Source organism: Micromonospora sp. ATLC16, from assembly GCF_057196645.1.
In genome coordinates this window covers 1-57671 of the sequence record NZ_JBXUOW010000011.1, presented here as the reverse complement: position 1 = coordinate 57671, position 57671 = coordinate 1, and the positions used below count along the sequence as shown (strand labels likewise).

Annotated in this window: 54 protein-coding genes and 1 tRNA gene (1 of these 55 running past the window's edge); 21 read left to right on the top strand and 34 right to left on the bottom strand. The window is 71.4% G+C overall.

The features are described 5' to 3' along the window. Positions 1–530 carry the beginning of an acetoacetate--CoA ligase gene (locus AC2CHE_RS07225; RefSeq protein WP_484504110.1) on the bottom strand. 1453 nt of this gene lie to the left of the window's left edge, so the window shows 530 of its 1983 coding nt (coding positions 1–530); its start codon is at positions 528–530; its stop codon lies off the left edge, out of view. 180 nt (positions 531–710) lie between these two features. Then, positions 711–1232, bottom strand: a complete 522-nt coding sequence (locus AC2CHE_RS07220) for an acyl-CoA thioesterase (RefSeq protein ID WP_484504109.1) — start codon at positions 1230–1232, stop codon at positions 711–713. A gap of 23 nt (positions 1233–1255) precedes the next feature. Between AC2CHE_RS07220 and AC2CHE_RS07215 the strand changes: the two genes are divergently transcribed. Beyond that, the gene (locus tag AC2CHE_RS07215; RefSeq protein ID WP_484504108.1) at positions 1256–1909 is read left to right on the top strand and encodes a hypothetical protein; all 654 of its coding nucleotides are present in this window, start codon (positions 1256–1258) and stop codon (positions 1907–1909) included. Between the two features lie 176 nt (positions 1910–2085). After that, positions 2086–3030 (top strand): ribose-phosphate diphosphokinase, encoded by a 945-nt coding sequence (locus AC2CHE_RS07210; protein WP_484504107.1) that lies wholly within the window; start codon positions 2086–2088, stop codon positions 3028–3030. 5 nt (positions 3031–3035) lie between these two features. Here the strand turns inward: AC2CHE_RS07210 and AC2CHE_RS07205 are convergent, their stop codons facing one another. After that, positions 3036–4199 (bottom strand): acyl-CoA dehydrogenase family protein, encoded by a 1164-nt coding sequence (locus AC2CHE_RS07205; RefSeq protein ID WP_484504106.1) that lies wholly within the window; start codon positions 4197–4199, stop codon positions 3036–3038. A gap of 250 nt (positions 4200–4449) precedes the next feature. Between AC2CHE_RS07205 and AC2CHE_RS07200 the strand changes: the two genes are divergently transcribed. Together AC2CHE_RS07200 and AC2CHE_RS07195 are read left to right on the top strand one after the other, a co-directional pair. Next, positions 4450–5877 (top strand): UDP-glucose dehydrogenase family protein, encoded by a 1428-nt coding sequence (locus AC2CHE_RS07200; protein ID WP_484504105.1) that lies wholly within the window; start codon positions 4450–4452, stop codon positions 5875–5877. Positions 5878–5987: 110 nt separating this feature from the next. Further along, positions 5988–10916 (top strand): SCO7613 C-terminal domain-containing membrane protein, encoded by a 4929-nt coding sequence (locus AC2CHE_RS07195; protein WP_484504104.1) that lies wholly within the window; start codon positions 5988–5990, stop codon positions 10914–10916. A 6-nt stretch (positions 10917–10922) separates the two neighbouring features. Here the strand turns inward: AC2CHE_RS07195 and purE are convergent, their stop codons facing one another. The 6 genes from purE to mca all read right to left on the bottom strand — a co-directional run bounded on the left by purE (position 10923) and on the right by mca (position 18861). Next, positions 10923–11414 carry a 5-(carboxyamino)imidazole ribonucleotide mutase gene (gene purE / locus AC2CHE_RS07190; RefSeq protein WP_484504103.1) on the bottom strand — a complete coding sequence of 164 codons (492 nt, stop codon included), beginning with the start codon at positions 11412–11414 and terminating at the stop codon, positions 10923–10925. A gap of 5 nt (positions 11415–11419) precedes the next feature. Next, positions 11420–12607, bottom strand: coding sequence for a 5-(carboxyamino)imidazole ribonucleotide synthase (locus AC2CHE_RS07185; RefSeq protein WP_484504102.1), 1188 nt, complete (start codon positions 12605–12607; stop codon positions 11420–11422). A gap of 51 nt (positions 12608–12658) precedes the next feature. Continuing rightward, complete coding sequence (locus AC2CHE_RS07180; protein WP_484504101.1) at positions 12659–14698, bottom strand: thioredoxin domain-containing protein; 2040 nt, start codon at positions 14696–14698, stop codon at positions 12659–12661. A 227-nt stretch (positions 14699–14925) separates the two neighbouring features. Next, positions 14926–17400: a putative bifunctional diguanylate cyclase/phosphodiesterase gene (locus AC2CHE_RS07175; protein WP_484504145.1), complete on the bottom strand. Its 2475-nt coding sequence runs from the start codon at positions 17398–17400 to the stop codon at positions 14926–14928. A 234-nt stretch (positions 17401–17634) separates the two neighbouring features. Next, positions 17635–17931, bottom strand: a complete 297-nt coding sequence (locus AC2CHE_RS07170; RefSeq protein WP_484504100.1) for a hypothetical protein — start codon at positions 17929–17931, stop codon at positions 17635–17637. 48 nt (positions 17932–17979) lie between these two features. Beyond that, positions 17980–18861, bottom strand: a complete 882-nt coding sequence (mca, locus tag AC2CHE_RS07165) for a mycothiol conjugate amidase Mca (RefSeq protein ID WP_484504099.1) — start codon at positions 18859–18861, stop codon at positions 17980–17982. 220 nt (positions 18862–19081) lie between these two features. Here mca and AC2CHE_RS07160 point away from each other — a divergent pair, with 220 nt between their 5' ends. After that, positions 19082–19516: a DUF4307 domain-containing protein gene (locus AC2CHE_RS07160; RefSeq protein WP_484504098.1), complete on the top strand. Its 435-nt coding sequence runs from the start codon at positions 19082–19084 to the stop codon at positions 19514–19516. 113 nt (positions 19517–19629) lie between these two features. Continuing rightward, positions 19630–20127: a transcription elongation factor GreA gene (greA, locus tag AC2CHE_RS07155; protein ID WP_164446063.1), complete on the top strand. Its 498-nt coding sequence runs from the start codon at positions 19630–19632 to the stop codon at positions 20125–20127. A gap of 130 nt (positions 20128–20257) precedes the next feature. On the opposite strand, the gene ilvA is transcribed toward greA, so the two are convergent. The 3 genes from ilvA to AC2CHE_RS07140 all read right to left on the bottom strand — a co-directional run bounded on the left by ilvA (position 20258) and on the right by AC2CHE_RS07140 (position 24253). Beyond that, positions 20258–21478 carry a threonine ammonia-lyase gene (ilvA, locus tag AC2CHE_RS07150; protein WP_484504097.1) on the bottom strand — a complete coding sequence of 407 codons (1221 nt, stop codon included), beginning with the start codon at positions 21476–21478 and terminating at the stop codon, positions 20258–20260. 206 nt (positions 21479–21684) lie between these two features. Beyond that, a complete protein-coding gene (locus tag AC2CHE_RS07145; RefSeq protein WP_484504096.1) occupies positions 21685–23094 on the bottom strand; it encodes an amidase in 1410 nt (469 codons plus the stop codon). A gap of 16 nt (positions 23095–23110) precedes the next feature. Beyond that, positions 23111–24253, bottom strand: a complete 1143-nt coding sequence (locus tag AC2CHE_RS07140) for a cystathionine gamma-synthase (RefSeq protein ID WP_484504095.1) — start codon at positions 24251–24253, stop codon at positions 23111–23113. A gap of 76 nt (positions 24254–24329) precedes the next feature. On the opposite strand from AC2CHE_RS07140, the gene AC2CHE_RS07135 reads away from it, so the two are divergent. The 7 genes from AC2CHE_RS07135 to AC2CHE_RS07105 all read left to right on the top strand — a co-directional run bounded on the left by AC2CHE_RS07135 (position 24330) and on the right by AC2CHE_RS07105 (position 31325). Next, positions 24330–24656 (top strand): hypothetical protein, encoded by a 327-nt coding sequence (locus AC2CHE_RS07135; protein WP_210827774.1) that lies wholly within the window; start codon positions 24330–24332, stop codon positions 24654–24656. A gap of 2 nt (positions 24657–24658) precedes the next feature. Beyond that, entirely contained in the window at positions 24659–24850 is a 192-nt protein-coding gene (locus AC2CHE_RS07130) for a hypothetical protein (protein WP_484504094.1), read from the top strand. A 53-nt stretch (positions 24851–24903) separates the two neighbouring features. Continuing rightward, on the top strand, positions 24904–25320 hold the full coding sequence (locus AC2CHE_RS07125; RefSeq protein WP_484504093.1) for an HIT family protein: 417 nt from the start codon (positions 24904–24906) through the stop codon (positions 25318–25320). A 129-nt stretch (positions 25321–25449) separates the two neighbouring features. After that, a complete protein-coding gene (msrA, locus tag AC2CHE_RS07120) occupies positions 25450–26109 on the top strand; it encodes a peptide-methionine (S)-S-oxide reductase MsrA (RefSeq protein WP_484504092.1) in 660 nt (219 codons plus the stop codon). 346 nt (positions 26110–26455) lie between these two features. Continuing rightward, positions 26456–28240: an N-acetylglutaminylglutamine amidotransferase gene (locus AC2CHE_RS07115; RefSeq protein WP_484504091.1), complete on the top strand. Its 1785-nt coding sequence runs from the start codon at positions 26456–26458 to the stop codon at positions 28238–28240. 2 nt (positions 28241–28242) lie between these two features. Beyond that, on the top strand, positions 28243–30135 hold the full coding sequence (gene ngg / locus AC2CHE_RS07110; protein ID WP_484504090.1) for an N-acetylglutaminylglutamine synthetase: 1893 nt from the start codon (positions 28243–28245) through the stop codon (positions 30133–30135). Next, entirely contained in the window at positions 30132–31325 is a 1194-nt protein-coding gene (locus tag AC2CHE_RS07105; RefSeq protein WP_484504089.1) for an osmoprotectant NAGGN system M42 family peptidase, read from the top strand. Before ngg ends, AC2CHE_RS07105 begins: the two co-directional genes overlap by 4 nt. A 17-nt stretch (positions 31326–31342) precedes the next feature. Here the strand turns inward: AC2CHE_RS07105 and AC2CHE_RS07100 are convergent, their stop codons facing one another. Beyond that, a complete protein-coding gene (locus AC2CHE_RS07100) occupies positions 31343–31672 on the bottom strand; it encodes a hypothetical protein (RefSeq protein ID WP_484504088.1) in 330 nt (109 codons plus the stop codon). A gap of 142 nt (positions 31673–31814) precedes the next feature. Here AC2CHE_RS07100 and istA point away from each other — a divergent pair, with 142 nt between their 5' ends. Together istA and istB are read left to right on the top strand one after the other, a co-directional pair. Then, positions 31815–33476 carry an IS21 family transposase gene (gene istA, locus AC2CHE_RS07095; RefSeq protein WP_484504087.1) on the top strand — a complete coding sequence of 554 codons (1662 nt, stop codon included), beginning with the start codon at positions 31815–31817 and terminating at the stop codon, positions 33474–33476. Continuing rightward, positions 33473–34321: an IS21-like element helper ATPase IstB gene (gene istB / locus AC2CHE_RS07090; RefSeq protein ID WP_481653313.1), complete on the top strand. Its 849-nt coding sequence runs from the start codon at positions 33473–33475 to the stop codon at positions 34319–34321. Before istA ends, istB begins: the two co-directional genes overlap by 4 nt. Positions 34322–34428: 107 nt before the next feature. Here istB and AC2CHE_RS07085 read toward each other — a convergent pair whose 3' ends face one another. Then, positions 34429–35325 carry an aminoglycoside phosphotransferase family protein gene (locus tag AC2CHE_RS07085; RefSeq protein ID WP_481653312.1) on the bottom strand — a complete coding sequence of 299 codons (897 nt, stop codon included), beginning with the start codon at positions 35323–35325 and terminating at the stop codon, positions 34429–34431. Between the two features lie 112 nt (positions 35326–35437). Beyond that, on the bottom strand, positions 35438–35824 hold the full coding sequence (locus AC2CHE_RS07080; protein ID WP_484504086.1) for a hypothetical protein: 387 nt from the start codon (positions 35822–35824) through the stop codon (positions 35438–35440). Positions 35825–36195: 371 nt separating this feature from the next. Here AC2CHE_RS07080 and AC2CHE_RS07075 point away from each other — a divergent pair, with 371 nt between their 5' ends. Beyond that, a complete protein-coding gene (locus AC2CHE_RS07075; protein WP_484504085.1) occupies positions 36196–37125 on the top strand; it encodes a ribonuclease Z in 930 nt (309 codons plus the stop codon). Further along, positions 37122–37631: a GNAT family N-acetyltransferase gene (locus AC2CHE_RS07070; protein WP_484504084.1), complete on the top strand. Its 510-nt coding sequence runs from the start codon at positions 37122–37124 to the stop codon at positions 37629–37631. Before AC2CHE_RS07075 ends, AC2CHE_RS07070 begins: the two co-directional genes overlap by 4 nt. A 118-nt stretch (positions 37632–37749) precedes the next feature. On the opposite strand, the gene AC2CHE_RS07065 is transcribed toward AC2CHE_RS07070, so the two are convergent. Both AC2CHE_RS07065 and AC2CHE_RS07060 read right to left on the bottom strand, forming a co-directional pair. Next, positions 37750–39120, bottom strand: coding sequence for a cystathionine beta-synthase (locus tag AC2CHE_RS07065; protein ID WP_484504083.1), 1371 nt, complete (start codon positions 39118–39120; stop codon positions 37750–37752). An 82-nt stretch (positions 39121–39202) separates the two neighbouring features. Next, positions 39203–39559, bottom strand: coding sequence for a YkvA family protein (locus AC2CHE_RS07060; RefSeq protein WP_484504082.1), 357 nt, complete (start codon positions 39557–39559; stop codon positions 39203–39205). Positions 39560–39698: 139 nt separating this feature from the next. Between AC2CHE_RS07060 and AC2CHE_RS07055 the strand changes: the two genes are divergently transcribed. The 3 genes from AC2CHE_RS07055 to AC2CHE_RS07045 all read left to right on the top strand — a co-directional run bounded on the left by AC2CHE_RS07055 (position 39699) and on the right by AC2CHE_RS07045 (position 42949). Continuing rightward, positions 39699–40751 (top strand): SGNH/GDSL hydrolase family protein, encoded by a 1053-nt coding sequence (locus AC2CHE_RS07055; RefSeq protein ID WP_484504081.1) that lies wholly within the window; start codon positions 39699–39701, stop codon positions 40749–40751. 46 nt (positions 40752–40797) lie between these two features. Then, a complete protein-coding gene (locus AC2CHE_RS07050; RefSeq protein WP_484504080.1) occupies positions 40798–41601 on the top strand; it encodes an SGNH/GDSL hydrolase family protein in 804 nt (267 codons plus the stop codon). 85 nt (positions 41602–41686) lie between these two features. Then, positions 41687–42949 carry an acetyl-CoA C-acetyltransferase gene (locus AC2CHE_RS07045; protein ID WP_484504079.1) on the top strand — a complete coding sequence of 421 codons (1263 nt, stop codon included), beginning with the start codon at positions 41687–41689 and terminating at the stop codon, positions 42947–42949. 178 nt (positions 42950–43127) lie between these two features. Here the strand turns inward: AC2CHE_RS07045 and AC2CHE_RS07040 are convergent, their stop codons facing one another. From AC2CHE_RS07040 to AC2CHE_RS07020, 5 genes are all read right to left on the bottom strand, one after another. After that, positions 43128–43454 (bottom strand): hypothetical protein, encoded by a 327-nt coding sequence (locus tag AC2CHE_RS07040; protein WP_484504144.1) that lies wholly within the window; start codon positions 43452–43454, stop codon positions 43128–43130. Between the two features lie 236 nt (positions 43455–43690). After that, on the bottom strand, positions 43691–44524 hold the full coding sequence (locus AC2CHE_RS07035) for a Bax inhibitor-1/YccA family protein (RefSeq protein ID WP_484504078.1): 834 nt from the start codon (positions 44522–44524) through the stop codon (positions 43691–43693). 157 nt (positions 44525–44681) lie between these two features. Beyond that, the gene (locus AC2CHE_RS07030; RefSeq protein WP_484504077.1) at positions 44682–44969 is read right to left on the bottom strand and encodes a hypothetical protein; all 288 of its coding nucleotides are present in this window, start codon (positions 44967–44969) and stop codon (positions 44682–44684) included. A 46-nt stretch (positions 44970–45015) separates the two neighbouring features. After that, positions 45016–45360, bottom strand: a complete 345-nt coding sequence (locus tag AC2CHE_RS07025) for a hypothetical protein (RefSeq protein ID WP_484504076.1) — start codon at positions 45358–45360, stop codon at positions 45016–45018. A gap of 200 nt (positions 45361–45560) precedes the next feature. Beyond that, positions 45561–45644 (bottom strand) — tRNA-Leu (locus AC2CHE_RS07020). A gap of 101 nt (positions 45645–45745) precedes the next feature. Here AC2CHE_RS07020 and AC2CHE_RS07015 point away from each other — a divergent pair. Continuing rightward, complete coding sequence (locus AC2CHE_RS07015) at positions 45746–47584, top strand: DUF6311 domain-containing protein (RefSeq protein ID WP_484504075.1); 1839 nt, start codon at positions 45746–45748, stop codon at positions 47582–47584. Between the two features lie 34 nt (positions 47585–47618). Here the strand turns inward: AC2CHE_RS07015 and AC2CHE_RS07010 are convergent, their stop codons facing one another. The 12 genes from AC2CHE_RS07010 to AC2CHE_RS06955 all read right to left on the bottom strand — a co-directional run. Continuing rightward, entirely contained in the window at positions 47619–48944 is a 1326-nt protein-coding gene (locus AC2CHE_RS07010) for an NAD(P)/FAD-dependent oxidoreductase (RefSeq protein ID WP_484504074.1), read from the bottom strand. Between the two features lie 155 nt (positions 48945–49099). Beyond that, complete coding sequence (locus tag AC2CHE_RS07005; RefSeq protein ID WP_484504073.1) at positions 49100–49663, bottom strand: hypothetical protein; 564 nt, start codon at positions 49661–49663, stop codon at positions 49100–49102. Next, entirely contained in the window at positions 49663–51036 is a 1374-nt protein-coding gene (locus AC2CHE_RS07000; RefSeq protein WP_484504072.1) for a DUF58 domain-containing protein, read from the bottom strand. The genes AC2CHE_RS07005 and AC2CHE_RS07000 overlap by 1 nt, the downstream gene beginning before the upstream one ends. Before the next feature lie 6 nt (positions 51037–51042). Next, positions 51043–52050: an AAA family ATPase gene (locus AC2CHE_RS06995; protein WP_484504071.1), complete on the bottom strand. Its 1008-nt coding sequence runs from the start codon at positions 52048–52050 to the stop codon at positions 51043–51045. Then, positions 52050–52637, bottom strand: a complete 588-nt coding sequence (locus AC2CHE_RS06990) for a hypothetical protein (RefSeq protein WP_484504070.1) — start codon at positions 52635–52637, stop codon at positions 52050–52052. The genes AC2CHE_RS06995 and AC2CHE_RS06990 overlap by 1 nt, the downstream gene beginning before the upstream one ends. After that, positions 52634–53362, bottom strand: a complete 729-nt coding sequence (locus AC2CHE_RS06985; RefSeq protein WP_484504069.1) for a DUF4129 domain-containing protein — start codon at positions 53360–53362, stop codon at positions 52634–52636. Before AC2CHE_RS06985 ends, AC2CHE_RS06990 begins: the two co-directional genes overlap by 4 nt. 75 nt (positions 53363–53437) lie before the next feature. Further along, entirely contained in the window at positions 53438–54178 is a 741-nt protein-coding gene (locus tag AC2CHE_RS06980) for a uracil-DNA glycosylase (RefSeq protein WP_484504068.1), read from the bottom strand. After that, positions 54171–54857, bottom strand: coding sequence for a dienelactone hydrolase family protein (locus AC2CHE_RS06975; protein ID WP_484504067.1), 687 nt, complete (start codon positions 54855–54857; stop codon positions 54171–54173). The genes AC2CHE_RS06980 and AC2CHE_RS06975 overlap by 8 nt, the downstream gene beginning before the upstream one ends. Positions 54858–54984: 127 nt before the next feature. Beyond that, a complete protein-coding gene (locus AC2CHE_RS06970; protein WP_484504143.1) occupies positions 54985–55938 on the bottom strand; it encodes a Ppx/GppA phosphatase family protein in 954 nt (317 codons plus the stop codon). A gap of 74 nt (positions 55939–56012) precedes the next feature. Further along, complete coding sequence (locus AC2CHE_RS06965; RefSeq protein ID WP_484504066.1) at positions 56013–56525, bottom strand: amino-acid N-acetyltransferase; 513 nt, start codon at positions 56523–56525, stop codon at positions 56013–56015. Further along, positions 56522–57079, bottom strand: a complete 558-nt coding sequence (locus tag AC2CHE_RS06960) for a DUF501 domain-containing protein (protein WP_484504065.1) — start codon at positions 57077–57079, stop codon at positions 56522–56524. Before AC2CHE_RS06960 ends, AC2CHE_RS06965 begins: the two co-directional genes overlap by 4 nt. A 22-nt stretch (positions 57080–57101) precedes the next feature. Next, positions 57102–57671 (bottom strand): FtsB family cell division protein (locus AC2CHE_RS06955; protein ID WP_484504064.1); only part of this gene is annotated, 570 nt, incomplete at its 5' end.

Below are 57671 nucleotides of genomic sequence, written 5' to 3'. Positions count from 1 at the left end.
GTGCCGAACTCCGGCGCGCAGGACGAGAAGATGGCGCCGAGGCTGGCGCTGGCCAGCATCAGCACGTACGTCTCGGGGATGTTCGGTGCGTACGCGGCCACCCGGTCGCCGGTGGTGACGCCGAGCCGGCGCAGTCCGGCGGCGACCCGGCGGACCTGCTCGCGCAGATCCCCGGCGGTGAGGGTGACCGGCGGCCGGGTCTGCCCGTGTGCCACGACCACCGGCTCGTCGTCGGCCCGGCCCGGCATCCGCAGCACGTTCTCGGCGTAGTTGAGCGTGGCGCCGGGAAACCACCGGGTGCCCGGCATGTCCCGGTCGGTCAGGGTGGCGGTCGGCGGGGTGTGCGCGACGACGCCGAAGTGGTCCCAGATCGACCGCCAGAAGGCGGCCAGGTCGGTGACCGACCACCGCCACAGCGCGTCGTAGTCGGTGAACGTGAGCCCCCGGTGCTCGGCGAGCCACCGCAGGTAAGCCCCGATCCGGGACCGCTGGAGCACGTCCGCCGGTGGCGTCCACAGCACGTCCGTCACTGGTCCACTCCTCCCCTGGCCCGGCACGACGCTGTGCGGTGGGCCGTGGCGCCATCTTGCCCTACCTCGAAGCGCCATTGTCCGCACCCGACCCCTGCCGGCGCATGTGCCCGCCCCACACCCCCTGGACCCGAACAGTGTGGCCGAGACGCAGAAAGGGCTGCCGGCGGTCGGAGGAGGTCAGGTCTCGCTCCGGGCCGCCTGGATGGCCTGGCGGCGGGCCAGCCGGTGGGCGCGGCGGATCTCCGCCTCCCGCCAGCGCCGCTCGTCCTGCGGCGTCTCCGGCAGCACCGGACGCACCGGCCGGGGCGCGCCGCCCACCTCGACCCCGACGAAGACGAGGTACGCGGTGGCCACCCGCACCGGCAGCTCGTCGGCCGAGTCCCAGCGCTCGGCCATCACCCGGACGCCGACCTCCATCGAGGTCTGCCCGGTCCAGTTCACCTGGGCGTACGCGTGCACCAGGTCGCCCACCCGGACCGCCTCCGAGAAGACGATCTCGTCGATCGCGGCGGTCACCGCCGTGCCGCCGCTGTGCCGCGCCGCCGCCGCGCCGGCCACGTCGTCGACGAACTTCATCAGCACTCCGCCGTGCACCGTTCCGTACAGGTTCACGTCGACTGCGGTCATGATCCGACTGAGGGTTACCAGGGAGTACGAGGTCGGCTTGCCCGGCAGGGCGGTGGCGGGGTGCTCGGTCATGTCGGAAACGGTACGGTGCGCGGATGCGACATCTGTGGAGCTTCCTCGCAGGGCTGGTGGTGGTGCCGGTCACCTGGGTGCTGATCACCCTCGGTCAGCACGGGTCGGCCGGCACCGTCAACCGGTGGGTGGAGATCGGCACCTCCAACACGGCCAACCTCATCGAACCGGCCGTGTACCTCGCGGTCGGCGGCATCGTGCTGGGCCTGCTCGGCACGCTGCGCGTCTCACCGCTCGGCCCGCTGGTGGCCGGGCTGCTGCTGGTCACCCCGTACGTCGGGCTGTTCATCGCGCCCTTCCAGGTGCGCGAGCGCATCCCGTCCGGCTGGGAGTTTCTCGGCGACCCGCTGCCGCTGGGGCTGCCGGTGGAGAACGGCACACTCTTCCTGATCGGCATGCTGCTGCTGATCGCGACGTTCAGCGGGCAACGCTGGCGGCGGTGGCCGGTCGTGGTGCCGCAGCCGGCACCGGCGACCCCCGACGCGACGGCACCGGACCAGACGTTGACCGACTGGTCACCCGGCCCGTCAGCGGAACGGGACACCGTGCCGCTGAGCCTGGGCTATCCGGATCCGGATTCGACACCGACCGAGCCGCTGCCCCGGCGTACCGGAGGCGGGTCGCCCTGGTCGGCGCCGCCGGGCAACCTGCCCCGACGCGACGACGCCACCAGCTGATCCCGGCAACTCCGATGGTGCCTCTGCCCGACCGGCAACCGGGCGGGCGGAGGCGAGCCGTTAGGCGTTACTGTCTGGCTACCCTCTGGCCCGCGTGGCGTTCAAAGGCTCTGCCTGGAGACGGAGGGGCATGACCAGCGCGGTCCGTCCCTGGCAGCCAGGAGGTTTGACAGAGCATGAGCGTGTCGGAATTCATGGTATTCGCGGGATCAGCCAGTCGAAACCTTGGACGTGCGATCGCCGACCGGCTCGATGTCGAGTTGGGATCCTCCGAAGTGCTTCACTTCTCCGAGGGAAACCTTTTCGTCAGAGTGCTGGAAAACGTCCGGGGGCGGGACATCTTCATCGTGCAGGGCACCGCCTTCCCGGCGAATGACAACTTCATGGAGTTGCTCTTCTGGATCGACGCCTTGAAGCGAGCCAGCGCCGCGTCGGTGACCGCCGTGATTCCGTACTTCAGTTACGCCAAGGGTGACAAGAAAGACGAACCGCGGGTGTCCATCCGTGGACGGGTGTGCGCCGATGCCATCGCTGCGGCGGGAGCGGACCGAGTCGTCACACTCGACCTGCACACTCCCCAGGTACAAGGATTCTTCAACATCCCGGTCGATGATCTCTACTCGTTGCCGGTGCTCTGCGACGCCATCGCGACGCGCAACTTTCACGATCTCGTGGTGGTCGCTCCGGACGCTGGATACGCCAAGAAGGCACGGCAGTGGGCAAATCGCCTGCAGGTGCCCACTGCCATCGCCGACAAGCGACGCGTCGACCACAGCGAGACCGCAGAGATCGTCGAGCTGATCGGCTCCGTGGAGGGCCGGACGGCGCTTATCGTCGATGACTTCACCATCAGCGCGGGCACTGTTGTCGACGCCGCACGCGTGTTGGTTGAGCGGGGCGCGTCTACGGTTTACGCGGCAGTCAGTCACGCTCTGCTAACCGAGGTTGCGAATGAACGGCTCGACGACAGCCCGATCGAGTGCCTGTTCACGACCGACAGTGTGGAGACCCAGCCCACCAAACTTTCGGACAAGGTCCAGGTCGTCAGCGTGGCCGGGCTGTTCGCCGAAGCCATTTACCGCATCTCGGCACGGGAGAGCATCTCGGTGCTCTTCGAGTAGGCCTCTCAGTCCTTGAGCAGTTGGCGGGCCATCACGATGCGCTGCACCTGGTTCGTACCCTCGTAGATCTGGGTGATCTTGGCGTCCCGCATCATCCGCTCGACGGGGTAGTCACGGGTGTAGCCGTAGCCGCCGAGCAACTGCACCGCGTCGGTGGTGATCTCCATCGCGGCGTCCGAGGCGAAGCACTTGGCCGCCGCGCCGAAGTAGGTCAGATCGGCGTCGCCGCGCTCGGACCGGCCGGCCGCCGCGTACGTCAACTGCCGGGCCGCCTCCAGCTTCATACCCATGTCGGCGAGCATGAACTGCACGCCCTGGAACTCGGCGACCGCCTTGCCGAACTGCTTGCGCTCGGCGACGTAACCCTTGGCGTAGTCGAGCGCACCCTGCGCGATGCCCACGGCCTGGGCGGCGATGGTGACCCGGGTGTGGTCCAGCGTCTTCATCGCGGTGGCGAAGCCGGTGCCCTCGGCGCCGATCATCCGGTCCACCGGGATCCGGACGTTGTCCAGGTAGACCTCGCGAGTCGGGGAGCCCTTGATGCCCAACTTCTTTTCCGGCGCGCCGAAGCTCACCCCCGGATCGGACTTCTCGACCACGAAGGCGGAGATGCCCCGGGACCGGGCGGCGGGGTCGGTCGCCGCGAAGACGGTGTAGAACTCCGAGACACCGGCGTTGGTGATCCAGCGCTTCACCCCGTTGAGCACCCAGTGATCGCCGTCTCGTACCGCCCGGGTGGTCATCGCGGCCGCGTCGCTGCCCGCCTCCGGCTCGGAGAGGCAGTACGAGAACATCGCCTCACCGCCGGCGAGCGGCGTCAGGTACCGGCGCTTGAGATCGTCTGAGCCGGAAAGCAGCAGCGGCATCGTGCCCAGCTTGTTCACCGCCGGGATCAGCGAGGATGAGGCGCAGGCCCGGGCGACCTCCTCGATCACGATTGCCGTGGCCAGCGCGTCCGCGCCGGCCCCGCCGTACTCGACCGGGATGTGCGGCGCGTGGAAGTCGGCGGCACGTAGCGCGTCGTAGGACGCCTTCGGGAACTCACCGGTCTCGTCCGCCTCGGCGGCGTGCGGAGCCACCTTGGCCGCACAGACCTCACGGACCGCTTCCCGGATCGCCTCGTGCTCCTCCGGCAGGCGGTATGCGTCGAACGACTGCTCTGCGGCCATGTCGGCCCCTCCCCTTCACCGCTACCATGCGCAGTCTGTAACGTCGCCTGGACGCCCACCACGCAGACTGAAGGATAACGACCACAGTTCAGGTGATGTTACCGGCGCGTAGGCTGGGCCATGACGAAGCCCCGACGCCGCTGGGCGATGATGGAACCCAGCAGACGACCCACCCCTGCGGCGCCCGCCCTGGCACCGCAGCGGAACGCGACGCAGCCACGCGGCGCCAGTGCGAGCGGAGAAGACAGGCGTGACCATCCCGTACCCGAACACCCAGCCGGTGCCCGCCATCGCGGCGGTCACGCCCCCCTCGGGTGCCTCTCGGCCCCGGGTGACCTTCCTGGGCACCGGATACCTCGGCGCGACCTACGCCATCTGTTACGCCGAGCTCGGCTACGAGGTGCTCGGCTTCGACGTCGACGCCGACAAGATCGCCAAGCTCAACGCTGGCGAGGTGCCGATCCACGAGCCCGGCCTGGACGAGCTGCTGCGGCGCAACCTGGCCGCCGGGCGGCTTCGGTTCAGCACCGACATCGCCGAGACCGCCGACTTCGGTGACGTGCACTTCATCTGCGTCGGCACCCCCCAGCGGGCCGACGGGATGGGCGCCGACCTGTCGTACGTCGAGGCGTCGGTCACCGGCCTGGCCCAGCACCTGACCCGCAAGGCGCTGATCGTCGGCAAGTCCACCGTCCCGGTCGGCACCGCCGAGTGGGTGGAACAGCTCGTCGGCAAACACAGCCCGGCCGACCTCGGCGTCGAGGTGGCCTGGAGCCCCGAGTTCCTCCAGGAGGGCTTCGCCGTCGACGACGTGCTGCGGCCCGACCGCATCGTCGTCGGCGTCAAGAGCGAATGGGCAAACGGCATGCTCTACGCCGCCCACAAGGGTGTGTTCGATCTCGCCGCCACCGAGGACCGGGAAGTACCTCTCGTCGTCACCGACTTCGCCACCGCCGAGCTGGTCAAGGTCGCCGCGAACGCCTTCCTCGCCACCAAGATCTCCTTCATCAACGCCATGGCCGAGGTCTGCGAGGCCTCCGGCGGCGACGTCACCCAACTCGCGAAGGCCATCGGCTACGACCCGCGCATCGGCAACCGCTTCCTTCAGGCCGGCCTCGGCTTCGGCGGCGCCTGCCTGCCCAAGGACATCCGCGCCTTCCAGGCCCGGGCCCAGGAACTCGGAGCCGGCGAAGCCCTTCGCTTCCTGCACGAAGTCGACCTGATCAACCTGCGTCGTCGTACCCGCGTCCTGAACCTCGCCGCCGACCTGCTCGGCCGCCGCTCCGGCCCGGCCGGCCCGGACCTGTCCGGCACCCGCATCGCGGTGCTCGGCGCCACCTTCAAACCCAACACCGACGACGTACGCGACGCCCCCGCCCTCGCCGTCGCCGCCCTGCTACACAAGGCCGGCGCCAACGTGCACGTCCACGACCCCCAGGGCATGGAGAACGCCCGCCGGGCGGTACCGGAACTCACCTACGAACCCGACATGGCCGAGGCGGTGACCGGCGCCGACCTGGTCTGCGTCCTCACCGAGTGGGCCGACTTCCGCAACGCCGACCCCGGTCACCTCGGCGACCTCGTCGCCGGCCGCCGCATCGTCGATGCCCGCAACTGCCTCGACCCCGTGCTGTGGACCCAGGCCGGCTGGGAGTACCGGGGCATGGGGCGACCCTGATCGCGCCGTTCGGTGGTGTCGGCGCTTGACCCGCCGACAACTGTCGAATTCCCGGCTCGCTTTGGGCATGCTGCGACAGTGGGAATCCACAGTGCGGGTGAAGGGGTGTCGTGGCGAACTTTCAGTGCCCTTCGTGTGGCCGGAAGATCAAGCCGGCGGTTCGCTGCCCGCACTGCGGCGCGCACCAGCCACAGTGGGCCGATCACCTGTCGGAGATCGAACGGTCCATCGCGGAGTTGAAGGCCCGCGAGGCCGCCATCGCCCGCGAGCAACGGCAGCTCGCCGCGAAGATGCAGGCCGCGCTCTTCCAGCGGGACATCCTCTCGCACGCCGGTAGTCAGGGTGACGAGCGAGTCCGGCAGGCCGCCCGCCCCCGCCGCGTGCTACGTCGTCGGCCGCCACGACGACCCACGTCCGAGGACGCCTCGCCACCCCGCGACGGTGCGACTCCGCCGCCCCGGGTCCCCCGGCAGGGTGCCGGGGCCCAGGAGCCACCGCCACCGACCGAACCCGTCTGGTTGGACGCCGACGACCCGGAGCACCCACCGGAAGCCTCCTCACGGGAGGTCCAGAACATCCCGCTCGGCCTCAGCGCGCTGCTGCTCGGCGTCGCCGCCGTGGTGTTCGCCGTGGTCGCCACCAGCTCGATGGACGCGTTGGCCCGACTCGGCATCCTGCTGCTCGCGACGGTACTGATGCTGCTCGCCCCGCCGGTGCTGGTCCGGCGCGGGTTGACCTCCACGGCCGAGACCATCGCCGCGGTGGGACTGCTCCTGGTGCCGCTCGCCGGGTACGCGTTGTGGGCCGTGGACCGGATCGGCAACGGCGGCGCCTCCGGTGCCGTCTTCGCTGGCGTGATCTTCGCGGTCACCGCTGCCGTCTCGGTCGGCTACGCCGGGTGGACCAGGCTGCGCGCACCCCGGTTCGCCACCGTGCTGGCTGCCCAGCCGGTGGTGCCGCTGCTGGCGTACGACCGGATCACCGGCCCGGCGGGTTGGGCGCTGGTGCTGACCGTGGTCGCGCTGCTCGACCTGTGGCTGGTCCGCTCGCCGGTCACCGTGGAGCAGTCCCGCACCGACGGCATGGACGACTCCGGCCGGTCGGCAACGCACTGGCAGCGGACCGCCGAGGAGAGCCGGGCCGACCGCAGGCCGGAGGCGGCGCCGGAGGAGGGCGGCGAAGTGCTGGACCTCAACGTCGGCGACACCGCGACCGCACCGAGCCGACCGGTGCCCGGGCTGGGGGTACTGACCTGGGTGCTGCACGGGGTGGCGGTCGCGCTCGCCCTGGCGTACGCGGTGACCGCCCTGCTGCGGACCACCACCGTGCCGGGCGCGGCCGGCGCCGGCCTGGTGCTCCTCCTCGCCGCCACGGTCTGCCTGGCCGGAACGCTGGTGCTCCGCCACCCACCCCTGCCGGACCTGGGGGCGGGCGTGTTCACGCTGGCCGTCATCGGTGCCCTGGGACGAATCGCCGCGGTGGCGCTGCCCGGTCGGGCCCTGCTGCTGATCGCGGCGGTCATCACGGTCACCGGTCTGGCGGTCCGGGCGGTACCCGAGTCCGCCCGCCGGGGACCGCAACTGGCCTCCGCGGTGGCGCTCACGGTCAGCGGGGTGGTGGTCGCCGGCAGCGCGCTGCGCGCCGGAGTCGCCCCCGTCCAGGCTGCGCTGCCGGCGTGGGCGGTGGACCTCGATCGGTACCCGGCCGAGCTGGCCGCCGCCGTGGGACCGGCCGCCTGGCAGCTCGCCGCCAGCGCCTTCCTGCTGACCGTGGCCGCGGTGCTGGCCCTGCCGCCGGAGATCCGCCGCGAGTTCGCGGTGACCGGTGCGGCGCTCACCGCGCTTACCGTACCGGCCTCCTTCGGGCTGGCCTGGACGTTGGCGCCGTGGCCGATGGTGCTGGCGGCGATCGGTATCGGGGCCGCTGGCCTCTCCGCGCGTACGCCCCGCGCTGCGCTGGCGCACGCCATTGCCGCCGCCGTGGTCGGGCTGGTCGGCGCGGGCGCGGCCCTCGCCCGGCCGGCGCTGACCGCCGCCGTGCTGATCACCCTCGTCGTGGCCGGTGCGCTGATCGCCGCCGCTCCCCGGATCCGGCTCGCCCCGGCAGCGGCGGACAGTGTCTCCGCCTGGGCCGCCGGAGGTGCCGCCTTCGCGCTGCCCGGAGCGGTGGCCGCCTTCGTGGCGGCCACCCTGCCGGTAGACACCACGCCGACCCCGGCGAGCCTGCGCGAGGCGACCGTACCGGTGCTCGCGGCCAGCTTCCTCGCCTGCTGTGTCACGCTCGGCTACGCGGCCCTCGTGCAGGTGTCGCGACGTCAGATCCCGGTACCGCTGTCGGTGGGGACCGTTCTGGGCGCGTTGGTGGTCGCCGCGGCCGGCTTCGGCGCACCGGGCGCCACGGTGGCGGACGCCTGGGTCGGGGCGCTGCTGCTGGTCTCCGCGGTGCTGCTCTATCTGGCTCCGTCGATCGACACCGGTCGCCGCTCCGATCTCACCCTGGACGGTTCCGACCTGGCGGCCGCCGCGGTGACCGCCACGCTGGTCGCCACCCTGCTCCGGGTCGGCACCGTGCTCGCGCCGAGCGGGCAGCTCGCCGTCGCCGCCGCGCTGGTCCTGGTGGTCGCCGTGGCCGCCCGGGCGATGCCGGAGGAGTGGCGACGAGGGCCGGTGCTCGGCCTCGCTGTCGGTGGGGTGCTGATCGGGCTGCTGGCCGGCTGGATGGCGTTGCGCGGCGGCCTCGGCGTGCTGGCCACCCCCGGCCCGATCTGGAACGGTGACCTGAGTGGTTGGCCGGCCGCGCCGACCGGCGGTACGACCTGGCAGGGACCGATCGCCCTGGTGCTGCTCGCGGTCGCGGCCGGCATCCTGCTGCCACCGCCGTGGCGCTGGGACGTGGCCGGCGTGGCGGTCGTGCTCGCCACCATCGGCGCTCCCGCCGCCTTCGAGTTGCCCTGGTGGTCGCCGGTCCTGATCGGCGGCATGGTCGCCACCATCTTCGGGATGGCCGCGGTCGCCACGATCGAGCCCCGGGCGGCACTGTCCCGGATCACGGTGGCCGGGGTGGTCGCGCTGCATGCGGCCGGCGCCGGCCTGGTGCGGCCGTGGACGACCGCGCTGGCCCTGGGCAGCATCGTCCTGATCGGCGGGGTGGTGGCCGCGCTGGCCCGTCAGATGGCCGAGCCACTGGTCGATGACATCGAGGCGGAGGGCATGCCGCCGCACCTGGCGCAGATCGGTGGCGCGGGGGCGTGCGCGGCGCTGTTGGCGCTGCCGGGTGCCACCGCCGCCGTCGCCGTCGAGTTCGGTCATGACCCTCAGGTGGTGCTCACCGCCGGCCTGGCCGCATCCAGTCTCGGCCTGGCCGCGGTGGCCGCGGCCCGTCGGCAGGTTCCCCAGTACCTGCCCTGGGCCAGCGCCGGGGTGGTCGGCGGGGCGAGCGTGACCGCGCTCGCCGCCGTACCGATCGCCCTGCCTGTCGGGGTGTACGCCGCGGCGGCGGCCCTGCTCGGTGTGCTCGCCGAACTCGTCCGAGGGGCGACCGAGCCGCCGGTCGGCGCGGCCCAACCGGTGCGCCGCTGGACGGTGCTGCTCGACGGGGCGCTGCGCCGCCTACCCGACGACGACCGACGCCGGTGGCGGGTGAGCCCGGCCGCCGGCGCGCTGGCTGCCGCCGCCCTGCCGACCGTCCTGGCCCTGGTCTCCATCGCCCCGGCGCTGATCGCGGCTCTCGTCGACCCGCATCGCACCGTCGGCCGGATCTGGCAGGGGCCACCGGCGGCCCTGCTGGCCCCGCCTCCGGCGGCGGTCAACCCGACCCATGTGCTCACCGCGCTGTTGCTCACCGCGACGGCAGCGCTGGCCGCCACCGGGTTCAGCGGCGGTCGCCGGTCCCGGGCGGTGCCGGTGGTGCTGCCCGGCGCCGCAGTCACCCTGCTCATCGCCCCGATCGCGCTGGGCGGCGGCTGGCCGGCGAGCACCCTGTCCGCGCTGGCGGTGTTCACCATCTCGATGCTGGGGCTGGCGCTGACGCCGCCGCCGGCCCTGGTGGAACGAGCTCGTTCGTTGCGGCTGGCCCGGGTCCTGGTCTTCCTGATCGGGCTGGCGGCGGGCGGGGCCGGCCTCGCCGGCAGCCTCGCCACCCGGGAGTTGACCCTGTTCACTCTCGGCGGTGCGGTCGGGGTCGGACTGGTGGCCGCCCTGTACGGCCTCACCTCCCGGGCCCGTCTGCTCGGTTGGTTGTTCGCCTCGCTGATGGCGCAGCTGTTCGTGCTCACCGCTGGTCTGGTGGCCGGGCTCGCCCCGGTCTGGTCGGCGTTCGGGGTGCTGGCGGTCGGCGCGGCGTTGCAGGTCTTCTCCGCCACGCTGCCCCGGCTCCGCCGTCCGGAGGCGCGCCGCGAGGCGGCGACCGTGGAGTGGAGCGGCCACGCCGCCGCGCTGATCGCGCTGGCGCTGGCCTTCGACTCGCCTCGGCACATCGCCGCACTGCTCGCCGCCTGGGGTGCGGTCCTCGGTCTCGCGGCGACCCGGCCCGGCCGCCGGCCGGCGGAGCGACGGGTTCTGTTCTGGGCGGTGGTGCTCTGCGAGATCACCGCCTGGTGGATCCTCATGCGGGTCGCCGACGTGGCCCTACCCGAGGCGTACACTCTGCCGTTCGCCGCGCTGGCACTGCTGGTCGGGGTGCTGGAGCTACGCCAGCGCACCGACCTGAGCAGTTGGGTGGCGTACGGGCCGGCGCTGCTCGCCGCCTTCGTGCCGACCCTGGCGATCGTGCTGGCCACCGATTCGAGCACGATCCGCCAGGTGCTGCTGCTGCTCAGTGCGGTGGCGGTGCTGGTCTTCGGCTCGATGACCCAGCAGCAGGCGCCGATCATCGTCGGTGCGGTGGTCACCGCCATCGCGGCCGTGCACGCGCTGTTCAGCCTCGGACCATGGCTGGCACTGATCCCGGTCGGCTTCCTGCTGCTGATTCTCGGCGCCAGTAACGAACGCCGACGCCGCGCCCAGGAACGCCTCCAGACGGCGCTCCGCGGCATGCGCTGAGTGGCGTCAGGCCAGGGAGGCGCGGAGTGCGGCGTCCTTCTCGGCGACCAACTGCTCCAGGTCGGCCTGGTAGGCCGACATCCGGTCGAGCAGGGCCCGGTCGGCGGCGGCCAGGATCCGGACGGCGAGCAGCCCGGCATTGCGGGCGTTGCCGATGGACACCGTCGCCACCGGCACTCCGGCCGGCATCTGCACGATGGACAGCAGTGAGTCGATGCCGTCGAGGTGCTTCAGCGGCACCGGTACGCCGATCACCGGCAACGGGGTCACCGACGCGACCATGCCGGGCAGCGCCGCCGCGCCACCCGCCCCGGCGATGATCACCTTGAGACCTCGGTCGGCGGCGGCCCGACCATAGTCGATCATCTTGACCGGGGTGCGGTGCGCCGATACCACCTCGACCTCGTACGGCACCTCGAACTCGGTGAGCACCTCGGCGGCAGCCTTCATCGTCGGCCAGTCCGAGTCGCTTCCCATGATCACACCGACCGTGCTCATGCTGCTCATTCCTCCGGTGTTCCATCCCGCAGCCAGCGGGCTGCCCGGGCGGCCCGGGCGCGTACCTCGTCCAGATCGTCGCCGAGCACCGTGACATGGCCGATCTTGCGACCCGGCCGCACCTGCTTGCCGTACAGGTGAACCCGGGCGGTCGGCTCGGCGGCGAAGAGGTGGTGCAGCCGCTCGTCGACCGGCATGCCGCCCGGCCGACCACCGAGTACGTTCGCCATCACCACCACCGGAGCGGTCAACGACGTGTCACCCATGGGGTAGTCCAGCACCGCACGCAGGTGCTGCTCGAACTGCGACGTCCGGGCACCCTCGATGGTCCAGTGCCCCGAGTTGTGCGGGCGCATGGCAAGTTCGTTGACCACGAGCCGACTACCGCCCGGTGCCGCCGAATCGCCCACCTCGAACAGCTCCACCGCGAGCAGACCCACCACGCCGAGCGCGGTGGCCAGGTCGATGGCGAGCTGCTGCGCGGTGACGGCCAGTTCCTCGGCCAGGCCGGGCGCCGGAGCCAGCACCTCGACGCAGATCCCGTCGCGCTGGACCGTCTCGACGACCGGGTAGGACGCGACCTGCCCGAACGGCGAACGCGCCACCTGCACGGCCAGTTCCCGGCGCAGCGCCACCCGCTCCTCGACGATCAGCTTCGTGCCGCCGGCCAGCAGCGTCTGCGCCAACTCGATCGCGGACGCCGGATCGGTGGCCGGCCACACGCCCCGCCCGTCGTACCCACCACGGGCAGCCTTGAGCACGACCGGCCAGCCGACCTCGTCGCCGAAGCTGACCAGCTCGGCGGGGGACGCAACCGGCCGCCAGCGGGGATTCGGGGCGCCGAGGGCACCGAGCCGTTCCCGCATCGCCTGCTTGTCCTGGGCGTGCACCAGGGCGTCGGCGGGCGGGAACAGCTTCACCCCCTCGTCGGTCAGCGCGCGGATGTGGTCGGTCGGGACGTGCTCGTGGTCGAAGGTGACCACCTCGCAGCCCTTGGCGAAGGTGCGCAGCGCGGCGAGGTCGGTGTGGTCGCCGTACTGGACGTCGGCGGCGACCAGGGCCGCCCCGTCGTCCGGGGTGAGCGCGAGCACACGCAGTGACTGGCCGAGGGAGATGGCAGCCTGGTGGGTCATCCGGGCCAACTGGCCGCCGCCCACCATGCCGACAACGGGCAGACCGGTACGGGAATCCATAGCGGCGTCAGCCTATCCGGGCCGGTCGCGGCACCGACCGGCGGATCCGACTCAACTCAACTGCCGCACCAGCTCCTCGACCCCGGTCACCGGCCGCTGACAGACGAAACCCCGACAGACGTACGCGGCGGCCCGCCCGTCGACCAACGGGCGGCCGGCCAGCAGCGGAACCCCCGGCTGGTCCGGGGGGCCCGCCACGACCACCGCGCCGGGTGGCGCATGCCGATACGCCGCGGCCACCAGCGGGTCGCCCGCCGGGTCTCCGGTCGCCACCGCGATCTCGTACGGCCCGGAGAGCAGCGCCTCACCCACGGTCGCCGCGTACCCGGTGAAGCGGGCGTGCCGCCCGACGATCGGCGCAACGGTGGACAGGGCCGCCTCGGCGGCCTCCCGGTAGCGGTTCTCCCCGGTCAACGCCGCGTACGCCACAAGGGCGGCGACGATCGCGGACCGCCCGGAGGGGGTGGCGTTGTCGGTCGGGTCGGCGGGCCGGGCGACCAACTGCTCCGCGTCGTCGGCGGTGTCGTGGAACGCCCCGCCGGGCGCGGCGAAGTGGGCCAGCGCGGCGTCGACCAGCTGACCGGCCAGGTCCAGCCACCGTCCCTCGCCGGTGACCTGGTGCATGGCGCAGAACGCCTCGGCCACGCAGCCGTAGTCCTCCAGCACCCCGGCCGGATCGCCGACCCGGCCGTCGCGGGAGGCACGGCGCAGCCGCCCGTCGACGACGTGTACCCGGGCGAGGTACTCGGCGGCGTCCCGCATCGCCCCGTCGGCGACGATGGTGACCCCCTCCAGCAGGTTCGCCTCACCCTCGGCGCCGATCCGGCCGGCGGTCTCGACCAGCCGAACGAACTCGGCCAGCGCGGTGATCGCCAACCCGTTCCAGGCGGCCACCACCTTGTCGTCACGCGCCGGTTGGGGACGGGCGTCCCGGGCGGCCAGCAGTCGGCGGACCACCACCTGCCAGCGCTCCCGTACCGCCGGATCGGCGTCGTCGACGTCCCGCGCCAGCCGCAGCACGCTGGCGCCCTTTTCAAAGCTGCCGGTGTCGGTCACCGCGAGCAGGTCGGCGGCCCACCGGCCGTCCTCCTCGCCCAGCACCTCGACGAGCTGGGCCGGCGTCCAGACGTAGGTCAGCCCCTCGACGCCCTCGGTGTCCGCGTCCAGTGCGGAGGCGAAGCCCTGCCCCGGCCGGTACAGCTCGTCGGCGAGGAACCGGGCGGTGTCCCGGGCCACCCGCAGCGCCAACGCGTCGCCGGTGAGCCGCCACAGCTGGGTGTAGACCCGCAGCAGCAGCGCGTTGTCGTAGAGCATCTTCTCGAAGTGCGGCACGGTCCAGTGACCGTCCACCGAGTACCGGGCGAAGCCGCCGGCCAGCTGGTCGTGGATGCCGCCTCGGGCCATCGCCTCGCAGGTGTGGCGGACGATCTCCAGGCTCCGCGCCGAGCCGGTGCGCTGGTGGTGGCGCAGCAGGAAGAGCAGGTTCAGGTGCGGCGGAAACTTCGGCGCTCCGCCGAAACCGCCGTTGACCTCGTCGTACTCCTTGGCAAGCTGGTCTGCGGCGGCGTCGAGCAGCTCGGCGGTGAGCGGGGCGGTGGGGCCGCCGACGGCCTGGGCACCACCGATCGCCTCGACCACCGCGGCGCCCTGGCGCAGCACGGCCTCGCGCTGGTCCCGCCAGGCGGTGCCGACCGACTCCAGCAGCCGGACGAAGTTCGGGCGGGGGAAGTACGTGCCGCAGAAGAAGGGGGTGCCGTCCGGCGTGGCGAAGACCGTCATCGGCCAGCCGCCCTGGCCGGTCATGGCCTGCGTCGCGGTCATGTAGACCGCGTCGACGTCGGGCCGCTCCTCGCGGTCCACCTTGATCGAGACGAAGCCCTCGTTCAGCAGCTTGCCGACGCCGTCGTCCTCGAACGACTCGTGTGCCATCACGTGACACCAGTGGCAGGCCGAGTACCCGACCGAGATCAGCACCGGGACGTCCCGCCGTGTCGCCTCGGCGAACGCCTCCTCGCACCAGGGCCACCAGTCGACCGGGTTGTCGGCGTGCTGAAGCAGGTACGGGCTGGTGGAGTCCGCGAGTCGATTCACCCGACGACCATATCCAGCCGGGCCCTCGGTCGCCGGTCGGACGCCGTGCGCCGGTCCGCCACGCCAGCATCGCCTCCGCCGACTGGGTCCCATCCCCCAGGTGATCGCCGAAACCCTCCCCGCCCAGACCCCGCAGTCGTGTCGATCAAGAAGTTTGCGTCGCCGGAGCTGCTCCACCCGGGCGCAAACTTTGTGATCGACCAGGCGAAAGGGCGAGCCGGGTGTGGTCAGGAGGCGCCGTCGGCGCGCAGCGGGAGGACGTTGTCGGGTGCGGTGTCGCGTAGTGAGCCGAGGACGGCGGCGATCTTGTCGGCGGGCATCGGCTTGAAGAAGTGGTAGCCCTGGGCGGCGGTACAGCCCAGCTCGGCCAGCGCGGAACGCTGCGCGGCCGTCTCCACGCCCTCGGCCACCACCCGCAGGCCCAACTGGTGAGCCAGCCCGACGGTGCTGCGTACGATGGCCGCCGCCTGCGGTGAGTCCGCCATCTGGAGCACGAAGGAGCGGTCCACCTTCAGCTCGTCCACGGCGACCCGGGTGAGGAACGCCAGTGACGAGAAGCCGGTACCGAAGTCGTCCACCGCCAACTGCACGCCCATCGACCGCAACGTGGTGAGCACCTGGTCGATGACCTCCAGCTCGCTGATCACCATCGTCTCGGTGATCTCCAGGACCAGCCGGTCCGCCGGCACCTGGTGCCGGCGCAGCGCCTCGGCGATCTCCGCCGGCAGTCTCGGATTCAGCAGGCTACGCGCGGACAGGTTGACCGAGATGGGTACGTCCAGGCCCTCCCGGGCCCAGTCGGCGGCCACGGCGAGCGCCTTGTCGAGCACGTAGCGGGTGAAGGCGCCGAGCTGCTCGCTGTTCTCCACCGGCCGGATGAAGTCGGCGGGCCCCAACCAGCCCCGCCTCGGGTGCCGCCACCGGATCAACGCCTCCACACCGGTCGGTGCCCCGGTCACCAGGTCCACGGCCGGCTGCAACACGAGCACCAACTGGTCGTCGGCCTGCAACGCCTCCCGCAGCTCAGCGAGCAGGGCCAGCTGGTCGGTGCTGGCCGCGTCACGTGAGGTGTCGTACGCGGCCACGCTGACGCCACCCGACTTGGCCTGGTACATCGCGATGTCGGCGCGGCGCATCAGCTCGGTCAGGTCGGCGGTGCCGGCCGGGGCCACCACCACCCCGACGGAGACCTCGACGGACATCCGCACCCCGGCCACCTCGGTGGGCGCGGCCAGCCGCTCGGCGATGTCCCGGGCCTGACGCAGCGCGTACGCCATGGGCGCGGCGCGGTCGCCGACCACCGGGACCGAACTCAGCAGCAGGGCGAACTCGTCACCGCCGAGCCGGGCCAGCAGGTCGCCCGAGCGGGCCAGGGCACCCAGCCGGTTCGCGGTCAGCCGCAGCAGCTGATCGCCAGCAGCGTGCCCGAGAGTGTCGTTGACCTCTTTGAACTGGTCGATGTCCAGCAGCAGCAGGGCGACCGGATGATCATGGGCCAGTTGCCGCAACGCCTGGTCGCCCTTGCCGAGCATCGCGGCCCGGTTGGCCAGGCCGGTCAGCGGGTCGTGCACCGCCTGGTACGACGAGCGGGCCGTGACCAGGCGCAACTCCCGATGGTTGGCGGCATCGTGCAGAGCCGCGGCGAGGGCGTCGGCGAAGGCCGCGTTAGCGTCGCGTTCCCGGCCGGTGGGTGGCGCCGAACCGGGAAATCGCACCCGCAACCGGCCCACGCGGGTTTCGCCGACCAACAGATCACGGACCAGGTCCCCCGGCTCGGGCTCGTCGCCGCCGGGCGGGGCGATTTCCCGATCGACCACCTGACCGCCCGGGTCACCCCGGTAGCGGCGCCACCGTCCGTCGCCCCGGGCCACCTCCACGTCGACCAGTTCCGCCTCGAACAGCGCCAGCGCCCCGGTGACACCCGCAGTTGCCACTCCCCGCTGGTCGAGCTGGTTGAGCGCCTTGGTGGCCTCGGCGAACGATCGCCAGGTACGCCGGTCGCGGTCCTGGAGCAGCCGTTGCCGATAGGTCTGCTGTAGCAGCCACAGCGGAGCGGGCAGCAGCAGGAGCCAGTGTGGGTCGATCTCGACCAGCGCCACCACCAGCAGGCCGACCACCACGTTGCCGACGAACATCAGCAGCTTGCCGCGCAACGCGGCGAGCAGCGGGCGCCCGATCGGAATTCCGTGCCGCAGCGCCAGCATCACCCCGCCCAGCCCGGCGCTGGCCAGGAGGTAGGCGACGGCACCGGCGGCCACCGCGAGGGTGAGTGACGGGGTCGGAACGGCCAGCGTCGGCTGCCCCAGGGCGGTGGTGACCGCCACCGCCAGCGCGGTGGCGGCGGTGTGCACGCCCGCGATGCGGATCACGTCCCAGGTGGTGCGTCCGTCGTCCACCACCGAGAGCGCCGTCCAGGCGAGTGTGACGCCGAGCAGCGCGGCTCCCGGCAGCCAGCCGGGTGGTACGAGGTAGAGGCAGACGATCAGGGCGGCTTCGGCCCAGGTGACGCTGACCACGCCGGCCGCGGCGCGGAACCGGAGCCGGGCCAGCTGGGAAAGGGCGAATAGAGCGACCGCGAAGCCGAAGCGGGCGAACCCGCCGAGCGCGTCGTCGGCCGGCAGCCCCACCGGCAGACTCAGCCCCACCACCGCGGCAACCAGTGCCGTGGCCACGACGGCGGCGGTGAGCAGGTGCAGCCCCATCGGCGTACCACGGCCCGTGGGCCGGTCGAGCGGTTGACCGGCCCGGCCGGAGGTCACCGACCCCCTCCCGCCGACCTGAAAAAGGCCACGCGGCGGGCGGACATGACTGCGGTGGTCATCGGCGCCCCCTCCCGCGCAGCTTGAGGACTTTCGGTCCCCCCGGCGGAAGGCTAAGCCAAACCTGATGGTCGCAACAGGGGTCGACCATCCGGTTTGACGTGAATCATGCTCCGATCAGCTGTTGCGGCGCTGCTGGTGCCCATTGGGAGCATCCGTGGATGAATCCTCCGTCACGATCCCACCTGTCGGATCACCGGCCGAACGGTCCATCGGCTCCGCGCCGGGCGCCGCCGGCCCCTGGTCGGCAAACCGGTCCGGAAGGCGGCGTAGCCGGGCGTTCATGTTGCGGATCAGCAGCACGGTGGCGGCACCGAGAACCAGGAGCAGGAACAGGCCCATCGGCCCGGCCAGGCCACCCGTGCGGGTGTCACCGAAGTTGTTCTGGGCGAGCACCTGGGCAGCGGTCAGCATGGGTTTCCTCCGGTTCGCGGTGTGCGACCAGGGTAGCCCGCCGCCCGCTCAGCTGGCATGAGCCGTCCCGCGTACCCCGGCGAACAGGTCGGACTCCGGCATGGGGCTGTCGACCGACGACCGGACCAACTCGAAATCCTCCGTCGGCCAGGCACGCCGCTGCATCTCCGTCGGCACCTGGAACCAGAAGCCGTCCGGATCCACCTGGGTGGCGTGCGCCCGCAACGCGTCGTCCCGGATCGGGAAGTATTCGGCGCAGGGCACCCGGGTGGTGATCCGGGGTCCCTTGTCCGGCCGGTCCTCCCAGCGGGTCAGCCACTCCGCGTACGGCGACTCGGCGCCGGTCGCCAGAACGGCCTCGTGCAACGCCAGGATCTTGCCCTTGGAGAAGCCGATGTCGTAATAGAGCTTGAGGGGCTGCCACGGCTCACCCAGCTCCGGGTAGCGCTCGGCGTGACCGGCCGCGTCGAAGGCCGCCACGCTGATCTTGTGGCACATGATGTGGTCCGGGTGCGGGTAGCCACCCTCCTCGTCGTACGTGGTGACCACGTGCGGACGGAACTCGCGCATCAGCCGCACCAGCGGACCGGCGGCCACGTCCACCTCCTGGAGGGCGAAACAGCCCTCGGGCAGTGGCGGCAGCGGGTCGCCCTCGGGCAGGCCGGAGTCGACGAACCCCAACCACGCCTGCTCGATGCCGAGGATGGCCCGCGCCGCGTCCATCTCGGCACGCCGGATGTCGGCGATGTTCGCCCAGACGTCCGGCCGGTCGAGCTTGGGGTTGAGCACGCTGCCCCGCTCACCGCCCGTACACGTCACGACCAGTACGTCCACCCCCTCGGCTACGTACTTCGCCATCGTCGCGGCGCCCTTGCTCGACTCGTCGTCGGGGTGCGCGTGAACGGCCATGAGTCGAAGTTGCTCTGCCAAGGTAGGCGCTCCTCGTCTCTGCCCATCGGCGACCCACCCCGGGCCCCCGTTGACCTGCCGAATTCCCCCCGTAGCGGCATCGGACCGCACCGGCCTGCCACATTTGACCCCAGCCGTACGCAGTTGCTGAGTCAGATCTGGCGACCGAGTCGAACAGGAATGGCGGACTCTGCCATTCTTGCCGATACCGCTGACAACAACGCCAGGGAGATACCCGACGGTGACCGAGACGCACGCCACACCTGGACCGGACGCGCCGGTCTTCCCGCCCGGTCGGTACGGCCACCGTCGCACGCCCCGACGCCGTCGGCCGGTGCTGGCCGCGCTGCTGGCCGTCGTCGTGGTCGCGACGCTCACCGTCGTCGCGGTCCGGCTCTACCGGCAGTACGGCGATCCGGCGTACGACGCCCAGGTGATCAGCTACGGCGACATCACGGAAAACCAGGTGGTGGTCGACTTCCGGGTCAACCTGCCGGACGGCGGCGCGGCGGTGTGCGTGCTGCGCGCCCGGGACCACGCCGGCGCCGAGGTGGCCCGCGAAGAGGTGCCGGTGACCGCCGCCGCCGGGCAGCGTCACGTCACCGTCCGGCACCGCCTCGCCACCACGGCACGGCCCTTCATCGGCGAGGTCGTGCGCTGTCGACCGCCCGCCTGAGGCTCGGCGAGCCCACCTGCGGCCGGCGTGATCGCCGACACTCCTTGTCGTAGGGCACTGGTAACTTGGAGGTTCACCTGTCAGCCAGCACGCAGAACTGAGGAGGACCGCCTGTGTCCAATGGCAACGAGGCGCCCGCCACCTGGCTGTCCCAGGACGCGTACGACCGCCTGAAGGGCGAGCTCGACGAGTTGATCGCCAACCGGCCGGTCATCGCCGCCGAGATCAACGCCCGGCGTGAGGAAGGCGACCTGCGCGAGAACGGCGGCTACCACGCCGCCCGCGAGGAGCAGGGCAAGGCCGAGGGGCGCATCCTCTACCTGAAGGAGCTGCTCCGCACGGCCCAGGTCGGCGAGGCGCCGACCGTCGACGCCGTGGCGCCCGGGATGGTCGTGACGATCTACTTCGACGACGACGCCGACGACACAGAGACGTTCCTGCTCGGCTCGCGTGAGATCGCCTCGACCACGGACCTGACGGTCTACAGCCCCGAGTCGGCCCTCGGCCAGGCGATCCTGGGCGGCAAGGCAGGCCAGGCCTGCACCTACACCGCACCGAGCGGCGCCGACATCAAGGTGACCGTGGTCAGCTTCGAGCCGTTCTCCGGCTGACCGTCGTCCGCCGGCCGGGCCGGCGATCCGATCGACCGCGTGCCGCCACCCCAGCCGGCAGGTCGATCGAGGATTTGTTCCGCCACCCGGGCCAGTATTCCGATCGCGCCGGAGGCGTGACGCTGCGGCGTCACGCCTCCGGCGCCATCGTCACCTGATAGCCGCTGGCCCGCAGAGCACTGATCAGCATGTCGGAGTGTTCGACACCACGGGTCTCCACGGACAGCGCGACCTCCACCTCACCGAGGCGCAGGTGCGGGTTGGCCCGCTGGTGGACCACGTCCACCACGTTCGCCCGGTGCTCGGCGATCTCCCTCAGCAGCGAGGCCAGTTGTCCGGGCCGGTCCGAGCAGCGCACCGTGACCCGCAGGTAGCGCCCCGCCGCCGCCAGTCCGTGCTCGATCACGCGCAGCATCAACAGCGGGTCGATGTTGCCGCCGGAGAGCACCACCACCGCGGGCGCGGTCACCTCGACAGCGCCGGCCAGCAACGCGGCCACGCCTACCGCCCCCGCCGGCTCCACCACCTGCTTGCCGCGTTCGAGCAGCATGAGCAGCGCCCGAGAGATGTCTTCCTCGGTGACGGTGACCATGTCGTCGACCAGCTTGCTGACGTGGCTGAAGGTGACGTCGCCCGGCCGGCCGACCGCGATGCCGTCCGCGATGGTGGTGAAGGCCGGCAGCCGGACCGGCTCGCCCGCGACCAGTGACGGCGGGAAGGCCGCCGCGCCGGCCGCCTGCACGCCGATCACCCGAACGTCCGGCCGGAGCGCCTTGGCGGCCACCGCCAACCCGGAGATCAGTCCTCCCCCGCCGACGCCGGTGACGATCGTCGTGACCTGCGGGCACTGCTCCAGGATCTCCAGCGCCACCGTGCCCTGCCCGGCGATCACGTCCCGGTGGTCGAACGGATGGATCAGCACGGCTCCGGTGCGCTCCGCGAACGTCTGTGCCGCGACCAGCGACTCGTCGACCGTGGCACCGACCAGCTCGACCTGGGCGCCGTACCCCTTCGTGGCCGCCACCTTCGGCAGTGGCGCGTTCACCGGCATGAAGACCGTGGCGTGGGTGCCGACCAGCCCGGCGGCGAGCGCCACGCCCTGTGCGTGATTGCCGGCGCTGGCCGCGACCACGCCCCGAGCACGCTCCTGGGCCGACAACCGCGAGATCCGCACGTACGCCCCGCGCACCTTGTACGATCCCGCCCGCTGAAGATTCTCGCACTTGAGCCAGACCGGCCCGCCGAACGCGGCGCTGAGCGGACGGGACGGCTCCAGCGGAGTGGTACGGATGACCCCGTCAAGCAGTTCCCGTGCCGCGCGCACCTCGTCCAGGCTGACCAGTTCCGTCATGCCTCGATCGTGCCATCCGCTCCGTCCGGCACCGCCGACGCCCGGCCCGACCCAACCCCCGACGCCCGGCCCGACCCAACCCCCGACGCTCGGCCCGACCCGACCGCCGCGGCCTGGTCCGGTGCGGCCGGCACCGCGAGGTCCGCCGGTGCGGCGGGCAGCGCCTCGACGAACCTCCCGTGTGACGGCACGGGAAGCGTAGATGATCAAGCGTTGGCGGGCCGGCCCGTTCCGACGCACGGGTAACCAGGGGCGTGCCGAGCCCACGGGCTCGCCATCTCGAACTGGCCGGCGACACCGAGCAGCAGCAGTTCCGAGCCGGGCGGTCCGACCAGTTGAACGGCGAGCGGCAGCCCGTCCGGGCGGCGGCCCACCGGCACCACCAGGGCGGGCAGCCCGGCGATGTTCCACGGTGCGGCGTACGGGGCGTACCGGATGCTGGCCAGCATGTTGGCCTGCCAGGAGCGGGTCGACCAACTGGCCGCCGGTGGGGGCGCGCCGGCCAGCGCCGGGGTGAGCAGCAGATCCACCGAGTGGTCGGTGAAGAAGCCGATCGACCGTTCGCGCCAGGCCAGCCGGTCGGCTTCCCGTACGTATCCGCGCCGCCACGCCCACTCGCCGAGCGCGACGTGCCGGCGACTACGGCCTTGCAGGGCACGCCGGTCGACCCCGGCAGCGCGCACGTCCGCCGCGGCGGCGGCGAACCAGGTGGCGATGCCCTTCAGTCCCAGCGCGGTCGGGTACACCGGGTCGGCCGGCACGGTGTCGTGCCCGGCACCGGCGAGCAGCCGACCGGCGGCGGCGACCGCGTCCCGGTTCGGCGCGTCGGGCGAGACACCCCGCACCGGAGACCGTAGCGACACGCCGACCCGCAGGCGCTGCGGCGGAACGAGCTTGCCCTGGGCCCGACCGGCGAGTACCTGGAAGCCGACCGCCGCGTCGGCGACGGTGGTGCTGAGCATGCCGTGCTCGACCAGGCCGAACCAGTCCTCCGCGCCGAGCTGACAGGGCACCACGCCACGACCGGGTTTCAGCCCGACCAGCCCGCAACAGGCGGCCGGGATGCGGATCGAGCCGAGACCGTCGTTGCCGTGAGCGATCGGTACCAGCCCGGCGGCGACCGCCGCGGCCGCGCCGCCGGAGGAACCACCGGGGGTCCGGGAGAGGTCCCACGGGTTGCGGGTGACCGCGGTCTCGTCGTCGGTGCTGCCCCACAGCCCCAGCTCGGGCATCCGGGTGACGCCGAGGATCACCGCGCCGGCCCCACGCAGTCGGCGGACCACCTCGTGATCGGCCTCCGCCACGCCGGTACGGACGGCGGCGGAACCGTTCCAGGTGGGCACACCGGCCACCGGGGTGTTCTCCTTGACCGCGATCGGCACCCCGGCCAGCGGCAGGTTCGCCAGGTCCTCCTGCTCGTCGACCTTCTCCGCCTCGGTGACCGCCTCCCCGCCGCGTACCGCGCGGAACGCGGCGAGGTCGACGTCGGTCTTGGCGACGTGGTCGAGATGGTCGGCGAGCACCTGGGTGGCGGAGACGTCACCCCGGCGTACGCCCCGGGCGATCTGTTTGGCGGTCGCCCCGACCCAGGTCGGCATGATGTCCTGCACTGCCACCCTCCCAAGCCAGCGGTCAGCCCAGCGCCTGCTCCAGATCGGCGAGCAGGTCTTCGACCGTCTCGATGCCGACAGACAGTCGCACGAGATCGGAGGGAACTTCAAGCGGCGAGCCGGCAGCACTCGCGTGTGTCATCCGACCCGGGTGCTCGATCAGGGATTCCACCCCGCCGAGGGACTCGGCGAGCACGAAGAGCCGGGCCCGGTTGCAGATCTCGACGGCGTGCTCCTCGCCCCCGGCAGCGCGGAAGGAGATCATGCCGCCGAACCGACGCATCTGCTTGGCCGCCACCTCGTGCCCGGGGTGTGTCGGCAGTCCCGGGTAGAGCACCTGAGCGACCTTGGCGTGCCCGTCCAGGTACGCGACGATCCGCTCGGCGTTGTCACAGTGCCGGTCCATGCGTACCCCGAGGGTCTTGATGCCGCGCAGGGTCAGCCAGGCGTCGAACGGGCCGTTGACCGCGCCCATCGCGTTCTGGTGGTAGCGCAACCGCTCGCCGAGGTCGGCATCGGCCGTCACCAGCGCGCCGCCGACCACATCGGAGTGCCCGCCGACGTACTTGGTGGTCGAGTGCACGACCACGTCCGCGCCGAGGGTGATCGGCTGTTGCAGGTACGGCGAGGCGAACGTGTTGTCGACCACCAGCAGCGCCCCGGCGTCGTGCGCCACGGCGGCCAGGGTGGCGATGTCGGCGATGCCGAGCAGCGGGTTGGTCGGGGTCTCCACCCAGACCACCTTCGTGACACCGGGCCGGATCGCGGACCGCACGGCGTCGGTGTCGGAGACCTTGGCCGGGGTGTACGCCAGCCCCCACCGCTCGGCGACCTTGGCGAAGAGCCGGTACGTGCCGCCGTACGCGTCGTCGGGAATCACCACGTGGTCACCCGGTCCACACACGGTACGCAGCAGCGTGTCCTCGGCGGCGAGGCCGCTGGCGAAGGCCAGGCCGACCTGGCCGGCCTCCAACGCGGCCAGGCATTCCTGGAGCGCGTCCCGGGTGGGGTTGCCCGAGCGGCTGTACTCGTAGCCGAGCCGGGGTGCGCCGACCGCGTCCTGGGCGTACGTGCTGGTCTGGTAGATCGGTGGGATCACCGCGCCGGTGCGGGCCTCGGGGTCCTGGCCGGCGTGGATGGCGAGCGTCTCGAAGCCGTGCGTCATTCCGCAGACGCTAGTCCTCCCGCCCGTGCCACCGTATGAAACCCACCCTGCCGGCCAGCTGGGTCATACTTGGCCGATGAGCCCGACGGAAACCCTGCCGTCTCGCCTGGCTGGCGCGGCCGACCGCATCCCGACGTCGCTGGACCAGCTCACCGGGCCGGAGTGTGGCCACGTCGTACTGCCCCTGCGGTTGGCCTGGTCGGGCCTCACCGAGTTCGACATCGCCGATCCGCGGCAACGGCTGACTCTCTACCGGACGCTGCTGGACTGCGGCCAGCGTGACGACATCGTCCGCTACGTCAACGCGACGCTGCTCCGCCACGACTGGCCCCGCATCAGGCGGCTCACGTCAAGGCGCCTGGTGGCGATCTGGGAACGTCAGCTTCCCGAACTCGTTTCCTGAGTGTGGACGAACTACACCTTGAGCTGGACAACGATACGTTCACCGCGTACGGGCTGACGGACCCGAGGATCGTCGAGCTGCGTGGCTGGGCCCTCGGCTGGGAGGCGGACATTCGTTCCCGGCTGGCCAACGGAGAGACCGGTCCGGTCTCGGTGGCCGGTGACGAATGGGACGCGTACCTCGACCGGCTGTGACAGGCGGCGCGGTGCGGCCGGCGGCGGCATCCGGTCGGGCCTAACCTGGCCGGGTGGCGGAGTGTGTGTTCTGCGGGATCGTGGCTGGTACGGTGCCGGCGTTCCGGGTGACCGACGAGCCGGACGGGGTGGCGTTCCTGGACACCCGGCCGGTGTTCAAGGGGCACGTGCTGGTGGTGCCGCGCGCCCACCTGGTCACCCTCGCCGACCTGCCGCCGGAGTCGCTGCCCGGCTACTTCGGGTTGGTTCGGCGGATCGCCGTCGCGGTCGAGTCCGGTCTCGACGCCGGCGGCACCTTCGTGGCAATGAACAACCGGGTGTCCCAGTCGGTTCCGCACCTGCACACCCACGTGGTGCCCAGGACGAAGGGCGACGGTCTGCGTGGCTTCTTCTGGCCGCGTACCCGTTACGCCGACGACGCCGAGGCCACGGCCTACGCCGGCCGCGTGCACGCCGCGCTGCCGGCGTGAGCGAGCGGGGTGCGCCCGGTGGCGAGCAGCGGGCGCTGCGGTGTGCGCGGGCCTGAGCGGCGGTGGGGCGGGTAAGGAAGCAGGGTCCGCCGGTGTTGCACGCGGGGAAGGTACGAAAGGAGTCCCACCGTGTTCCTCCGCCGCATGAAGGCCGAGATGATCTCACCCGACCGGGCCCTGCCCGGCCGTCCCATCGCGATGCCGGTGGCCGACCGGCACGAGGTGCTCGGGACCCCGCTGAAGGGCCCGTTCCCCGAGGGCTACCAGGTCGCCGTGTTCGGCATGGGATGTTTCTGGGGGGCCGAGCGCCTGTTCTGGACCCTGCCCGGCGTCTTCACCACCTCTGCCGGCTACGCGGGTGGTTACACGCAGAACCCGACCTACGAGGAGGTCTGCTCCGGGATGACCGGGCACACCGAGGCGGTCGAGGTCGTGTACGACCCCACGAAGATCAGCTATGAGGATCTGCTGAAGGTGTTCTGGGAGAACCACGACCCGACCCAGGGCATGCGTCAGGGCAACGACGTGGGCACCCAGTACCGGTCCGCGATCTACGCCAGCACGGACGAGCAGTTGGCGATCGCCGAGGCGTCGCGGGAGGCGTTCGCGCCGATCGTGGCCCGCGCCGGCAAGGGCGAGATCACCACGGAGATCGCCCGGCTCGGTGACTACTACCTGGCCGAGGACTACCACCAGCAGTACCTCGCCCCGACGAAGAACCCGAACGGCTACTGCAATCACGGTCCGAACGGGCTGAGCTGCCCGGTCGGGGTGGCCAGGACGACCTGACCCCGGCATGGGGGGGGGGGGGGGCCCCCGCCGCCCCCCCCCCCCCCCCCCCCCCCCCCCCCCCCCCCCCCCCCCCCCCCCCCCCCCCCCCCCCCCCCCCCCCCCCCCCGCCGGCTGAGCGACCACCGGCCTGTGATCACATCCAGGCCATACGTATTGCGGCATTCGTCACACCTGGCGCTGCTTCGCAAACACCGCAAGTGTCACGAGTAGGCACGAATCAGCCCAGCAGTTGGCGCGAGATATCACCTGCTTGATCGCGGGGCGCGGATTCTAGCAACGCTGTTACACGACCGTCATGGTCTCAACAGGCAGATCGCAACATCCTCTGGCAGCATGGGCTCACATGTGCGGACTGGCTGGGGAGTTCCGACGGGACGCGACGCGTGCCGACGTCACAGCGGTGGAACGGATGGCCGCCACCATGTGCGATCGGGGGCCTGACGGCAGCGGAGTGTGGTCGCAGGGGCCGGTCGCCCTCGGCCACCGTCGACTGAAGATCATCGACCTGTCAGCGGCCAGTGGCCAGCCGATCGTCGACTCCGCCGCCGGGCTCACCGGCGTGTTCAACGGCTGCATCTACAACTACCGCGAGTTGCGCGCCGAGCTACAGGCCAAGGGCCACCACTTCTTCTCCAGCGGGGACAGCGAGGTCGTCGTCAAGGCGTACGCCGAGTGGGGGCTGGACTTCGTCGACCACCTGGTCGGCATGTTCGCGGTGGCGATCAGCGAGCGGGACACCGGCCGCCTGGTGCTGGCCCGGGACCGACTCGGCATCAAGCCGCTCTACCTCGCCGAGTCCCCCGGCGTGGTGCGCTTCGCCAGCACCCTGCCGGCGCTGCTGGCCGGCGGCGGAGTGGACACCACCATCGACCCGGTCGCGCTGGGTCACTACCTCAGCTTCCACAGCATCGTGCCACCGCCGCGCACCATCCTGCGCGGGGTCGCCAAGCTGCCCCCGGCCACCGTCCGGGTCTACGAGGCCGACGGCCGCAGCCACGAGCGCGTCTACTGGGATCCACCGTTCCTCCGCCGCGACGAGCACGCCGGATGGTCCGAACGGGAGTGGCAGGACGCGCTGCACGAGTCACTCATCACCGCCGTACGCCGGCGGATGGTCGCCGACGTGCCGGTCGGCGTGCTGCTCTCCGGCGGTCTGGACTCCAGCCTGGTGGTGGCCCTGCTGGCCGGGGAGGGCCAGCGTGGGCTGTCCACCTTCTCCATCGGCTTCGACGCCGTGGGTGGCCGGGAGGGCGACGAGTTCCGCTACTCCGACGTGGTCGCCAAGACCTTCGACACCGACCACCACCAGATCCGGGTCGCCGCACAGGATCTGGTCCCGCCGCTGGAGGCGGCGGTCGCGGCCATGAGCGAGCCCATGGTCAGCCACGACTGCGTCGCCTTCTACCTGCTCAGTCAGGAGGTGGCCCGGCACGTGAAGGTGGTGCAGTCCGGTCAGGGCGCCGACGAGATCCTGGGCGGTTACCACTGGTATCCGCCGCTGGCCCAGGTCGGCCGGGAACAGGCTCTCGACACGTACGCCCGGGCCTTCTTCGACCGCGACGGGGTCGGCCTGGCTCGGGTGCTCAACCCCGACTGGCTCGCCGACGGCGACCCGGCCCGGGAGTTCGTCGCCGCGCACCTGGCGCGGCCCGGCGCGCAGACCGCGGTCGACGCCGGCCTGCGCATCGACACACAGATCATGCTCACCGACGACCCGGTCAAGCGGGTCGACAACATGACCATGGCGCACGGGCTGGAGGCCCGGGTGCCGTTCCTGGATCACGAGTTCGTGGAACTGGCCGCCGCCTGCCCGCCGGAGCTGAAGCTGGCGCAGGGCGGTAAGGGTGTGCTGAAGGAGATCGGCCGTCGTGTGCTGCCGCACGAGGTCATCGACCGGCCCAAGGGTTACTTCCCGGTGCCGGGCCTCACGCACCTGGAGGGCAAGCTCCTCGACCGGGTACGCGACGCGCTGTCGGCTCCGGAGGCCCGCCGCCGTGACCTGTTCCGCACCGATTACGTCAACGCCCTGCTCGACGCGCCCAACGCCGAACTGACCCCGTTGAACGGAAACAAGCTGTGGCAACTCGGACTCCTGGAAATGTGGCTCCAGAGCCACGGAATCGACTGAGCGTGACCGACACCCTGGCCACCGGCGTCGCCCGGACAGACCGGGGCCGCGGCACGGGCAGACGGTACGAGCGGGTCGGGCCGGGCGGTGATCCGATCGCTACCGGCGGCGCCGACCCGACCGCCGACGAACGCCCGAGCACCGGTGCGGACGTCATCGTCGACTGCGGTTGGGGGCGGCTGGTCTTCGGCCAGACGTTCGCCGACCAGTCCGCGGTCGCCGACGTGCTGCGCTCCGAGGCGGCCGGCGCCCGGGACATCTGCATCTACCTGCGGGATCCGCACGTGCTGGTCTCCCGGTTGCCCGACGAGTTGTTCATCGACCCGTCGCTGACCTTCCGGTTGCCGCTCGGCGGGGACCGTCGCGGGCCCCGTCCCGGCACCGGTACCACCGAGGAGGCCGGCAGCGCCGAGACGCCGGCAGCGCTCGTCGGCCGCAAGGAGCTGCCCGGGGTACGCATCCGTCGGTTGCGTGACGCCGCCGACGCCGACGCGGTCAACCGGATCTACGCGGCCAACGGCATGGTCACCGCCCCGGTCGACGTGCTTGTCGACAACGCCGCCACCGACCGGTTCCTGCATCTGGTGGCCGAGGCGGTCACCGGCGAGATCGTCGGCACCATCACCGGCATCGACCACGTGGCGGTCTTCGACGACCCGGACAACGGCGCCAGCCTGTGGTGCCTGACCGTCGACTTCAACCAGGCTCCGCCCGGCACCGGGCAGGCACTGATCACCGAGCTGGCCAGCCGGTTGGTCGCCCGGGGGCGCGCGTACGTCGACCTGTCCGTGCTCGCCGAGAACGCCGGTGCCATCCGGCTCTACGAGCGGCTCGGCTTCTACCGCACCGCCACGCTCTGCGTGAAGCGGAAGAACCCGATCAACGAGCGGTTGTTCCTGCCGGCCCTGCCGGTCGGCTACGACGGGCTCAACCCGTACGCGCGGATCGTCGCCGACGAGGCGATGCGGCGGGGCATCCGGGTGGAGGTGACCGACCCGGAGTGGGGCGAGCTGCGGCTGACCAGCGGCGGCCGGACGATCCTCACCCGGGAGTCACTGTCCGAGCTGACCTCGGCGGTGGCGATGAGCCGCTGCGACGACAAGCGGGTCACCCGTCGGATCCTGACCGAGGCCGGTCTGTCGGTACCGCGCGGACGCACCGCCACCGGCGACGCCGTCGACGCCGAGTTCCTGGCCGAGGTGGGCCAGGTGGTGGTGAAGCCGGCGCGGGGCGAGCAGGGCAACGGCATCACCGTCGGGGTACGCACCCCCGATGCGCTGGCCGCAGCCGTCGAACTGGCTGCCCGGTTCTGCCCGGAGGTGCTGCTGGAGGAGCTGTGCACCGGTGAGGACCTGCGGGTCGTCATGATCGATCACGAGGTGGTGGCCGCCGCCGTACGCCGGCCCGCCTCGATCACCGGCGACGGCGTGCACGACATCGCCGAGCTGATCGAGCGGCAGAGTCGTCGCCGGGCCGCCGCCACCGGTGGCGAGTCCCGCATCCCGCTGGACGACATGACCCGGGACGTGATCACCGAGGCCGGTTACGACCTGCACGACGTGCTGCCGGAGGGGCAGGTGCTGGCAGTGCGACGCACCGCGAACCTGCACACCGGCGGCACCATCCACGACGTGACCGGAGAGCTGCACCCGGTGATCGCCGAGGCGTGCGTCGCGGCCAGTCGTGCCATCGACATCCCGGTCACCGGGCTCGACCTGCTGGTGCCGGCACCGGACCAACCCGAGCACGTCTTCATCGAGGCCAACGAGCGGCCCGGGCTGGCCAATCACGAGCCGCAGCCCACCGCCGAACGCTTCGTGGATCTGCTATTTCCCGGGACTCGGGCACCGCAGAAGCTGTGGACCCCGGCGGGTGCGGCACCATCTGGAGCATGACCGTACGCAAGACCACTCCGCTCCCCATCGACCTGGACTATCTCCGTCAGGTGCTGGTCGAGCTGCTTGACATACCGAGCCCGTCCGGGCGCACCGACCATGTGCAGCAGTACGTGGGCGAGCGCCTGTCGGCGCTCGGCATCCCGTCCACGCTTACCCGCCGGGGCGCGCTGAGCGCCTGCCTGCCAGGACCCCGCGAGACCGGCGCGGACCGGGCCATCGTGGTACACACCGACACGATCGGCGGGATGGTCAAGCGGCTGAAGGAAAACGGTCGGCTGGAACTGAAGCCGATCGGTACGCACAGCGCCCGGTTCGCCGAGGGTGCCCACGTACGGATCTTCACCGACGAACTGGACCGGGTGGTCACCGGTCAGGTGCTGCCGCTCAAGGCCAGCGGTCACCGCTACAACGACGGTGTCGACCTGCAGGGCTTCGGCTGGGAGCAGGTGGAGGTACGCGTCGACGAGCCGGTGGAGGACATCGCCGGGCTGCGGGCGCTCGGCATCGACGCGGGCGACTTCGTGGCGTTCCTGCCCACCCCGACGGTCACGCCCAGCGGGTACGTCAAGTCCCGCCATCTGGACGACAAGGCCGGCGTGGCCGCGGTGCTCGCCGCGCTGAAGGCGATGGTCGAGGCCGGGGTGAAGCCCGCCGTGAGCGCCCACCTGCTGGTCACCGTGACCGAGGAGATCGGCCACGGCGCGTCCCACGGCCTCGACCCCGACGTGGCCGAGATCGTCTCGGTCGACGCGGCGGTGGTCGCCCCCGGGCAGCAGTCCCGGGAGCACTCGGCCACCCTGGCGATGGGCGACGGCGTCGGGCCGTTCGACTACCACCTCACCCGCAACCTGGCGTCGATCGCCCGGGAACACGGCGTGGATCTCGTCCGGGACGTCTTCGACTACTACCGCTCGGACGTTGCGGCGGCGGTGGAGGCCGGGGCGCACGCCCGGGTGGCGCTGCTCGGCTTCGGCGTGGACGCCACCCACGGTCACGAACGCACCCACCTGGAAGGGTTGCGCCACCTGGCCCAGTTGATCTGCCTCTACCTCCAGAGCGACCTGGTGTTCCCCGAATGGGACGCCGAGCCGGAGGGCGACCTGGCCGACTTCCCGTCGCTGGCGGTGCAGCCGGCCAACGCGGACGGCCCCCGCGAAGGGCCGATTGGCATCGCCGCAGCACCCTGACGTCGTACCCCCGCCGGTCAGCGCGCCCGCTCAGCGTGGGGTCGACTGGCCGGCGGACCGACGAGTTGCTGGGTCAGGTTCGCCAAGCCGGTGGCGGCGACCAGCGCCACGAGAAGTGTCAGGACCACTCCGTACCAGCGGGCGGGCAGAGCGTCGCTGACGACCACCGAGACCCCGAGCAGTCCTCCGACAAGATTCTCTGCCGCGCGCAGCCCTGGCCGGCGACGGTGTTCCGGCGGCTCGGTGGGCTCCCAGCTCAGAGCGTAGTTGAGGTAGATGACCACGATGAGCCACACGTAGGGCGAGCCGAACACCCGCTTGGCCGTGTCAGTCTGATCCGGACCCACTGTGACGGCTTGATTCAGACCCACCTGGCGGTCTGATGTCGACACGCCAGGGCTTGTGACGGCCTGATCTGGACCCACCGGGTGCGATGGTGTTGCTGCTTGGCGGCGACTTCCATTGGGCTTCGGCGGAGGGCAGGCCCGGATGACGGGGTCGCGGGTGGCGCAGTTCGAGAAGATCAGGCGGGACGCGCAGCGCGAGGAGCTGTCGATCCGCGAGTTGGCACGCCGGCACGGGGTCGGCCGGGCGACGGTGCGCCAGGCGCTGGCCTATTCGGTGCCTCCGGAGCGGAAGACGCCAGTCCGCAAGTCGCCGAAGTTGGACCCGTTGAAGGTGCACATCGACGCGATGTTGTTGTCCGACGTTACGGCGCCGCGTAAGCAGCGGCACACCGCCCGCCGGATCTTGGCGCGGTTGGTCGACGAGCACGGGGCTCAGGACATCACCTACTCCGCGGTCCGGGACTACGTCGCGCGCCGGCGACCCGAGATCACCGCTGATGCCGGTGTCGAGGTGGAAAACGCGTTCGTTCTGCAGACGCATCTGCCTGGGGCGGAGGCGGAGGTGGACTTCGGCGACGTCTACGTGATGCTCGCCGGCGAGCTGACGAAGTGCTTCCTGTTCACGCTGCGCCTGTCCGCGAGCGGCAAGGCATGTCACTCGGTGTTCGCCTTCCAAGGGCAGGAGGCGTTCATCGAAGGTCACGTGGATGCGTTCAACCGGCTCGGCGGCGTCCCCTACGACAAGGTCCGCTACGACAACCTGAAGTCCGCGGTGACAAGAGTCTTGTTCGGCCGCGGCCGCGACGAGTCCGAACGGTGGGTCGCGTTCCGCTCACACATGGGCTTCGACGCGTTCTACTGCCGCCCCGGTGTCGTGGGCGCGCACGAGAAAGGTGGCGTGGAAGGAGAAGTGGGCCGGTTCCGCCGCAACCACCTCACCCCGGTGCCGGTCGTCGCAACGCTCGCGGAGCTGAACGCGCGCATACGGGCGGCGGATGTCGCCGATGACGCGAGGCGGATCGACAACCGCGTCCACACCGTCGGTCAGGACTTCGCTGCCGAGGCACCGTCGTTGCGGCCGCTGCCGCGGGACGACTTCGACGCTGGGCTGTGGTTGACGCCGCGGGTTGACCGCTACGCGCGCGTCACCGTGCGGCAGTGCCACTACTCGGTGCCCGTTTCGCTGATTGGCCGGACGGTGCGCGTGTCGCTGCGCGCGTCGGAGCTGGTGATCTGCGACGGCCGGCGCGAGGTCGCGCGCCACCCGCGTCTGACCCGCAAAGGCGCGCAGTCACTGACTTTGGACCATTACCTCGAGGTGCTCGTACGCAAGCCCGGCGCGTTACCGGGCGCGACCGCGCTCGTGCAGGCCCGCGAGTCTGGGGTCTTCACCGCCGCGCATGAGGCGTTCTGGGCCGGCGCCCGCAAAGCCCATGGCGACTTCGGTGGTACTCAGGCGTTGATCGAGGTGCTGCTGTTGCACCGCAACCTCCCACACGCGGATGTCGTTGCCGCGCTCGGCCTCGTCGTCGGTGTCGGTGGAACGACCGCCGACGTCGTCGCGGTCGAAGCCCGCAAGCTCGCCCGGCTCCGCCCTGATCACACAGTCCCCGCCGAGGAGCCGCAGGCGGCACGGCGCGTGGTCAGCCTGACCGAACGACGGCTGCTGGACCCGGCCGCCGTGGTCGCCGGCCTCCCGCCGGACACGCGGCCGCTGCCCTCGGTCACGGCCTACGACGAGCTGCTGCCCCGCCGCGCCGCTGCTACGACCGCTGCTTCATCGACGCAAGGAGCTGTTTCATGACCAGCACCACGACTGCCCGCACAACAACCGGCCTGGCGGCGTCGGTCGCCCCATCAGCACGACGCCGACGCGGGATGACCGAGCAGGCGGCGGACGCGGCGGTCGACCAGGCTTGCCGGTCGTTGCGGCTGCCCACAGTGCGGATGCGGTTCGAAGAGGTTGTCACCGCAGCGGAGAAGGAGCAGCTGACCTACCGCGGCTTCCTCGCCGAGCTGCTCCTCGCCGAGTGCGACGACCGATCCCGGCGCCGCTCCGCGCGACGGGTCAAGGCCGCCGGGTTCCCGCGGGAGAAGTGGCTCGGCGACTTCGACTACGACGCCAACCCGAACGTCAACGCGGCCAGCATCCACGCCCTCGCCTCCGGCGCGTGGGTGCGCAAAGGCGAACCGTTATGCCTCGTCGGCGACTCGGGCACCGGGAAGTCGCACCTGCTCATCGGGCTCGGCGCCGCGGCGGCCGAAGTCGGGTTCCGGGTGAAGTACACGCTTGCCACCAAGCTGGTCAACGAGTTGTGCGAAGCCGCGGACGACAAGGTGCTTGCGAAGACGATCGCCCGCTACGGCCGCGTCGACCTGCTCCTGATCGACGAGCTCGGCTACATGGAACTCGACCGCCGCGGCGCCGAGATGCTCTTCCAAGTCCTCACTGAACGCGAGGAGAAAGCTTCCGTCGCCATCGCGTCGAACGAGTCGTTCTCCGGCTGGACAAAGACCTTCACCGACCCCAGGTTGTGCGCCGCGATCGTCGACCGACTCACCTTCGGCGGCCACATCATCGAAACCGGAACCGACTCCTACCGCCTCGCCCACTCCCGCGCGGCGCAGACCCACGCAGGAGACTTCTGAGGCCACCGGACGACGACGAGGACGACCCCCGAGCAACGTCCGACAAGCGACATGTGGATGTTTGTGGGAAGTTCCGGGAACTCGTTGTCGCGGCAGGCTTTGGTCCTTTATCCCGTCGAAGCGGGCGCGGAGGTTAACCGATCCAGCGCGTTCGAGATGAATGCGTCCCGACGGGTGATAAACAGGTCGGCGGTTAGGTCGGGTCGGCCTTGTCCGTCGTGCGCCTGGGCGAACTCCAGCATGTCCGTGGGCGATTGAAGCGCGGCCACTAGGTCGAACCGGGCGACGTCCGGGGCGGTGTGCCCCGCCACGGACTCCCAGCCGGCGAGGACGTCGTCGATAGCCTGCAGTCCATAGCTGATTGCCGCATCGAACCGCAGCGAACCAAGGTCGATGCTCGGGTGGCCGACGCCGGCGCAGTCCCAGTCGACGACTCCGGTGACGACATCGCCTTCGAGGAGGACGTTCCCCATCCACAGGTCGCCGTGGATCAACGTCCCGTAGCTAGGCTCCGCGGGCAGCGCCGCGAGTACGGATTCGGCTGCAAGGAGCAGGGGGGTGCCCCCGTGGCGTTGCCGCATGCTGGCGAAGTCGCAGAGCCCGATCGGCCGGTCGCGCCGAGGCAAGGCTTCCGTCGTCACGACCGGCACGGATTGGATTCTGGCGGCAAGCATCCCGAGCGCTCGCAGCCTGGCTGGGCTCGCTTCGACCGGGATGGTGCTGGAGCCGGGCACCGTCGTGCAGAGGATCCAGGGCTCGTCGGCTTCGAGGTCGGCATCGAGAAGAGTCGGGGCGGGCAGCCCGCCGCCGCAGGCGATGGCCAGGGCTGCGGCTTCGGTGCGCATCGCGCGACGCCAATGGGGTATGTCCACCCGCAGAACCGCCGTCCGTTCGGTGCCATCTGGGTCACGCAGGTGCAGCAACCACGGCGACCGTCCGTCGCGGAGCCCACGCGAGGACACGAGTGCGGACTTGCCGAGTGCAGCGGCCGGGAATTGGGTCATTCGTGCAGACTTCCACGGCACCAGAGGTCTTGTCGCAGCATTAATGGGCCGACGGCTGCCGCTTCCGACCGAGCAGCTCAGCATCCGCGGATAGGGCCCAGGTGGGTCTGAGTCAGGCCGTCAGGGTGGGTCCGGTTCGGGTTGACACAGCCACCCGCTCGCCCGCCACCGACCAACTGGTGGTCCAGACCCGTGCGGCGGCAAGCAAGACGACCACCAGAATCGGCAGCCCGACCAGCACGATCAGCAGGGCCCGGCGCGCCTCGTGGGGTCGACGGAGCACCGGCTCGACGCCCGCATGGCGGCCCCGCAGCCGCCGCCACGCCGAGATGCCACCGGCCCGCAGCGGGTCGAACAGCAGCGAGACGACCAGGAACAGCACCAGCAGCTCGGGAAAGTCGGTTTCCAGGTCCGCATTGAGACGGTCGACCAACACGAAGAAGATCAGGAGTACGCCCACGGCCTTGGCCGCCTCACCCCGCCAGCCGCGACCCGTCATGACCGCGATGGTGCCAGTTGCGGGCCAGGCGAGTGGAGCGCCGGGGTGGTCTGCAGCTTTCCGGAGCCGAAACGATGTGATCGAAATCCGTTGCCGCTGGCGGCGACGCTGGATAGCGTGGCGGTACACGGGAAAGGAGGTGGTCCAGACTTGTATAGCAATCGGACTCGTGAGGTGGCTGTCCGCTAGCCGCTGTCCTCGACAGTGACTGCCCGTCCCTCGGGACGGGCACGGTAAGAGTCGTCGAGACCGTGTGGCAGCGGTGCGGCGAAACCACGACAGCCACCCGACCCCCGGGGTGCCGGCCCAGTCCAGCCGGCCCGCGTAAGCGCGGAAGCCCCGGGGGTCGCTTCATTTGACCGGAGGCGGCCGTGTCCATGCGCGAGCTGGTGGTGCTCGGCACGGCGAGTCAGGCGCCCACCCGGGACCGCAACCACAACGGGTACGTGCTGCGGTGGGACGACGAGGTGATCCTCTTCGACCCCGGCGAGGGCAGCCAGCGGCAACTGCTGCACACCGGCGTCACCGCCACCGACCTGACCCGGATCTGCGTCACCCACTTCCACGGTGATCACTGTCTCGGCCTGCCCGGCACCATCCAACGCCTGTCCCTGGACCGGGTGCCGCATCCGGTGGCGGTGCACTTCCCGGCCGGCGGCGCCGACTACTTCGCCCGGCTGCGGCACGCCAGTTCGTTCCACGAGACCGCCGAGCTGGCCGTCACCCCGATCGAGGCGGACGGGCAACGGATCGTGCTGCGGCACGGGACGTTGGAGGCACGCCGGCTGCGGCACCCCATCGAGACGTACGGCTATCGGCTGGTGGAGCCCGACGGGTGCCGGATGCTGCCGGAGAGGCTGGCCGCGTACGGCATCGCCGGGCCGGCGGTCGGTGAGCTGCAACGCACCGGCCACCTCGACCTCGACGGGCGGCGCGTCACCCGGGAGGAGGTGAGCACGCCACGGCCGGGGCAGCGGTTCGCCTTCGTGATGGACACCGGCCTCTGCGACGGGGTGTACGCGCTGGCCGAGCAGGCCGATCTGCTGGTCATCGAGTCGACGTTCCTGGAGTCGGAGGCCGCGCTCGCCGCCGAGGTCGGGCACCTGACCGCCGGCCAGGCCGCGCGGGTGGCGGCCGAGTCAGGGGTACGCCGACTCGTGCTCACCCACTTCTCCCAGCGGTACGCCGATCCGGCCCGCTTCGTCGACGAGGCCCGCCGGCACTTCGACGGAGACCTGGTGATCGCCGAGGATCTGACCACGATTCAGGTGCCACCCCGACGGGTACCTTCGGTCGAGTGACCGTCACGCTGCGTCCGGCAGGGTCCGCTGATCTCCTGCCGGTGGGTGCCCTGCATCAACGTTCCCGGGTCGCCGCCTACTCCTCGTTCCTGCCGGCGGAGGCGCTGGTCGATCCGACCCCGGAGGCGATGGGCGAATACTGGGTGCAGCGATGGACCTGGGAGCGGGTCGACCACCTGATGACCGTGGCCGAGCGGGACGGCACCCTGGCCGGCTTCAGCTACTTCGGCCCCGACGACGCGGGCGATCCCGCGACCGGGCTGCTCAACGCCATCCACCTGGAACCGTCCGAGCGGGGTCGCGGCGTCGGCCGGGCGTTGATGGTCGACGCCCTGGCCAAGATGCGGGCGCGAAGCTGGCGCTGCGCGGTGCTCTGGGTACTGCGCGACAACACCCACGCCCGCCTCTTCTACGAGCGCGGCGGCTGGCACCCCACCGGCTGGCAGCGCAACGAGATGATCGGCCAAGCGCTAACTCCCCAACTGCGCTACACCCGCCCCCTCTGATCCCCACCCAGCTCATCCCGTTGATCATGAGGTTAGCGGCAATTTCCGATCTCCACGATGCCGCTAACCTCATGATCAACACTGGGGTGGGCAGGGTGTAGCGGGGTTGGGGGCTGGGTCAGCGGGCGCCGAGGTGGGCGAGCAGGTCCTGGCGGGTGAGGACGCCCTTGGGTTTACCGTCGATCAGGACCAACGCGGCGTCGGACTTCTCCAGCAGGTTTACCGCCTCGCTGACCGGCTGGCCACCACCGACCATCGGCAGCGGCGGCCCCATGTGCCGCTCGATGGTGTCGTGCAGGTGCGCCTGACCGGTGAAGAGCGCGTCGAGCAGATCCTTCTCGGCGATCGAGCCGGCCACCTCGCCGGTCACCACCGGCGGCTCGGCCTTGAGCACCGGCAACTGCGAGACGCCGTACTCGCGCATGTAGTCGATGGCGTCTCGGACCGTCTCGGTCGGGTGCACGTGGACCAGCTCGGGCAGACCGCCCGGCTTGCCGGCCAGGGCCTGGGACACCGTGGGCTCGGATCCGGAGGCGTCGAGGAAGCCGTAGCGGGCCATCCAGGCGTCGTTGAAGATCTTGGAGAGGTAGCCCCGGCCACCGTCCGGCAGCAGCACCACGATCACGTCGTCCGGGCCGGCGGCGCGCGCCACCTCCAGCGCCGCGACCGCTGCCATCCCGCAGGAGCCACCGACCAGCAGCCCCTCCTCGCGGGCCAGGCGCCGGGTCATCTCGAAGGACTGCTTGTCCGAGACCTCGATGATCTGGTCGGCCATGTTCCGGTCGTACGTCTCCGGCCAGAAATCCTCGCCGACCCCCTCGACCAGGTACGGCCGACCGGTGCCGCCGGAGTAGACCGAGCCCTCCGGGTCAGCGCCGATGATCTTGACGGCGCCGTTGGATGCCTCCTTCAGGTAGCGCCCGATGCCGGAGATGGTGCCGCCGGTACCCACCCCGGCGACGAAGTGGGTGATCCGTCCCTCGGTCTGCTTCCACAGCTCCGGGCCGGTGGTCTCGTAGTGCGAACGCGGGTTCGCCGGGTTGGCGTACTGGTTGGGCTTCCATGCGCCGGAGATCTCCCGGGTTAGCCGGTCGGAGACGTTGTAGTACGAGCGCGGGTCCTCCGGCGCGACGGCGGTCGGGCAGACCACCACCTCGGCACCGTACGCCCGCAGCACGTCCTGCTTGTCCTGGCTGACCTTGTCGGGGCAGACGAACACACAGCGGTAGCCCCGGAGCTGAGCCACCAGAGCCAGCCCGACGCCGGTGTTGCCGCTGGTCGGCTCGACGATGGTGCCGCCAGGGCGGAGGATTCCCGCCGCCTCGGCGTCCTCCACCATGCGCAGCGCGATCCGGTCCTTCACCGACCCGCCGGGGTTGAGGTACTCCACCTTCGCCAGCACCGTCGCCTGGATGCCCTCGGCGACGTTACGTAGCCGTACCAGCGGCGTGTTGCCGATCATTTCGACGACGTTGTCGTAGTACTGCACCTCGTTGTGCCCTTTCGATCCGGCGCCGGCACGCCAGGCCGGGCGGGTGAACCAGGTGGAATTCCCGCCCAGAGTACGTCGGTCAGGGCACCACGTGGCCGGGGACCACGGTGCTGCGACGTGCCTCCCACTCCAGGAAACGCTCGGTCTCGGCAAGCACCGAACCGGCCAGCCAGGTGACCATCACCGCGTCGTCGATCAGCCCGAACACGGCGAGGAACATTTCCGGCACCGCGTCGATCGGCGAGACGATGTACGCCGTGGCCGCGGTCATCATGGCCAGCCGTAGTCCGCCGTCGTACTGGCCACGCGCGGTGGCCGCGATCATCCTGGGCAGCGCCCCGATCCGGGCGCCGAGCGACGGCCCGCCCCGGGCACCGGCGGTGATCGCCCGGGCCAGGGACACGAACGCTGCCCCTCGCTTCAACGTCTTAGCCATCGTCGTGCTCCTCTCCACGTGCAGCGTGACGCCTCGCCGCAACACCCTCCATCCAAGTACCCAGCACGGTCGTTTTTCAGGCACCGGAGCGCCGCGACGACGACAGCGCAGCGTCAGACAGCCGCGCTAGTGTCACGGTATGGGGGTCGCTGGTTCCGTCGTGCCGGATCGTCCGCGCTGGCCGCGTGCCCTGCGGGTGGCCCGGCTCGCGGCCATCGCCACAGGCACCACGGCGGCGGCCGCGGCGGCGACGACAGGTGTGCTCTTCGGTCAGGCCCGGCAGGCCCGGCGCACCATTCCGATGGCCGAGGCACCACCACCACGCTGCGACGGGGTCTACGGCGCGAAGTTCCCCGGGCCCACGATCGCCATGGTCATTCTCGGCGACTCGTCGGCCGCCGGTTACGGGGTGCACCGACGCCGGGAGACGCCGGGCGCGTTGTTGGCCACCGGCCTGTCCCGGCGTCTGCGGCGTCCCGTCCGGTTGCACCGTTTCGCGGTGGTGGGCGCCATCTCGGCCGGCCTGCGGTTCCAGGTGGAGGCGGCCCTGGAGTGCGAGCCCGAGGTCGCCGTCATCCTCATCGGCGGCAACGACATCACCAACCGCACCCCGTCGGCCCTGGCCGTGCGGTATCTCGTCGAGGGGGTCCGGGCACTGCGCGCGGGCGGTGCCGAGGTGATCGTCGGGACCTGCCCGGACCTGGGCGCGATCCGACCCATCCAGCCGCCGCTGCGCTGGTTGGCCCGCCGGTGGAGCCGGCAGCTCGCTGCCGCACAAACGGTCGCGGTGGTGTCGGCCGGTGGTTGGACGGTCTCCCTCGGCGACCTGCTCGGCCCCCGGTTCACCGCCGAGCCGGGGCGGATGTTCGCCTGGGACCGGTTCCACCCCTCCGCCGAGGGCTACGCGGCGGCTGCCGCCGCCCTGTTGCCGACGGTGCTCGCCGCGCTGGGCCACGGCGCCGAACGCAGGCCTTCGCCAACACGGCTCGAAGGCGTACGGTCGTTGCCGAAGGCCGCGCAGGAGGCTGCTCGGCACCCGGGGACGGAGGTCAGCGGTACGCAGGTCCGGGGCAGCGATGGCGGTCCGGCGGGCCGTTGGGGGCAGCTGCGCCGGCGGGGCTTCTTCGGTGTCGGTCCGACGCCGCAGCCAGCCCGCACCGTCGACTCACCCGCAGTGGAGGGATTCTCATGACCGAGCGGATCAGGGGCCGGTCCGGTCCCGGCGTGGGGGCGGCATCATGACCAATCTCTTCGCCGGCACCCAGGTCGCCGTGCGGGTTGCCCGTACCACCGCGTTGTCCCTGCTCGCGGGCGCGCTCGGCGGGGCCGCGGTGCTCGCCGGCGAGGCCGTGGTGGCGCGCAACCGTCGCTACGCCCAGCCAGAACTCGGCCTGGCACTGCGGGCGACCGTCGGTCGGGCCGGTGCCCCACCGTTACGCCTGGTGCTGCTCGGTGACTCCTCCGCCCTCGGCGTCGGAGTGGACCGGCTCGGCGACACCATCGGCGGGCAGTTGGCGGAGTTGCTCGCGGAGGGGCCGGGCGGCCGTCAGGTGCACCTGTCCAGCGTCGGTGTCTCCGGCTCGCGCTCGACCGACCTGGCTACCCAGGTGGCGCGGGCGCTGCTCGGCGAGCGGCCGGACGTGGCGGTCGTCCTGGTCGGAGCCAACGACGTCACCAGCATGCGCCGGCCGACCGAGGCCGCCGCCTACCTCGGCGCGGCCGTGCACCGGCTGCGCCAGGCCGGCGTCGAGGTCGTGGTCGGCACCTGCCCGGATCTCGGTGCCGTACGCGCGATCGCGTCGCCGCTGCGGCACGTCGTCGGCTGGATGGGGCACCGCGTCGCCCGGGCACAGACCGATGCGGTACTCGACGCCGGCGGGACGGTGGTCGACCTGGCCACCGAGACGGGCCCGGTGTTCCGGGCCGACGCCGGCACGTTCTGTCAGGACGGCTACCACCCCTCCGCCGACGGTTACCGGGTCTGGGCCCACGCCCTGCTACCCGCGGTGGCCGCCGCCGCGGCCGTCACCCCACACCACTGACCGGGTCTGCTCGTCCGACGTGAGGTGACATTTCCCGGCCGGCGAAAACTTCCGCCGCTAGTTACCGGCGAGTTAACGTGACGGCATGCCGATTGAGTCGCCCCGCGACGCCGTCATCGTCGCCACCGCCCGCTCCCCCATCGGCCGGGCCCACAAGGGGTCCCTACGTGATCTCCGCCCGGACGATCTGGCCGCCACCATCGTGCAGGCGGCCCTGACCAAGGTGCCGCAACTCGACCCGCGACAGATTGACGACCTTTATCTCGGGTGCGGACTGCCCGGCGGCGAGCAGGGTTTCAACATGGCTCGCGTGGTCGCCGTGCTGATGGGCCTCGACGGCCTACCCGGCGCGACCCTCACCCGCTACTGCGCATCCTCGTTGCAGACGACGCGGATGGCCATGCACGCGATCCGGGCCGGTGAGGGCGACGTCTTCATCTCCGCCGGCGTCGAAATGGTCTCCCGTTACGCACGCGGCAGCTCCGACGGCCTGCCGCCCGAGGCTCAGGCCCTGCTCGGCGGCGGCTGGGAGAACCCGCGCTTCGCGTCGGCACGCGAACGGTCCCAGGCTCGCGCCGAGGCGGGCGCGCCGGTCTGGACCGACCCGCGCGAGAAGGACGCGCTACCCGACGTCTACCTGGCCATGGGACAGACCGCCGAGAATCTCGCCCAGGTGTACGACGTCAGCCGCGCGGACATGGACGCTTTCGGCGTACGCAGCCAGAACCTGGCCGAGAAGGCTACCGCCGACGGCTTCTGGGCCCGCGAGATCACCCCGGTCACCACGCCCGACGGCACGATGGTCAGCACCGACGACGGCCCCCGAGCCGGGGTCACCCTGGAGGCGGTATCCGAGCTGAAGCCGGTCTTCCGCCCGGACGGTCGGATCACCGCCGGCAACTGCTGCCCGCTCAACGACGGGGCCGCCGCCGTGGTCGTGATGAGCGCCCAGCGGGCCGAGGAACTGGGCATCACCCCGCTGGCCCGGATCGTCTCCACGGGCGTCACCGCGCTGTCACCCGAGATCATGGGCCTCGGCCCGGTGGAGGCGAGCCGGCAGGCACTCGAACGCGCCGGTATGACCATCGACGACGTCGACCTGGTCGAGATCAACGAGGCGTTCGCCGCCCAGGTGATTCCGTCGTACCGTCAACTCGGCATCCCCGAGGAGAAGCTGAACGTGATGGGCGGCGCGATCGCCGTCGGCCACCCCTTCGGGATGACCGGCGCCCGGATCACCGGCACGCTGCTCAACGCCCTGCAGTGGCACGACAAGACCATCGGCTTGGAGACCATGTGCGTCGGTGGCGGGCAGGGCATGGCGATGGTCGTCGAGCGCCTGAGCTGACTGAGCGTCGGCCGCCGGCACTCGGCTCGGCCGGCGCTCAACGCGGTCGCGACATGCGGCAACTCGGGCCATCGGCTCGGTGGTAGACCCCGGCTTGCCGCATGTCGGGCCGCTTGAGGGGTCGTTGGGCCAGGCCGGCAGTTCCTGAGGACCGGCTCGGACCGGCTCGGACCGGTCGCTAGAGCGCGGTCCGGGTCGCGGTGACCTCGGTGGCGGCCCGGGCCAGGGCCTCCTCGCTCGGATCCGCGGCAAGCAGGTCAGCGGTGACCACCCGAAGCTGGTCGGGCAGAGCGAGGTCGTTGTCGAGCCGGGGTACGTCTCGTCGTGGCTGCCCCTCCGCGTCCGCGGCGAGGTTGGCGATCTCCTGCACCAACCGGTGGACCAGATCCGCCCGGGACACGTTGCCGACCGATGCGGCAGCTGACCACCGCGGCTGCTGCCAGTGGCTGACCTGAAGCACCAACAACTCCACCCCCCGCGCAACCTCCACCGTCCCCGCCTCCATCCCCACCCCCGCACTCTACGCACCCACCCCCCGCTGTCCCGCCGATCATGCAGTTATGGTTGCCGATCCGCCCCATCCGCCCGTTATGGCGCGACCACAAGTGCATGATCGACGAGGTGGGGTGGGTGGGGTGGGTGGGGTGGGTGGGGTGGGGTGGGTGGGGTGGGGTGGGTGGGAGACGACGGCGCCCGCCCCGGGTGGGGCGGGCGCCGGTCGGGCGTGGTTGGGTGGTGCGGTCAGTCGTCGCCCTGGAAGTAGCTCAGCAGGCGCAGCATCTCGATGTAGAGCCAGATCAGGCTGACCAGGATGCCGAACGCGGCCATCCAGGAGTAGCGCTGCGGCAGGCCCATCCGGACACCGTCCTCGACCTCCTTGAAGCTGAGGATGAAGCTCAGCGAGGCCACCACGATGCAGACGATGCTGAACCCGATGGCCAGCGGGCCGCCGTCACGCAGGCCGGTGTTGACTCCGAAGAGCGCCAGCACGAGATTGATCAGCATGACGGCGAACAGGCCCGCCATCACCGCGATCATGCCCTTGACGAACTTCGGCGTGGCCCGGATGACCCGCGCCTTGTAGAGCATGGCCATCACGAAGAAGACACCGAAGGTCGCGGTCGCCGCCTGGAGCACGATGCCGTCGTACAGCGATTCGAAGAACTTGCTCACCGCACCGACGAGGACACCCTCGACGACGGCGTACGCGACGACGAGTGCCGGGTTCGCCATCCGGGAGAACGAGATGATCAAGCCGAGCACCAGGCCGACGATGGCCGCACCGATCCAGGCGACGCCGAGCAGCTCGTCGGGCACCAGAGCCCACGCCGCGGCGGCGGCGACACCGACGATTGCCAGGAGGGTGACCGTCTTGACCACCACGTCGTCGATCGACATGGGGGTGACCGCCGGCGGGGCCGACGGAAAGCCGGGCGCGCCGGGGTAGCCGGCCTGCGGCGGAACCTGCTGGGGGTAGCCGGGCTGTCCGTACGGCCCGGACGGGACGTACCCGGCGGCCCGCTCCCGCTCGGCCGCCTGACCAAGCCGGGCGAGCACCGGGTTCGAAGTCTTCACTGTCTGGCCTCCCTCAGGGGGTCTCATTGCACGTCAACGTGCAACACAAGAGTAAACGTCCCGACCAGCCCTTGGAGATCGCCAAGCTGAGGGAAAGCTGAGAGCTGAGCCGAACGGCACCTGAGCACCGGCGCCGGCCCACCTCGTGCCGCCACCGTCAGTGCTCCTCCCATCGATCCTCGCTGGCTTCCTGCGGGGACGTGGTCTTCCTCAGCACGCCCTGCAGTACCAGTGCACCGGCGAGCACGGCGGCGCCCAGTGCGGTCGAGAGCGTCGCCACCACACTCGTGACGAGAAAGGCCAGACCATAGCCCAGAGTGCCGACGCGGAACAGGTCACTGATCGAGACCATCGCGTCGTCCAGGAGCGTCCGGGCCAGGACCGCGACGACGAGCAGCGCGATTCCGGCCCTGAACATGGCGCGAGGCGTGACTTCCTGGGGCATTATCATTCCCCTCTTGACGAATTCGCCGATCGGGTAGAACTTATCACTACCGCGACAGACAGAAGCTCTTGACCGACTGGCCAAATCTGGACAGATATGCCTCGAACTTCAGCGAACCATCCTCAAGATTGTTGAGGGTGGCAATGTCGGCGTTGGACAACGTACCCTCCACCATCTCCTTCAAGCCGGGATAGAGTTTATCGAGGTATGGCGCCTGTGCGCGCCACTCGTCCCGATGGATCGCGTACGTGACCAGCGCGCCCGACGCGAACCGTACGCAGGCGCTGTCATTCTCGTGCGCGGCGAGGGCACCCGTTTCGACCGGCGGAACATCTTGCAAAACAGATGATGATCCGTCTACCTCATCTGCAATGACCGCCCCTCCGGGCACCTCTGAGGCTGTATTCGATCCCTCGTGCCGGCCGATGGCCTACGCATTTCCGGCCCGAGCGGAAATTGGGATAGTTGGCGACGGGCGGAGCCGGCCCACCGCAGACCGCTCAACCGCATAATCAGCAAGCGGGCCTCATATTTCCGCGGCGCCTTCACCGATCTTGCGCCAGCCGACCAGCGGCCGCGCGTATCGCGAGGTGGTGCCCGGGGCGGGGGTCGAACCCGCATGCCTTGCGGCAGCCGCTTTTAAGGCGGCCGTGTCTGCCTTTCCACCACCCGGGCGGGTGACACCGGCGTGTCGGCACGTACGGTGCAGTGCCACGGTAGCGGGTTCGTCGCCACTGCGGCGTCCCCCACAGAGCACCGCCGCTAGGGTCGAGGCCGTGAGCAGCCGCGCACCCATCGCCCCCACCGACGAGGTGGCAACACAGGCGGATCACCCCCGCGCCCGGGTACGCCGGCCGCGGCTCACCCGGTTGGGTCGGACGGTTGCCCGGCATCGGATCGACCTGCTGGTGGGGCTGCTCTTCGCGGTGTTCGCCGGCGCGCTCACCCACCGCCTCTGGGCCGACCCGAGCGGTCTGGTGCTCGCACTCAACCCCGAGGACCAGGTGCTCTACGAGTGGTTCCTGGCCGTCGACGCGCGGGCACTGCTTGGCGACTTCGGTCTGTCCACCGACCGGCTCAACGCCCCCGACGGGGTCAACCTGATGGCCAACACGTCGGTGATCGCGCTCGGTGTGCTGTTCGCCCCGGTCACCCTCCTGTTCGGCGCTCCGGTCACCTTCACCCTGCTCGTGACGCTCAACCTCGCCGGCACCGCGACCGCCTGGTACCTGCTGTTCAGCCGTACGCTGCGAGCCCGCCGGGCCGCCGCGACGCTGGGTGGTGCGCTGTGCGGTTTCGCCCCAGGCATGGTGTCCCAGAGCAACAGCCATCTGCACATGACGGCGCAGTGGCTGCTACCGGTCATCGTCTGGCTGGTCGTACGCCTGCTCCGGGCGGCCGACCCCGCCGCTGGGGCGGCTGCCGGCGTGCCCGACCGACGACGGCTGACCACCTCCGCGCTCGGGTTGGCCGCCGCCGTCTCCACCCAGGTGCTCATCGGCGAGGAGGTGCTGTTCCTCGCCGCACTCACCCTGCTGGTGATGGCGGCGACGATGATCGTCGCGGACCGTGACCTGACCCGCCGGGCGTTGCCCGCCTTCGCCGGTGCGACGGCCCTCGCCGCCGCTGCGGCCCTACTGGTGCTCGCCCGGCCGTTGTGGTTGCAGTTCGCCGGCCCCCTCGGCGTCGCCGACGGCATGTTCAGCCCGCACTACTTCTCCGCTGACCTGCGCAGTTGGTGGGCGGTCTCCCCGCTCTCGCTGCTCGGCGACGACCGCTCCGCCCAGTTGAGCACCGGCCCGGCCGAGTACAACACCTTTTTGGGCTGGCCGCTGCTGGTGGTCACCGCCGGCTGCGCCGTCTGGCTGGGACGCCGCCCGCTGGTGCTGGCCTGCATCACCGGCATCCTGGTGATGGGTGCGCTCTCGCTCGGTCCCGAAGTGGTCGTCGACGGCGACGGCACCGGTCTACCCGGGCCGTACGCGCTGCTCGGTGGCCTGCCGGTGGTCGACGGCGCGCTACCGATGCGGTTCGCCCTCGCCGTACCGCCGCTGGTCGCGACGCTGCTGGTGCTGGCGGTCGATCGGGCGCTGCGCGGCACGGGCCGGACCCGCCGGCTGACGCTGGTCGCGGTCACCGTGGCGGCGGTACCGCTGATCCCGGCACCGCTGCCCACCGCGCACCGACCGCCGGTGCCGGAGTTCGTCACCGCCGGCCACTGGCGCACCTGCGTCGAGCCGGGCGGGGTGCTGGTGCCGGTGCCACTGGCCACCCCCAAGGAGCCGTGGCCGATGCGGTGGGCGACCGCCGCCGACGCCGCGTTCAGCATGCCGCAGGGCTTCTTCATCGGCCCGCACGGCCGGGGCGGCAGCGCCGCGATGGGCGTCGCCCCGCGACCCACCTCCGCCCTGCTGGCCGAGGTGGCCCGCAGCGGCCTCCGCCCGGTCGTCGGCGACGAGCAGCGCCGCCGCGCCGCGGCGGACGTCGAACACTGGGGTGCCTCGTGCGTGGTGCTGGCGGCCGACACCGCGCACGCCGACAGTCTGCGCCTGACGCTGGAGGCGCTCTACGGTCCGTCGACCCGACTCACCGACGCCTGGTACTGGCGGGTCTGAGCACGTGGGGCGCCATTGGCGCCCCACGTGGGCCTCACACCTTCGCCTGCGGCTGGGACGCCTCGGCGAACTCCTCGCGCGGATCGTGCAACTGGCCGAGGGCCACCACCTCACGCTTGAGCACGAACGCCAGCGTCCAGTCCACCACGACCCGGACCTTCCGGTTCAGCGACGGGATCCGGGTCATGTGGTACGTCCGGTGCATGAACCACGCCGGCCAGCCGGTCATCTTGATGCCGTAGACCTGGGCGACACCCTTGTGCAGGCCGAGGCTGGCCACGCTGCCGACGTGCTTGTGCTTGTAGGGGACCGGCGCGCGGCCCCGGAGCACGGCGACGATGTTGTCGGCCACCCGCTGGGCCTGGCGTACCGCGTGCTGGGCGCTCGGCGAGCAGTAGTTGCCCGGCGGCTTGGTCAGGTCAGGTACGGCGGCACAGTCACCGGCGCTCCAGGCGCCCTCGACCACCCGGTCACCGTCGACCACCTGGAGGGTCGGCAGGCAGGTGACCCGGCGCCGCTCATCGCGGGGGAAGTCGGTCGCGTCAAGCATCGGCGACGGCTTCACCCCGGCGGTCCAGACGATGGTGTCCGCGCTGAAGCTGTCCCCGTCGGAGAGCTTGACCACCCCGTCGACGCAGGACTCCAGCCGGGTGTCGAGCCGGATGTCCATGTTCCGCTTCAACAACTGCTGCACCGTGTAGGCGCCCATGTCCCGGTCGACCTCCGGCAGCACCCGCTGGGTGGCCTCGACCAGCACCCACCGCATGTCTGACGTGTTCAGTTCCGGGTAGTACTTCAGCGCGTGGCGGGCCATGTCCTCCATCTCGGCCAGCGCCTCGATGCCGGCGTACCCGCCACCGACGAAGACGAAGGTCAGCGCCCGACGGCGCACCTCCGGGTCGGTCGTGGCGGCGGCCACGTCGATCTGTTCGAGCACGTGGTTGCGCAGGTAGATGGCCTCACCGATGGTCTTGAAGCCGATGCCGTGCTCGTGCAGGCCGGGGATCGGCAGGGTCCGGGAGACCGAGCCGGGGGCGACCACCACGTGGTCGTAGGTGATCTCGCGGGGCGGGCCGATGATCGGCTGCACCGTGACTGTTCTGCTCGCGTGGTCGATCCGGGTGACCGCACCGGCCACCACCTTGCACCGGCGCAACTCTCGACGCAGCGGCACCACGGAGTGCCGTGGGGAGATGTTTCCCGCCGACGCTTCGGGCAGGAACGGCTGGTACGTCATGTGCGGCTGGGGGTCGACGACGACGACCTCAGCCTCACGGGGACTCAGCTTCTTCGACAGGCGCAGCGCCGCGTAGAGACCGACATGCCCGGCACCCACCACAAGGATCCGCTTCGGGTTCACGCCTACCATCTTTCCCCCACCGACAGCGGAAATCCCGGTTGCGGCCCTCTTCTGTGACCGAGCACAAGGCGGCTGTGACCCCGGTAACGCCGGCCCTTGTCGCCACTCTGGACGCGAGCACACCGCTTGTCACTCGGGTCCCGGCGGTCCCTGGTTCACCTGCGTCGTAACAGACCGGCCAGCAACGCGGTCATCCCGACGGCCAGCAGCAGACCGGCCACCGTGACCGCCTGCCAGCCGCCGTCGGCGGCCCGCACACCGGCGAGTTCGAGCAGCAGCACGCCGAGCACCGACGTGGCGAGCAACACTCCGGCAGCGCGGGTGAGCCAACGCATTATCACGTCCGGGTCCACCACGGCGTCGTACGGCAGCACCGCCACCAACGCGCAGAGCGTGTGGGTCAGGTAGAGCGCCACGGCCACCGCCATCAGCCGCCACAACGCGATCGGCCGGTTGTACCCGTCGGTGGCGAGCAACCATCCGCCGACCGTGACCAGGGCGGCGAAGGTCGGCCACAGCCGGCGCGGCATCAGGGCCGGCAACGCCGCGACCGCCACCAGCGGGCCCAGTGCCCGCCCGACCACGACCTCGGCGGGGTACGCCAGCAACAGCCCCACAAGTGTGCTGAGGAAGATCCCCACCCGGACCAGTACCGGAGCCAGGGAGATCCGCACCGCGGCGTCCCGCAACGCCCGGAACCGCCCGATGACCGACCCCATCACCGGCCACCCACCCGGGGGGCGGTGGCGAGCCTCGCCACGTCGCGCAGCACCTGGTCGAGACTGCCGGCGCCGGCCCACGGCACCACCGGCACCCCGTGCTCCCGCAGCTGCGCGATCATCGTGTCCCGGTCCAGTCGCCACAGCCGGTACGCCACCTCGACCCAGCCCCGATCCTTGGGTGGTGACAGGTCTGCCGGAAGCGTGTCGACGGCCACCACGAACCGCCCCGAACGGGCCAACCGGGCCAACATCTGCGCCGACCGCTCCTCCAGCAGCGGGGTGAGCACCACCACCAACGCGTCCGCGGAGAGCAGTTGCGGGCCGAACACGTGATCGTACGGCTCGTGCGGGGAGGACTGGGCCTGCACGTCCAACAGCCACTCCAGCGCGGTCAGGTACTGCCGTCGTCCGGTTGCCGGGCGCAGCCGCCGGGCACTCGGGCCGTACTCCAACAGCGCCACCCGGTCACCCCGGTGCAGGTAGTGCTCGGCGATGGCGGCGGCAGCCCGGACCGTGGTGTCCAACACCGACGCCGTACCGGTGACTCCACCGGAGCGGCCCGCCTCGGCCAGCACGTCGAGCAGCACGACCACTTCGGCGTCCCGGTCGGAGAGAGTGGCCGCCACGTGCAGTTGCCGGGCCCGCAGCGACACCCGCCAGTCGATGCGGCGCAACCGATCACCGGGGGCGAAGACCCGCACCCCGGCGAGTTCGCCGCCCTCACCGGAACGACGCGAGTGGTGGGCCCCGACCAGGCCGGCGGCCCGGGGCATCACCTCGACCGCCTCGAACGGCTCGGTCTTCGGGTACACCTTCGACCGGACCGGTTCGACGATCACCGCACGCGAGACGAGCAGGCCCTGCGCGGCGGCGACCCGGGCGCCCGCCGGGCCCAGCGGATGCCGACCCCACCGCAGCGCGGTACCGGCCAACTCCAGGTCGACGGCGGTGTCCGGCGCGACGGACGTGACGAACGGACGGTCCGCCATGGTCGGTCGGCCGGCGCCGACGACCGTGCTGCCGGCGACACCCGCGCGCTCGACCCGCAGCCACGGTGAGACCCGGATACGCAGCACCGCCACGTCGTAGGGGACCGCGCCCGGGTTGCCGACGGTGACCGTCCCGGTCATCGCGCTGCCCTCCACCAGCGGGTCCTCGTCGGCGCTGAGCCACACCCGGGGCAGTTCGACGGGCCGGCGTCGCAACGCGTACGCGGTGCCGAGCACGAACGGGACGGCCAGCACGATCAGATCCACCCGTCCCAGCAGCACCGCGGCGACCAGAAGCAGGCCGGTGAGCAGCACCGCCCGACCGAACGCCCAGGTGGGCGTCCAGTTGGTCGGTGCCGTTCGCTCGCTCCGCTCGCTCACGCCGGGTCAGTCTCCCGGCCGGCCGGCGGCGTGGCTGGGCAGCGCGCCGCTTGCCGGCGCCGGGGTGCCGTCGAGTACCTCACCGACCACGAAGGACGGATCGACCCGCCGCAGCCACATCTCGGGCCGCAACGTGATCCGGTGGGCCAGCGCCGGGGCAGCGACGTCCTTGACGTCCTCGGGAACCACGTAGTCCCGCCCGGAGAGCACCGCCCTTACCCGGGACAGCAACATCAGCGCCAGCGAGCCCCGCGGCGACGCGCCCACCAGCACCGACGGGTGCTCGCGGGTGGCCGCGGTCAACGCCACGATGTACCGGCCCACCGAGTCCTCCACCACGACGTCCTCCAACGCCGCCTGCATGGCGCGCAGCGTGCCGGCGTCGACCACCGGTTTGATGTCGGACTCCTCCCGGCGGCGCGCCATCCGCCGACGCAGCACCTCCCATTCCTCGTCCTGCTCCGGGTAGCCGAACGACACCCGCAGCAGGAACCGGTCCAGCTGCGCCTCCGGCAGTGGATAGGTGCCCTCGTACTCGATGGGGTTGGCGGTGGCGAGCACGTGGAACGGCTCGTCCAGCCGGTACGTCACGCCCTCCACCGACACCTGCTTCTCCTGCATCGCCTCCAGCAGGGCCGACTGCGTCTTGGGCGGGGTGCGGTTGATCTCGTCGGCGAGCAGCAGGTTGGTGAAGACCGGCCCGGCCCGGAAGGTGAAGTCACCGCTGCGCTGGTCGTAGAGGAACGAGCCGGTGACGTCGGCGGGCAGCAGGTCGGGGGTGAACTGCAGGCGCCGGAAATCCAGGCCCAGCGCCTGGGCGAAGGAGCGCGCGGTGAGTGTCTTGCCCAGCCCCGGCAGATCCTCGAGCAGCACGTGGCCGCCGGCGAGGATGCCGGCCAGCACCAACTCCAGGGCGTCCCGCTTGCCGACCACGACCTGGCCCACCGCGTCCAGTACGGCCCGGGCGAGGCGACCTACCTCGGCGGGGGGCATCGTCCGGCCGACGTCGTTCATCAGATTTTCTCCAGTTCGGCGACGATCGCCGCGAGGTCGCGCGGCGAAGGGGTGCGGCGGGGTGGGGTTTCCAGGAACGTCGACAGGTCATCGCCCAGCAGGGCGCGTGCCCGGGCCGGATCCGACTCGCGGGTGACGCCGTGCTTCAGGCGCATCCGCTCGTCCGCCAACTCGGCCAGGCGGGGCAGGATCACAGTGGTGAACCGTTCGGGGCGCGTCTTGGACCACTCCAGGGGAGTCGCCCAACCGTTGATCGCCACTCGCAGCGCGTCCCGGGCGTCCCAGTTGTAGGTGCCCGGCTCCTCCCCGCCCCGCGACGACGAACCGCCCTGACCGGACTTCGGTGGTGGGGCGAGGGTGGCGACGATCCGGCGCACCACCAGCAGCGCGACCACGGCAGCGACCAGCACCAGCAACGACACCCGCAGGCCGACCGCGCGCAGCCCGGCGATGGCCACCACGGTCACCGCCGCGGTGACACCCAGCACGCCGACGACGGTACGCAGCCGCCCGCCCCGGCGCGGCTCGGACCGGATCGGCCGCTCCTCCGAGAAGCTGAGCAGGTCGTCGATACTCGTGCTGCTCACGTCGGCTCCCGCTCGGCCAGTGCGGTCAGTTCGCCGCGCAACCGGCGCAGCGCCGCCCGGGCCTGGTCCCTGGTCCGTTCGTCCACCGGGCGGGTGGCGTACCGGGCCCCGCGGTAGACGTCCGCGAACTCGGCCAGCACGTCGGCGCTCACGATCGCCGGCACGCCGGTGGACGGGTCACCACGAAGCAGCCGGGTGACCAGGTCGGTGGGGGTGTCGCCGGTCAACCGGGGTACCCCGGCGCCGGCCGCGGCCTCTTCGAGGCGTACCCAGCAGGCGATCACTGCGGTCCGCGGATCGGTGGCCCGGTCGTCCAGATCGACCAGGCCGGCGTCGACGGCCGCCACCACCTCGGCGGCGGCGCCCTCGGCGCTGTGCCGGGTCGGCTGCGCGGGCAGTGCCCGGGTGACCCGACGCGCCACCCCCCGCGCCACGGTCCAGAGCAGATAGCTGAGGGCGGCGAGCAGCGCCAGCCCGAGCACCGCCACCGCCACCGTGCCGAGCCAGGACGGAATCCGGGTGCGGGTCTCCTCGGCGGCCTCGCGGGGCTCGGCCGGGATCGACGGGCGCGGCTCCCCGCTCGGATACTCGAGCACGAAGGGCGCATCCTTGACGGCGGGCGGTATCCGGCTCGCGCCGATCGACGAGTGCGCGGTGGCCAGGGTCACGGCGGCGAGCAGGGCGATCACCGCCGTCACCGGCCACCAGCTGCGAAGCACGTCCATCGGTTACCTCCGGGCCATCGGGACGTACGGCGGGACGGCACGCGTACCGTCCGCCATCGTCATCGCCCCGCCGCCTCAGTCCACCCCGGCCAGCAGTTTCGCCCGGGCGAACACATCGTCCAGCATCTTTGGTGTCAGCCGACCGGTGAAGGTGTTCTGCTGGCTGACGTGGTAGCAACCGAGCAGTTCCGGTCCGACCGTGCCGGACCAGTGTGCCCCATGCCCGAACGACGGTCGCGGGCTGGGCGGAGGGACGCCGTACCCGGCACGTAAAGCCGGCCACCACGCGGCCCAGGCAAAGGCACCCAGCGCCACCACCACCCGCAGCGTCGGCCGGATCAGCTCGACCTCCCGATGCAGCCAGGGCGCGCAGGTGTCCCGCTCGGCCGGGGTGGGCTTGTTGTCCGGTGGGGCGCAGCGTACGGCGGCGAAGATCCTCGTCTCGCGCAGCGCCAGCCCGTCGTCGGCGGCCACACTCGTCGGCTGGTTTGCCAGGCCGGCCCGGTGCAGGGCGGCGAAGAGCACGTCTCCGGACCGGTCGCCGGTGAAGATCCGACCGGTGCGGTTGCCGCCGTGCGCGGCCGGGGCCAGCCCGAGGATGGCGATCCGGGCCGTCGGATCGCCGAAGCCGGGCACCGGCCGTCCCCAGTACTCCTGATCGCGGAAGGCCGCCCGCTTCGTGCGGGCGACCTTCTCCCGCCAGCCGACCAGCCGGGGGCAGGCGAAACAGTCGGCGACGGCCGCGTCCAGGTCGGTCAGATCCGTCGCCCGCGTGGCGCGGGCGACAACTTCGACGGGGGTACGCGACTCAGCCAAGCTTGGCCCGGAAGAGTTCCAGGGTGCGTGCCCAGGCGCTGGTGGCGGCCCGTTGGTCGAACTTCTCGGGTCGGTCCTCGTTGAAGAAGGCGTGTGCGGTGCCCGGGTAGTCGTGCAGTTGGCAGCTGCCGCCGGAGTTCTCGATGGCCCGGCGTACCGCCTGAACACCCGGGTCCGCGGAGGTGCCGTCCGCCTCGGAGCAGTGCACCAGCGCATCCTTGCCCGCGTAGTCGGTCCACTCGGTACGCATGCCCTCCCAGGGCAACCGGGGGTAGAAGGCGGCGGTGGCGACGATCCGCTCGGAGAAGTTCGCTGCCCACAGCGCCAGACTGGCCCCGGCACAGAAGCCGGCGCAGCCCACCTTTCCGGTGACCTCGACCCGGCCGGCGAGGTAGTCGGCGGCGGCGGCGATCTCCCGCGCCGTCTCGTCCATCTGCGGCCCGTTGAGCAGGCGCCGCGGCTCACTCGGCTTCCCAGCCGGCCCGCCGTGCCGGAAATCGGGGGCGAGGGCGACGAAGCCCGCCTCGGCGAAACGGTCCACCACCGACCTGATGTGCGGCACCAGGCCCCACCAGTCCTGAATCACGATCACTGCCGGGCTTGCCGCGCCGGTGGCAGGTATCGCGAGATATCCCTCACCCGTGCCGCCATCACCACGGTAGGTCACCATCTCGCCCATCGGCCCGTCCTCCTAGCGGTCAGTCATCGTTGGCTGGTCGCCCAGTGGTCCTACGTCCGGGTAGCCTGCCACGCGGTGACCACCGCCGGGAAGATGCCGGAGCAGTGGCATTCACCTCCCGTTCGCACTAGCGCCGATACCTACCGTTCGCGTTTGCGAGACTCCAGGCGATGCCGTCCAGGATGTCGTGCTCGGAGGCGACCACGGCGGCCAGGCCGGCCCGCTCCATGGCGACGCGGAGCACCAACGCGCCGGCACCGATCACGTCCGCGCGGCCGGGGTGCATCACCGGGACGGCCAGACGCTGCTCGCGCGTCATGGCCAGCAGGTCGGCGGTCACCTCCGCCACCCGGTCGTACGACACCCGGGCGTGATGAATGCGGGCCGGGTCGTACCCGGTGAGGCCCTCGGCGATCGCGACCACGGTGGTGACCGACCCGGCGAGCCCGACGAGTGTGGCCGCCTCCCGTCCCGGCACTGCCGTCAGCGCCCGATCCACCGCAACCGCGATATCAGCCTGGGCGGCGGCGATCTCGTCCAGGCTCGGCGGGTCGCCGTGCAGGTGCCGCTCCGTCATCCGTACGCAGCCGACGTCCATGGAGATCGCGGCGTCGACACCACCGTCGCGGGTACCGACGACGAACTCGGTCGAGCCGCCACCGATGTCCAGCACCAGGTACGGCGACGGCGCGTCGGCGGGCAGGCCGCGTACCGCTCCGGTGAACGACAGCCGCGCCTCCTCGTCCCCGCTGACCACCTCCGGCGCGACCCCGAGCGTCTGCTCGACCATCGCGCGGAAGTCGGCCGCGTTCTCGGCGTCCCGGCTGGCCGACGTGGCACACATCCGCACCCGTTCGGCACCCAGCTTGTCGATCTCGGCGGCGTAGCCGGCGAGCGCGACCCGGGTCCGCTCGATCGCCTCCGGGGCGAGCCGGCCGGTGGCGTCCACCCCCTGACCGAGCCGGACGATCTCCATCCGCCGGCTCCGGTCGACCAGCGGGGCGGCCGGCCCGGCCGACGGGTGTGGCAGATCGGCAACCAGCAACCGGATCGAGTTGGTGCCACAGTCGATGGCCGCCACACGCGTCGTCACGACGAAGACCCTACCGCCACACCCGCAACCCGAGCCGTTGCACCATCAGAGGCGTTGCAGCATCAGAGGCGTAGCAGCATGCGGGTGTTGCCCAGGGTGTTCGGCTTGACCCGTTCCAGGTCGAGGAACTCGGCGACACCCTCGTCGTACGAACGCAGGAGTTGCTCGTAGACCGGATGCGGCACCGGGGCCCCGTCGATCTCGGCGAAGCCGAACGTGCCGAAGAACCGGGTCTCGAAGGTCAGCACGAAGATGCGGGCCACCCCCAACTCCCGTGCCGCGTCGATCAGCTCCGCGACGATCCGGTGCCCGATCCGCTGGCCCCGGCTGCGGGGATCAACCGCCACCGTACGGATCTCGGCCAGGTCCTCCCACATCACGTGCAGCGCGCCGCAGCCCACCACCGCACCGTCGGAGAGCCGGCTGGCGACCCGGAACTCCTGCACGTCCTCGTACAGGGTGACCGTGGCCTTGCTGAGCAGACGGCGATCGTCGGTGTAGGTGTCGACGAGCCGTCGGATCGCCCGCACGTCGGCGGTCCGGGCCCGCCGGACCACGACGTCGCCCTCGCTCACCCGGCCTCCGTGACGTCGACACAGCGTCCGGTCGTCCACCACGGCTCGACCAGGTCGAGCGTCTCGTCGCCGAACGGGTTCACCCCCGGACCGGCGGCGAGCGCGTGGCCGAGCTGGACGTGCAGGCACTTGACCCGGCCGGGCATCCCGCCGGCCGAGATGCCGGCGATCTCGGGCACCTCGGCGATGGCGTCCCGCCGGGCCAGGTAGTCCTCGTGGGCGGCGCGGTACCGGGCGGCCAGCTCCGGGTCCGCGGCCAGCCGCTCCGCCATTTCCTTCATCAGGCCGGCCGACTCCAGCCGGCTGCACGCCGCGGTCGCCCGGGGGCAGGTCAGGTAGAACAGCGTCGGGAAGGGGGTGCCGTCGGCCAGCCGGGGAGTCGTCTCCACCACGTCGGGCAGACCGCACGGGCACCGGTGGGCCACCGCCCGGGTGCCGCGGGGTGGGCGTCCGAGCTGCGCGGCCACCGCGGCCAGGTCGGCCTCCGTGGCCGGCTCCCGCTTGGGCGGGGGTACGGAGGCCGCCGCCGGCTCGTGCGGTGGTACGACAGTCACGATGCCATCTCTCGTCGGGTGCTCAGTCTTCGATCTGGTGGGCGTCGGCGGCCCGGACACTGGACCAGAGGGTGTCGTACCAGGGGTCGGGGGTGACCGGAGTGGACGGGTCCTGCGCGGTGCCCGCCTCGCGGGCCGCGCCGGCCGGGTCGTCGAGCAGGATGAGCATCTTCTCACCGGGCCGCCGCATGAAGAACCGCTCCCGGGCCTGGGTCTCGATGTACGCCTTGTCCTGCCACTTCTCCGCCTGGGTGGTCAGCCCGGCGATCAGCTTCCGCTGGGCCGCCTGCGCAGCCTCCATCCGCTCGATGTCGGCCTGCTGATCCAGGTAGACCCGGACCGGATAGGTGTAGGCCAGGGCGAGCGCGATCAGCACCGCGAACAGCACTGTGGCCCGGCCGGTGAGACCTCGGGATCGGGGCGCGGACAGCCGCGTCACCGCACCACCGGCAGCCGTGCGCCGGGCGGCGGCGGGGCGCTTGGCGGCAGCCAGCTCCTGCCGGTAGAGGATGTTCACCGCACCCTGCGCGCCCATCACCGCGATCTGGGCGGTCGGCCAGGCGAAGTTGAGGTCGGCCCCCAGGTGCTTGGA

What these genes read in the sequence shown, in the direction of transcription:
- AC2CHE_RS07055 (WP_484504081.1), top strand. Translation starts at nt 39,699, where the DNA reads ATGGGGGTCGCTGGTTCCGTCGTGCCGGATCGTCCGCGCTGGCCGCGT.
- AC2CHE_RS07135 (WP_210827774.1), top strand. Translation starts at nt 24,330, where the DNA reads ATGAGCCCGACGGAAACCCTGCCGTCTCGCCTGGCTGGCGCGGCCGAC.
- AC2CHE_RS07175 (WP_484504145.1), bottom strand. Translation starts at nt 17,400, where the DNA reads ATGGGGCTGCACCTGCTCACCGCCGCCGTCGTGGCCACGGCACTGGTT.
- AC2CHE_RS07080 (WP_484504086.1), bottom strand. Translation starts at nt 35,824, where the DNA reads ATGACGGGTCGCGGCTGGCGGGGTGAGGCGGCCAAGGCCGTGGGCGTA.
- AC2CHE_RS07220 (WP_484504109.1), bottom strand. Translation starts at nt 1,232, where the DNA reads ATGACCGAGCACCCCGCCACCGCCCTGCCGGGCAAGCCGACCTCGTAC.
- AC2CHE_RS07210 (WP_484504107.1), top strand. Translation starts at nt 2,086, where the DNA reads ATGAGCGTGTCGGAATTCATGGTATTCGCGGGATCAGCCAGTCGAAAC.
- AC2CHE_RS07050 (WP_484504080.1), top strand. Translation starts at nt 40,798, where the DNA reads ATGACCAATCTCTTCGCCGGCACCCAGGTCGCCGTGCGGGTTGCCCGT.
- AC2CHE_RS06975 (WP_484504067.1), bottom strand. Translation starts at nt 54,857, where the DNA reads ATGGGCGAGATGGTGACCTACCGTGGTGATGGCGGCACGGGTGAGGGA.
- AC2CHE_RS07215 (WP_484504108.1), top strand. Translation starts at nt 1,256, where the DNA reads ATGCGACATCTGTGGAGCTTCCTCGCAGGGCTGGTGGTGGTGCCGGTC.
- AC2CHE_RS07185 (WP_484504102.1), bottom strand. Translation starts at nt 12,607, where the DNA reads ATGGATTCCCGTACCGGTCTGCCCGTTGTCGGCATGGTGGGCGGCGGC.
- AC2CHE_RS07060 (WP_484504082.1), bottom strand. Translation starts at nt 39,559, where the DNA reads ATGGCTAAGACGTTGAAGCGAGGGGCAGCGTTCGTGTCCCTGGCCCGG.
- AC2CHE_RS07205 (WP_484504106.1), bottom strand. Translation starts at nt 4,199, where the DNA reads ATGGCCGCAGAGCAGTCGTTCGACGCATACCGCCTGCCGGAGGAGCAC.
- AC2CHE_RS06995 (WP_484504071.1), bottom strand. Translation starts at nt 52,050, where the DNA reads ATGAACGACGTCGGCCGGACGATGCCCCCCGCCGAGGTAGGTCGCCTC.
- istA (WP_484504087.1), top strand. Translation starts at nt 31,815, where the DNA reads ATGACGGGGTCGCGGGTGGCGCAGTTCGAGAAGATCAGGCGGGACGCG.
- ilvA (WP_484504097.1), bottom strand. Translation starts at nt 21,478, where the DNA reads ATGACGGAACTGGTCAGCCTGGACGAGGTGCGCGCGGCACGGGAACTG.
- AC2CHE_RS07140 (WP_484504095.1), bottom strand. Translation starts at nt 24,253, where the DNA reads ATGACGCACGGCTTCGAGACGCTCGCCATCCACGCCGGCCAGGACCCC.
- purE (WP_484504103.1), bottom strand. Translation starts at nt 11,414, where the DNA reads ATGAGCACGGTCGGTGTGATCATGGGAAGCGACTCGGACTGGCCGACG.
- AC2CHE_RS07040 (WP_484504144.1), bottom strand. Translation starts at nt 43,454, where the DNA reads ATGGAGGCGGGGACGGTGGAGGTTGCGCGGGGGGTGGAGTTGTTGGTG.
- AC2CHE_RS07045 (WP_484504079.1), top strand. Translation starts at nt 41,687, where the DNA reads ATGCCGATTGAGTCGCCCCGCGACGCCGTCATCGTCGCCACCGCCCGC.
- AC2CHE_RS07085 (WP_481653312.1), bottom strand. Translation starts at nt 35,325, where the DNA reads ATGACCCAATTCCCGGCCGCTGCACTCGGCAAGTCCGCACTCGTGTCC.
- AC2CHE_RS07170 (WP_484504100.1), bottom strand. Translation starts at nt 17,931, where the DNA reads ATGCTGACCGCTGCCCAGGTGCTCGCCCAGAACAACTTCGGTGACACC.
- AC2CHE_RS07105 (WP_484504089.1), top strand. Translation starts at nt 30,132, where the DNA reads ATGACCGTACGCAAGACCACTCCGCTCCCCATCGACCTGGACTATCTC.
- AC2CHE_RS07115 (WP_484504091.1), top strand. Translation starts at nt 26,456, where the DNA reads ATGTGCGGACTGGCTGGGGAGTTCCGACGGGACGCGACGCGTGCCGAC.
- AC2CHE_RS06985 (WP_484504069.1), bottom strand. Translation starts at nt 53,362, where the DNA reads ATGGACGTGCTTCGCAGCTGGTGGCCGGTGACGGCGGTGATCGCCCTG.
- istB (WP_481653313.1), top strand. Translation starts at nt 33,473, where the DNA reads ATGACCAGCACCACGACTGCCCGCACAACAACCGGCCTGGCGGCGTCG.
- AC2CHE_RS07030 (WP_484504077.1), bottom strand. Translation starts at nt 44,969, where the DNA reads ATGCCCCAGGAAGTCACGCCTCGCGCCATGTTCAGGGCCGGAATCGCG.
- AC2CHE_RS07005 (WP_484504073.1), bottom strand. Translation starts at nt 49,663, where the DNA reads ATGGGGTCGGTCATCGGGCGGTTCCGGGCGTTGCGGGACGCCGCGGTG.